Here is a 57671-nt window from a genome sequence, read left to right as displayed (position 1 = left end):
TCAGCCGTACTGTCGGGGCCGAACGCTTAGGGGAGTTGCCGCAGCTTGGATATAAAAATCCGCGGCATGAAGTTGAGCGCTTCGCCGAAGATTGGAGCGAAGTCCGCCCCGAATGGGGACTGGCCCGAAACGCTTCATTCATCATCGGCTCACGCCGGCTTACACGGGGGGCCGATCTTGAGGGAAGGGCTTTTCTGCACAGCTATGACTGGCGGAAAGACGAAGACGGTTCCATCCTTAGCGGCATCATTTCAGGGCCGGGGACGGTGGCCCAATGGATCAATCTGCAGTACTACGCGTCAACCGTTGCACCGCATTACTATGGAAGCGGAAATAAAGCAACTCAAACCGTCACTTCCGGACTTGGCGTTATGCAGGGAAATGCAAGTGATTTGCTGGCAGGCCTCCCTTGGCAGTCTGTCATGCTGTCAGATCAAGAGATTTATCATGCGCCTCTCCGGCTGCTTGTTGTCATTGAAGCGCCCCGTGAACATATCGAACGGCTGCTTGAACAGGATCACCGCTTCCGTCGAAAAATGGAAAACGGCTGGATTATCCTTGCTTCGATCGATTCGCACGGGAACTGGGAGAACTGGACAAACACAAAATGATGAATGAGGTGAAAGTTATGGAAATAACAGAAAATAAAAATGTGTTGTTAATTACCGGGATGGAGGATAAGCTTGAACAGTCAATCTGCCATGCGGCAGCGATTCAGCCGGAAAAAACGGTCACTTTAAAAACCGTATTTTCTCACATTTCCCAGCCATACAGCGATTTAATGAGAGATATCATCACTCTTGTCTTCCAGAAAAAAATCGAGGAAATATTAATTGTTCGATCCAAAAATGAACAGGCGGCTGATATCGATCTTGAGGATTTTCCGCATGTAAGCGATAGATTACAGACTATCGATTACCTTTTTCAACATGGCAATCCAGAATTTCCATTCAGCAATCTGGATGAATGGCTGAATGGGGGAAAAAACGTTGCTCTAGGGATACAACAAAGCGTCGACCTGATTCGGAGACATCCGTTAATCCCTTCGCATGTCAAAGTCCGCGGCTTTTTAATAAACATGGAACATGAGGAATTAATAGAAATTGAAGACTACTAGAAAAATGGAGCCGAAGATGACTCGGCTCCATTTTTCTTTAAGGCTGTGAGAGCGATTCCGGTCCTTGTATACAAGCACAGGCTGATATAGCTTTTTGTTGGACGGGGAAAACTGGGTTATAGATCGCAATTTCGTACAGCTAAAAAAGCACTTAAAAGTAACAGTTCGAATATAGAGTTAAATTGATTTAGAGCGATTCTTTATGCCATGAATTGAATGACACTCTACAATCAAACAAAGGCTTAATATCATTGCGCTGACCAGAAAGCTCCTCCAAATTAATTTTTTTATAGATTATCCAGATCTATTTAAAGACCGGAAATAAAGACAAATCTGTTAAAATAGTCTCTAGATTGGAATGATTTTCCGTTATAATGCTGGGCTATTGGAGTGGGACATGACGCTATGGTCTCTAGGAATAAATCAAAAACGTTTGAATCCTGGCATAAATGGTGAAGTCCGAAAAAACAAGACGGGGTCCGCAGATGCACCGACAATACTGGCATCGCGCTCATGGAAAAATCAAGAACATGATATTGACAACAATAGAAAGGACCTTGTTGCAACCCCTTGCCGCTCTTAAGGAGGAAGAAATGAAAAGACTAAAGGCCCTGTTAATTTTATCAAACATGCTTATAATCACAGTGGCGTGTGACTTGCTGCCTGCTGGTAGAATTCTTAAAAAACGAATTTCAATTAAAAGATGATTGGAATGAAACTCTATTGTTAAAAACAGTAAGAGTATCTAAGAACCGGATGGATTTCAACTGTCTGGGCGACGGCAGGGCATTCCTGGAGGCCGCCTGCCCTCTATCGATGCAGCTTTCGTTCAGGTCCAGTTTCCAGCCATGATAGATGGACCTTAAACGCCTGGCGTTTTCACACCGATGGCGGGGGAGAGCCGCCGAAGATCCTTTAGGTGACCGTCCGCGGTACGGCGACTTCTGAGCGGAAAAGAGAACGCCTTAAAATTGCTTTCAACAAAATAAGAAAAGGTGTGCAGTTGATAAGAATGCACACCTCTTTGGCGTTTTACGGCTTATAAAATGTGACATGTTTCCCATCTCTGTTAAACCAGCCTCTGAAAGCCCAGTTATCCCAGCCGCCGTCGCCTTTGTTGGTGAATTCTCCGCTTTCAAACACCCAGATGCCGTACACCACTCCGTTCAGAACGGCGGATCCATAGAATTTGACTCCATTGAAGTGATCTTCGTATTCCTGGCTTAAATTAAATACCATGACATTATAACGCTGTCCCGCAGCGTAAAAGGTAGATTCCATCATGTTTTTGACAAAACCGCTTCGATTCGCATTTTGCACAACCGCATCTCGAATTGAATTTGCTATGCCGAGGACGTCAAAATTCACGTTGAAATTAACAGCAGCAGCGCTTGGCTTAAATTGTTTAAGACTCATTGTTTCTTTAACGTTCGGTGCAGATGAAACAGTGCGGTCAGCCTCTTTTTCTTTAGCATGGGCAAAAACCGGCAGACAGGAAGAAGCGATCATCATAGCGGTGATGGGCGCGATTATCTTTTTCTTCAATCCATTTCCTCCTCGAGATTTTTAAATGAGTGTTAAATCAATAGGCAAACAACAGACAACTTGTTTATCGTTTCCGGATCCATCTCCCCCTTTCCTTGGGGATAAGTATACAAATTTTCAAATTTAGAATAATGATGCGAAATGGGTATTTTCTGATCAGACGAAAATCATCAAAACGGGGGGGAGAAAGAATATAACATGGGGTAGAGTGATAAGGCATATAGAACAATCGGGGCTTATTTAATAAAATGAATAGTGCACTTTACTTCTGCCAGGACAAAATCACAATTGTTTTTCAACATGATCCAAACAATCTATTTTTTCAGTGACTTAAAAGAGGACGTTAATAAAATAGGAATGATATAAAAATAAGACCTCCCTTAACGTTGCTGAAGGTGGAGTATCCGCCTAACATGCAATAAAAAGGCAGACTCTTTTTCCAAGAGTCTGCCTTTTTATTCTTTTCTGCACAGGAATACCGCCCGCCTTTCGGTCGTGTCCGGCTTCTGTTCATCTCCAGCTGTCGGCCGCCGCAGCCTACGACACATGGCCATGAAAAAACGGACGCCTTCCCGATGATCTGGACGGGGTCACTCCAACAAAACGCGGATTTACAACGTTAAGAAATCCGAATACAAAAAAGAGCCGGTTTTAACCACGTTAAGCGTGTAACCGGCCTGATTACTATTCTTGACTTAATGGCCGCAATGTTTCTAAGGTGGTAGCCCCTTTTGGGTCAAAGCGATATTCACCAAGGAAGTTGATATGCTCCCAACCCAATGGAGACACGTGTTTTAATAAATCCTTCCGTAAGGTTCCTTTGCTTCGGAGTAAATCCGTAGCCTTGGATAGATAAACGGCATTCCAAACACTAATGGCATTAATCAGTATGCTTAATGCACTTGCTCGCTGCAGCTGATCCTGTAAAGCACGTTCTCTTAATTCCCCATGTTTTCCGAAGAAAGGTACAGAATGGAAAAGAAGTAGAAATTCAGACAGCACTTAAGAAGTCAAAAGTAAGCGAGCTTGAGCTTCCAGAAAAACTTTGGACTGTCATTCAAGCTTCAGGTCCATGGTTTAACATTGAGGAATAATCTTACCAGGATCGATTTAACAAAGGGCAAGTGATGTTTGCGAAGGAAGATGACTTAAGTTAAAGATATTAAATGGGGGAGAACAATATGAAAAAACAAGTACTATTTAAAAAGCACAATTTGAATATGTCTGGGAATCTTCATTTGCCAAATGAAATGGATGATAACGGGAAATATCCAGCTCTTATAGTTTTGCATCCGGCTGGTGAAGTAAAGGAACAGACGGCTGCTGTAAGCCTCGGGATTGAATACAGCCGTGATGAGCTCGGTGGGGAATTGAAGCCCCTTCAAATATCACGCTTGATCTTTATCACATATGCCTTACATTATTTGACCACTTTTATGAAGGAAAAACAGTTCGAAAAATTTCCGTTTCTCTTTCCAATATTCAGGATGATAACCAGATCCAGCTCGATCTATTTCGCCCCAATCAAGAAAAAAGCGGATCCTCGGGTACGTTATGGACGGTATAAGGGAACGGTATGGCTCATCGGCACTTTTACGAGCCGTTTCTTATACAAACGCCGGAACCGCCCGTCTGCGATCAAAGCTTGTCGGCGGACCACCAAGCATAGAAAGGAGAATGCTGCGATAGTGGCCGCTAAGCCGAATAATATAAGTGCAATTTTCTTCTTCAAGACATTTCCTCTTTAGCTTCCCAATAGCGAGAATACGATTTTCGTGAATGCTTTCTCCGTGATGAGCAATGCCCGCTCATCGATGTCGAATTTTGGATGATGATGCGGATAGTGTGTGGCTGTATCCTCATTGCGGCAGCCGACTTTAAAAAAGCTGCCGGGTTTTTCCTGCAAGTAATAAGCGAAATCCTCTGCTCCCATCCCGGTTTCAAGTTCTATTAACTGTTCTTCACCGAATTGTTCAGAGAATAGCCGCTGCAAAAAAGCAGTTTCCTTTGGATGGTTATAAAGCGCAGGATAGCCGTGCAGGTAATCGATAGAATAAGTCGCATCGAAACCGCTCGTGATTCCAGAAACGATGGCTTCTATTTGCTGTCTGACCTGCTTGCGGATGTCGGCATTGAATGTCCGGACTGTGCCTTCCAGTTTGGCGGTATCCGGTATGACATTGAATGCGTTACCTGACTGGAAGACACCCAAAGTCACCACTGCTGATTCCAGCGGGCTGACTCTTCGGCTGACAATTTTCTGCAAAGCACTTACGATATCACTGCCGATGACGATTGGATCGACAGCCTCTTGTGGTGCTGCGCCATGACCGCCTTTTCCTTGGATGGTGATCGCAAATTTATCCACTGCGGCCATTTTGACTCCTTCACCAACGCCGATCTTCCCGACAGGGGCAGCAGAGTTAAGATGAGCACCATAAACATAATCGACACCGTCAAGTGCGCCATCTTCAATCATTGCCTTGGCACCGCCGGGCGGTACTTCCTCAGCAGGCTGGAACAGGAAGACAACTTTGCCTTTCAGGCTGTCTTTATGCTTGATCAATGCTTTGGCAGTCCCCAGCAAAGCAGCAGTATGGCCGTCATGTCCGCAAGCGTGCATCACGCCAGGTGTTTTGGATCGATAGGGTGTTTCTTTCTCATCCTCTATCGGCAGGGCATCGAAATCAGCTCTGAGGGCAATCGTAGGTCCTGCCTCTTTCCCTGACAGCGATGCGACGATGCCATACCCGCCGATTTCTGTCTGGATATCTTCGTAGCCGAAGCTGCGCAGCTTATCGGCGATGAAACGGGCGGTTTTCGTCTCCTGAAAACTTAATTCAGGATGCTGATGCAGATATCGCCGCCATTCGACGACTTCTGCGAAATCACTTTCCAATTCTGCATGTACCTCTGCAAGTGTCTGCTTCATGGTCTCCATCATGTAGCCTCCTGTGTAATAATCTTGACATTTCCAATGTAATTAGTCGGATTTTACCTTTAAAAAAGACCCCTTCCGAATAGAAGAGGGCCTTTTTTAAGCTTCCGCTCTTCTTATCTTCGGTGACAAACACCTGGAATTAGCACAGTACTGCGGCTTGCAGCCTGTTGCTTTGGCTTCGCAGGGCCATTCCCTCCACCAATCTTGATAAGAAATATTAGTTGTAAGGATAGACCGAAAAGTTCTGGGTGTCAATCCTATTTTTTAACTTAGAGTGCCCTCAGAAACTGCTGTAGCTAAAAAATTCAACAGAAATAATTGTACTTGATAGAAAATTTTTAAAAATGACTTGACCGGATTTTACTGTATGTTAACATATACTTCAGGAAAATTATACAAAGTTTCCCATTTGGGATAATGATGCAAAATGAGTATTTTCTGATCAGACGGAAATCATCAAAACGATGGGAGAAAAAATATAACGTGGGATGGAGCGATAAGGCATATAGAACAATCTAGATGAGAAGAAATGGCTAAATAAATTCTTGGACGTACGCTATGATGACCTGATGAATCCGGCGGATCCCGACACCCGAGATGTGTGGAGAGAATCGGTTGCCCGTGTGGATGTGTTTCGCTCTATCTCAAGTCGAACAACTACAATCTAAACGGACCGATACATGTTCAATCAAAAGAATACGGTGATTTCGCCATCAAGTAGGCAGCGAGGGGAACGAAACCGGCTGCACCCTTTGGCTCTTGCAGCCAGAATACACTGCTGTCCCGTATGGCCTGACCTGTTAAAATAACCCCCCGCCATGTTATTTTGGCGGGGGTTAAGGTGCATGAACCGATCTGAGCAAGTAAGTGTTTTTTACTGCAGCCATTTATTCTTGGCGTAAAATAGCATCGCTGGAGCTACCCCTATAAAATTAAAAAAATCATTAAACCTACTTGATTAATGGGTTTAGTTGGTTTAATATCAATTATTAATAAACATTGTGAAAGTTCTAAATTAAGAGACATCTGATTGGTCAACCAAAGGATGCAGAAATGATTGATTATTTCATTCATTTCTGCATCCTTTTTTGTTTATTAAATATGGTTATAAACACTAAAGATAGGTTGGTGGAAGAGTTGGAAATTGATTTCTATAAAAGAACTTCAAAATCGTTATGAAGAAATGGTGTAATTGGCATCATTGAAAGTGTCAAGCCAGGGAAAACTATCGCATTTCGAGCAGATTTTGATGCATTGCCGATTCAAGATGAAAAAAGTGTCCTATAAATCCACAATCGAAGGGGTAATGCACGCTTGTGGCCATAATGGTCATAATACATCAAGCTTACTAGGAGTAGCAAAAGTATTGAGCGATGACGGAGAGGAGAATGATTATGGGATTTCGATTTGATCATCTCGTACATTTTGTAAACAGTCCATTAAAAGCGATTGAAGAATACAACAAATTGGGGCTATACGCAGTAGAAGGAGGCAAACATGAATACCTTGGTACGTATAACTCCCTTAGTTATTTCGATTTAAGCTACATAGAATTGATTGGTGTGTATGATCCACAATTAGTAGAGTCAGCTGCTGATATTAAATACAGCTTAAGGAAGACATTTCAAAATGAAAATTTTGTGGAAGGCTTATCAAGAATAGCTCTTCGATCAACTGATTTAGAGGCCGAGGCAGAGCGTTTTCGAAGTTTAGGCTTAGAAGTATATGGTCCTTCCCCATTCAGTAGAAGAAGACCTGATGGCAGCATTGTTAGTTGGGAGCTGCTACATGTTGGGAAATCCGGTGAAAAGCTTGAATTACCATTTTTTATAGAATGGGGCGAAAAAGATGATGATCGTAAACAGAATTTAATAAATCGATCTGTTATCGCTGAGCATCCAAAAGGGAACATTTCGTTATCATCAGTTGCATTTGCAGTCCCAGATTTCAAGGGTGCAATTGAAAAGTGGTCCAACTATTTAAACTTAAAAACTGAAGAACCATTTGTTGATGAATCGTTAAACGCCAACGGTCAACGATTAAAACTAGACGGTGGGGATATAGTATTTTACAGTCCAATTGGAGACGGGATAGTTTCACAAACTCTAAAAAATCGAGGAGAAAAGCCATTTTTAGTTGAATTTACAGATTCAGATCATGAAGGAGATTTTCAAGTAATGGGTTCTATATATAGATTTTCAAAAAAATAAGTAAAAAGGGGAATGTATATCAATGATTATAAAAAAATCAAAATTAGTCCTAGGATTTGTTCTATTAATGTCAGCATTACTTATAATCACTGGTTGCGGATCATCAAAAACAAGTTCAGATAGTAAAGATACAAAAGTCATAAAAATTGGTTATCAAAAAGGAAATACATTAAATATCCTAAAGGAAAGTGGATTTTTAGAAGAAGCGTTAGAGAAAGACGGTTACAAAGTAGAATGGAAACTTTTCACACACGGGGGCACATTATTAGAAGGAATCTATTCTAAGTCTATTGATTTTGGTCACGCTGCTGATGGATCAGGGATTTTTGCCCAAGCATCTGGTAAACCTCTTGTTTATGCTGGGGCAGATGCTCCAAATCCTGAAGGTGTTGGTTTAATGGTTTTGAAAGATTCAGGGATTACATCCATTGAACAATTAAAGGGCAAGAAAATAGGCGTTTTAAAAGGCGGAAACCACCATTACTTAACAGTTCTTGCACTTGAATCAGTTGGTTTATCAGCTGATGATGTTCAATGGGTATATCCAGAAGATGCTGCACAAGGCCGTTCTCTTTTTGAAACAAAAGAAGTAGATGCTCTTGCTTCCTATGATCCTTTTTTTGCTGGTATAGAAACAGAACTTGACACCATTACATTTACAGAGAATAAGGATTATGGCTATCCAAACCGTACATTCTATTATGCTACCCCCGATTTCTCAAAAAATCACCCGGATCTTGTTAAAACGATAATAGACGCGATAGATAAATCTGATCAATGGGCAAATGAAAATAAGGATGAAGTTACAGCATTGTTATCCAAAGCATTAGGCATTAATGAGAAGATTATTGCCAAAGCGGTTGAACGTCGTACTTATGGAGCAACTCCAATTACACAAGAAATAATAGATGCTCAACAAAAGCAAGCTGACAAGTATTTTGAAATTGGGTTAATTCCTAAAAAACTTGATGTATCCAAAGATATGCCTATCCAATAATTAAAAATTGCTAAAAAGGAATGAAACAAATGACACAAACTTGGTTAAACAAGTCCATACCTTGGATTATTCCAATTATACTATTGATCATTTGGGAGATAGTCTCCTCACTAGAGCTTGTCTCGGCATCATTGTTTCCTTCTCCAGTAACAGTGTTAATGAGCGGATGGAATTTAACAGTTTCCGGTGAATTGTTGCAACATGTGCTGGCCAGTCTCTCACGTGCTGCGATTGGTATGTTAATTGGCGGATTAATTGGTTTTATTCTTGGAATATTAAATGGACTTTCCAATCTATCGTTTCGTTTAACAGATACAACAATACAAATGATAAGAAATATTCCTCACTTGGCTTTATTACCTCTTGTAATTGTGTGGTTAGGTATTGATGAAAGCGCAAAAATCTTTCTTGTTATATTAGGGGTTTTATTTCCCGTATATATTAACACTTATCATGGCATTCGAACTGTTGATCCGAGCTTCATCGAAATGGGGAAAATGTATAATCTAAAAGGTTGGAATTTATTTAAACATATTCTTTTCCCAGGAGCACTTCCTTCGATTTTGTTAGGCTTAAGATATGCCCTTGGTGTCATGTGGTTAACTTTAATTGTTGCAGAAACAATCCCAACAGAAGAGGGCATAGGATATTTGGCAACAAATGCTCGAGAATTTATGCAAACCGATATTATTATCTTAAGTATCGTAATATACGCCTTACTCGGTAAAGCAGCTGATATTATTGCTCAAATTGGTGAAAAGAAAGCTTTAAAATGGAATGCAAACTATAACAAACAACGATAAGAGAGGTGTGAAGATTTGAGCGATTTACAAGAAAAAGATGTTAAAAAAAATAAACAGTCTCTCCATAATCATGCCATTCAAATTGATATTAAGAATGTAAGTAAATCTTTCGGTAACAAAGAAGTTTTAAAAGACATACAACTAACAATTGAAAAAGGTGAGTTTATAGCAATCATCGGAAAAAGCGGTAGTGGTAAAAGTACACTTTTAAGACTGGTAGCCGGATTAGAAACATTAACGAATGGGGAGCTGCTGTTTGATAAAGTTCCAGCTAGTCAATCGACAGCCAATATAACAATGATGTATCAAGATTCTAGACTGTTACCTTGGAAAAAGGTAATTGAAAATGTAGGACTAGGCTTAAAAGGAAACTGGTCAGAAAAAGCAGAACGAGTTTTAGATGCAGTAGGCCTATTGTCCTTAAAAGATCAATGGCCATCCAATTTATCTGGCGGTCAAAAGCAACGTGTAGCCCTTGCTCGAGCACTAATTCACGAACCATCTCTACTTATGCTTGATGAACCGCTTAGTGCGCTCGATGCTTTTACTAAATTAGAAATGCAAAATTTAGTCGAAAGTATTTGGGGAAGAATTGGATTCACTGCATTACTAGTTACGCATGATGTTAGAGAAGCAATTCGGTTAGCCGATAGAATTGTCCTAATAGAAGACGGTCAAATTGCAATGGATATAAAAGTAGATGCACCGAGACCACGCCATTTCTCTTCTAATAACCTGGCTTTGTTAGAAGAAAAGGTGCTTACTCGAATTATGAACGGAAAAACTCCGCCAAACGATATTGAAAGAAGAAAACTGTATCAATTTTAATAGGTTACTCAACTTTCGCTGTACGAAAATTGAGTTTTAATCAAATTTGTAAAACGGAATGTTCAATCAAACTTAATTTTAAAACTGCACCAGATTAATTTGTCCGTAATTTTCACATAACGATCCTGAAATCGTAAGTGGCTTGGCCGTAAACTTGATATTTAATGATCTGATCTATAAACGACTTCAAAAAGGCAAGCCTGCATGCTTGCCTTTTTTACTGTTGAAGACGAAACGACAGTGGATTTATCGATTTCCTAGATATCGGTGTGATGAAAGTCGTCAGCTTCACAGGAGGAGCGGCTAGAGTCTATTCAGGATTGGGCGCGATAGTCACGGGGAACGCAAGCGGCGAGATCCCATTTGAGCAGGCTTAGGTAAAGAACATTCAGGCAGCCGGCTTAGTCAAAAGAGTTCACTCAGTGCACTATGATAAAAGAGCCGCAGCCGGCCGGCTAATCAATATGAAATCGGAGCAAGAAGAGCTCACGCAAAAAACAGGAAGATCTTGCGAGCTGGCAGTGGTATGAAAAAGTGCTGGATGCCGGCAGCACTTTTGCAGGAAAAATCACCGGATATTATGATTACAAGAAAGCCACTGAGGGTGTTAATCCCGTTACCGGAGAGAAATTTGAAGGTCAGCGGGTTGCGTAGGAGCAATGTGCACGGCCGGATACATTTTGGCTGTCTGCTGGCTTGGCAAGGGTGCCAAACCCAGAACCCATTTTTCTTTGTTCATTTTCCTAGTTTACATAATATATATTCTCGGAAGTTAACGATTCAAACGAAATTCTGTCTCAATATCTAAGTATACTCAAGTTAGTGAGACGGAATTTAAAATTGTATTGTGTTGCAGCTGCCGGTTTATTTCGAATGCTCTTTCGATATTTAGATTTATCAGGTCTACCGCAGCACGTTTCATTTGCTCTAATGGCCGTTCAACATTTCCAGCGCGGTGAATTCTAGATAATCTACTAATTGATCATGTACGTTTATTCGCTTATTCAGTTAGAAAAACCGAATAAACAGCAATTTCTTTTCCCCATTTATGGGTGTGTTTTTCTAGTGTCATGCCGATCCGTTCGGCGACTTTTCTGGAAGGCAGATTATTGATGTCTGTTAATGACACGAGCTTTTGAAGGTTCAATTCTTCAAAGCCATAGCGTTTGCATGCCGCAGCAGCTTCGGTTGCATAGCCGTTTCCCCAGGCGCGTCTCGCAAATAAGTAGCCAATTTCCATTTCGGATACGCCCTCGACTTCTTGCGGAACGATGCCGCATTGGCCCAAAAATTCGCCTGTCCCTTTGTTTTCAACAATCCAAAGGCCTGTACCGTGCCTTTCATAGTTGCCTAATGTCCAGTCGATCCAGTCCATTGTCTGTTTTTCGTCTTTTGTTGACGGATAGTATGTCATGGCTGTTGGATCGCCAAAGATTTCCATCAAATGTCCGGCATCATCCCGGGTCATGCTTCGCAACATGAGCCGATCTGTGCTCAATATGAATTGCTTCATGGTTCTCCTCTCCTTAAAACGGCTGTCAAGGTGCGGTTAATTCATGATAAACCGTTTCTAATTCTTCCATTGAGATATCTCCGTATGCACACTTGATCACCGCATCAGCAAACTCATCATAGTCATCATCTGTGGAAAATCCTTGCTGCAGCTGTTTTGCGTAATATTCGATTTGTTCCTTTTGTTTTTGAATGTCTGTTTCCTTACCGGGATAGTCCGGTCCATTGATTAAGTCGCTGTTTTCTTTGACCAGCAGCATGTATTGTTGTAATGTGTCATTCATGTTCCATGGTCACCCGTCCTTTCTATTTCTAATGTTCCAGTTTTGATCGTTTGTATGCTGAACACTTTCAAAAATCTTCCTCTCTCTTACCTTCATCATATCATATGCCAGCCTGTAATAAGAAAACGGACACCATCATCGGTGTCCGTCGGGCTTATTTAGGCTCTGTGCCCCAAATCAGCTTCCCATTTTGATATAATGTGATCCTTTTTGTATTCTTAAATGTGCTGGAATTTACAAACGAATAATTGTCGCTTTGCGCATAATTGCTCCAGTCGTCATTGTGGAGACGGATCTGGATTTCCCCTGTGCTTGCTCCGGATGAGAGGGTCCCGTTTTTAAATCCAAGCTCCAGGTAAGTGTCTGCGCCTTTTACGGATTGATTTAACTTCACAAATTTATGTGTGATATTGTTGCATCCGATCTGCGCATAATCACAATCGAAATTTTGTCCTTTGTTGTTTGCTTTATACCAGTAGCGGACGGTCAAGTTTTTTAATGAAACCGTTTTTTTGCTGTTGTTTTTAATATTGAGCTGCGGGCGGATTTGGTTTCCGTTCACATTCCCGTCCCCTGCTCTGTGTTGCACGGCGATGCTGTTGCTTTTTACACCGCTGTCCTGATCAGACTTGCCTTTGTCCGGTTTTTTTTGTCCGGAATCTTTTGAATCGGAGCCTTTGTTTGCATCAGATCCTTTGGATGAATCTTTGGAGCCGCGGATATTCTCTCTTACAAATTTTCCTGAGGCCGATAAGTCAGACAGCGACCAGCCTCCTGTTTTAGACGCTCCTGAATTCAATGCAGCCGATGATTCCTGTTTATCAGAAAGGTTCCAGTTGACCCAGCTGATTTTTTTGCTGTCCAAGTAATTCAGCCACTCCCGGGACTGGTCAAGAAATACCCCGCCATTTCCGGATGCATCGCTTGTCCCCCATTCGGTAACGAAAATCGGAGCGCCTTTGCTTAGTGCATAATCCGCTTTATCTCTTAAAAATTGTCCATGTGTACCCGCATAAAAGTGGAGCGCGTACATGACATTGGCGTCTTTCAGCTGGTTGTCCGCAGCATCGTTGACATCCTGGCTCCACGTTCCCGTGCCGACGATGACAATGTTATCCGGATCGTTTTTGCGGATCACAGAAAGCACTTCTTCTGCGTACGGCTTGATATCACGGTTCCAATTCACATCACCGTTCGGTTCATTGGCGATTTCATAAATGACGTTCGGCGTGTTGCCGTAAAGACTGGACATTTCCTTGAAAAATTCTTTTGCCTTTGCTTTGTTTTGATTTGGATTGCCGTCGCTTAAAATATGCCAGTCAATGATCACGTATATTCCGAGTTCTTTTGCCGCTTCAACAGCTTCTTTGACTTTGCTTTTAACAGACGGGTTGTCAATATAGCCGCCTTCACCCGTGTACATGGCCGCACGGAAGACAGTAATGCCCCAGTCATCTCTGAGCCATTTTAAGCTTGCTTTATTGACGTAATCGCCGTACCACTGCAAACCATGCGAGCTGATTCCTTTCAACTGCACGGCTTTTCCGTTTTGATTGACAAGCTGTGCGCCTTTGATTGAAAGCTGGCCGTTTGCGGCTACTGGCGTTTTTGAACCGGCTGCAGATGCTTGTGGCGTCATCGCACCGCTGAACACAAGCGCTGCAATCACTAAACAAGTCATGAAGACAGAGACTGAACGTTTAAAATGTCGCATTCTTTTTCCTCCAAAATGAGTATTTTACAGCATGCTTTTCTGCCGGATGTTTTTCCCTCCTTTTCTTGCATTTAGCACGACTTTGATTGTAAAAAACCTTTTGAATGATTGTCTATCAACCATATTTCTTGTTTTTAAGAGACTTAAAAATCTATCTATTTCCTCTTTTCGTATCTGCCGGAAGGTCGGAATGCTAATGTATGGCAATTGTAAGATCACATGAACAGGACTTTGCACATTCTTTTTCTTTATATTGCAAATTTTAAAAATTGAAATAAATTCTCTATGTCTTTTTTTCGGGAGTAAAGCGCTAGAGAAAATGTTCAAAAAGTCGTCATAATTCAGCTTTGTTCACAAAAAAATAAAAAACCATCCGATTCAGCTGAAAAGGAATGGTTATTTATTTAAATCAGATAAAAAACCGACAAGCTTTGTTCCGATTCCCACAAATGTTTCAAGGATCGCCTGTGCTCCCGCGATCGACAAAATAAAAATGACCGGGGTGCTCGCTTTCGGCATGAGCAAATAGCCGAGGCCGATGATAAGGGCGCACCAAATACCCGCGCACCAGTAGCAATTCAGCAAATAGCCAAAGTTCGACTTCGGCACCTTTTTCACATCAACATGCCCTGTTTTATCAACGATTTTCTCTTTCTTCATAAACGGCTTTCGAATGAACTCCGTGATTTTATCAAAGACAATCAAATGGGTTAACCGGTAGCTGGCGAGAATCAGCATCACATACGTAAGCCAGGATAGTTCCTTCATATTGGGCCTCCACAAAACGAAAGTTATATGTTAGCTATTCCCCTTTCCCTTCAACTTATTGCTGCTGATGCGATTTTTTGTGATGTAGATCACGATCTTCTCTCCCTGAACAGGATACAGTTATTTCATAGCATGAAAATATAAGTTTCAGGAGGTTTTTTGCATGGAAACAGCATTTGACAGAAATACAAAAACCGGTGATATTGTGACCCGTTTTCCAAAAGCCAGCCGTCTGTTAAAGGAATATCGAATCGATTTCTGCTGCGGAGGAAACCGACCAATCGCCGAAGCCATTCAAGAACAGAATTTAAATGAAGAAGAGATATTAACGAAAATCAATACACTGTATGAACAGACAAAAACGTTAAACGAGAAGGAGATAAACTGGAGTGAAGCCCGCTATTCCAGCCTGATCGACTATGTGGTCAATACCCATCACGCCTATTTATATGAAGTCTTGCCTGAGCTCTCTGGATTTGTCACAAAAGTATACCGCGTCCACGGCCGTCATCATCCTGAACTCGCTCAGGTGCATCAGCTGTTTCATCAGCTGAAAGCAGAATTGGAACACCACCTCATCCAGGAAGAAGAGCACATCTTTCCTAAAATCACGGCTTATGAAGAAACAAAGTCAGCCATCCACTTGACAGACGCTGTTGAAGCGATCGATACGCTGGAGAAAGAGCATGAGGCAGCAGGCGACATATTGAAAGAGTTACGCAAAATAACAAATGATTACGCCCTTCCGGAAGGAGCGTGCACAACATATACGCTCACTTACTTAAAGCTTGACGAATTAGAATCAGACCTTTTTCAGCATATTCACCTAGAAAATAATATTTTGTTCCCGCGTCTAAAAGAAGAAGCGCAGCAATAACAATAAAGACAGAGGATCTTGTCGAGATTCTCTGTCTTAAGACTGTCTTCTAGACAGTCTTTTTTATGAATTTTGGAGCCGCGGAATAAAAATCAAAACAGAGGATCCCGCTTAGATCCTCTGTTTTTTATCAATCTTCTGATGCTATATCTTTCACAGGCAATTCCTCTCCGTCTTGATGCGTCGGTTTACGCAAATGAAACAGCGATTTGACGGTGAAGTATGCAAGCAGCACGATGCTGATTAAAAAGATCGTATCCGGAATCGAGCGGAGCGTCAGCAATGTTTGTACAACATCCTGCTGTAGAAACTCGGGCGCTCTTGAGCTCCAATAGCCGTCTTCAAACGCCTTTTTCAATTGGATGAAACCGATCGGCAGAAGGCTCATAAAGACCATTCCGAACAACCCGATATTCAGCCCCCAGCAGGCGATTTTCAACAGTTTATCATTCCAAAACTGCGGTTTTACGATATTGCGCAATGAGTACAGCCATACGGCAATGGCGAACATTCCGTAGACTCCCATCATCGCACCATGGCCATGGGCCGGCGTCAAAAATTGGCCGTGCTCGAAGTAGCTGACGACAGGCAAATTAATTAAAAAGCCTAATACTCCGGCGCCGACGAGATTCCAAATCGCCGTAGAAATTAAAAACCAGAATGTTGCTTTATACGGAAAATCGTTTCCGCCGTCACGCATCATCTTGTACTGCTCATACGCTTCAAGCACAAGCAGTGTCAAAGGGATGACCTCCAAGCATGAGAAAACCGAGCCAAGCCCGATCCAAACTTCTGAAGATCCGTTGTAATAGTAATGATGGCCGATTCCGATTACACCGCTTCCGAGCAGAAGCGTTAATTGGAAATAAAGCGATCTGACCGTCGACTTTTTCGTCACCAAATTCATCTGCACCAATAAAAATCCGATGACGACGACGGCGAAGACTTCAAAAATTCCCTCCACCCATAAATGGATGATCCACCAGCGCCAGAAATCAGACATGGTGATGCTTGTCCCCGGGTTAAACAAAAACGCGGCTCCATAAAACAGCGGAATGGCGATCGATGAATAAAACAGAAGATGAATCAAACCGCCTTTATCAGACTCTTTTTTCAGACCGCTTTTTATTCCCCTGAAGACGATAAACAGCCAAATCAGCATGCCGAGGGCAAGGATGATCTGCCAAAAACGGCCGAGTTCGATGTATTCCATCCCCTGGTGGCCGAACAGGAACCAATTGTTTCCCAGATAACCTTTAGCACCGAGCCATTCGCCGACAACGCTCCCGCCGACGAGAAAGATGAGCGCCCAGAAAAGAATATCCACCAGCAGGCCTTGCTTTTTCGGCTCCCGTCCCCCGACAAGCGGGGCTACAAAGATTCCCATGCCAAGCCATGCTGTCGCAATCCAGAAGATCGCCAGCTGCAGATGGTACCCCTTAGAAATGCTAAAAGGAAGCACCTCTCTGATCCAATCGATGCCAAAAAAGCTGTCAGGCTCCACATAGTAATGGGCAAGCAATGCACCGAGCATCGCCTGAATGAAAAACAAGAGCGAGACGACGGCGAAATATTTTCCCGTTTTCACTTGTGATGCCGTCAGCGGCTGGTTTTCCAAACGAAAAACAGGAAATTCTCCTTCTTTGTAAGCTTCCTTCATCCCAAGCTTATAGCGGTAAAACAAAAATAGAATAATACCGACAAATAAAATGAGGATGGTGACGCTGGCTCCGCTCCACCAAACCGCGGAAAATGACATCGTATTGCCGGCCTCTTCATCATAAGGCCAGTTGTTCGTATAGGTAATATCATCATTTGGTCTTAATGTGCTGGCCAGCCACGCCGTCCAAAACATAAAATCAGAGACCTGTGTGATCTGGTCCTCATTCGCGACCCATGCCCTGTCATGATCAGGCATGTGACGTTCCTGAATCAATCCGGGTTCAATCCCCCAGCCGTCTCCATTTGTGAACACGTCGCGGTAGTGTGAGCGCACTTTATTCAAGCCATATACTTGCGCTTGTGTAAGCTCCAATGTTTTCGAATCTGAGTCATAGCGGTTTTTGCGCATTTCCCGAATGACCCTGTCCCGAACTACCGACTTTTCTTCGTCAGAAAGCTTGTTGAAGCTTTTGCCGTAATCGTTGACCGCCTTGAAATTTTGCATTCCTTCTGTATAGATTTTCAAGGCTTCTGCTGTATAGTCCGGCCCCATATATGAACCGTGCCCCAATATTGTTCCGTAATCCATCAGCGCATATTTTTGAAATACCGCCTGTCCTCCGCTGATTGACGCTTCTGTCATCAGCACTTCGCCTTTTGGATTGGTCACTTCAAGCGGTCTTGGGGCAAGTCCCTTGAAAATCCAATAGCCTCCCAATAAAAGCACCGAAAAGCTGACGATTAACGTAAAGACAAGAATCGATTTCAAAAAGCCGTTCTTTGCCGTTTTCTTCACCGGTGCGGACTCTCTTTGCACTTCCATCAAGGTTCACTCCTTTCCTATTTGCATGTCCTAAGATACTGGAAATGCAGCGGTCCGGATGTGAACCAGATCACTGAATTTATGGCAAATTCGTGAATTCAGGGTAAAAAAATCAGGCTTCCATCGGATCATGGAAAGCCTGATCAGATTAGCTGCTGCCGTTCAGCCACTCAGCATCGTAAATCAATATCCCGCTTCTGTCGGCGGAAAGCAGGTTTTTCTTTTTCATTTCATTTAACGTGCGATTAATCGTTTCCCGCGACGTACCCACCATATTCGCAAAGTCCTGGTTGGTAATCGGCAAATTGATATACACCCCTTTCCCCTTTCGCACGCCGTGTTCAGCCGCCAGTTTCATTAAAGCATGCGTCAGGCGGTGCTGCACGTCTTTTGAAATAAACCCTTGGATCCGTTCCTGCAAATCAATGATTTTTTTGCCCATGATTTCCATGACCTTGATCGTCATTTGCGGATATTTCATGAGAAGATCGTCAAAATCGGCAATGCGGATGACGATTAATTCCGTTTCCTGAACGGCTTCAGCCGTCGCCGGATATGGAGACCTGTCAAAAAAACCGACGTGAGGGAACATGTCGCCGCTTTGGAGAAGGGAGATCACTTGTTCATTGCCGGCTTCATCGATCTTGTATGTTTTCACAAGACCTGATTTGATGAAGAATACGGCTTCCCGTTCTTCCCCTTCCATAAACACGAACATTCTCGGCTGATAGGTGCGTTTCATTGCAATCCGCTCAATCTGTTTGAATTCTTCTTCATTTAAACCGCTGAAAATCAGAAATTGTTTCAAAAATTCCATCATAACACCTCAGGTCCTTCAAGCATTTTGCATAAAGGTGATTGTGTTCAACCCCCTTATGTTAGAGACGCTTTTCAAGCGCAAAAAGCTCCTCCTCAATCGCCGAGGCTTTCTCTTCCACCACCCGGCGGCTGTCTTTTAAAGCCTGATTGTAAAAGTAGGGACCAAGCTTTTCTTTCACAAATTCAAACGTCTGGATCGCCGCAATATCCCCGATCTCTTCCCCTCTTTCCTCAAGATAAAAGCGCTTGATCTCATTCATAATGGCTTGTTTTTCTTCTGCCGTCAGCTGCAAAAACATGTATCAGAAACTCCTTTTTATTTTCATCATAAACGAAAAACAACAAAAATGATCGGTATTTATATGATGATTTAACAATTTATTCACAAATAAACATGAAGCGGTATTCCGTGTGACGTATTTCACAATGTCTTTGAATGACTTTTTGTAAGATGAATTTGCTGATTCATTTTCCTTCGAAAGGAGTAAAGCCGTAATGGTAAATCGTCAAAAATTACAATTGCCGCTGCAATCACTCAGTTTGGTGGCAGGATTTATGGTTTGGGTTTTAATCTCATCATTAATGCCTCATATTAAACAGGATATTCCCCTGACCGACGGCGAAACATCTCTGGTTACTGCCATCCCGGTCATACTTGGATCTCTGCTCCGGATTCCGCTTGGATATTACACAAACAAATTTGGGGCGAGAATCACTTTTATGATTAGTTTTTTGCTGCTTCTGTTCCCGATATTTTGGATCAGCGCGGCTGATTCATTATCCGATTTAATCATCGGCGGGTTTTTTCTCGGAATCGGAGGAGCGGTGTTCTCCATTGGGGTCACATCATTGCCGAAGTATTATCCTAAAGAAAAGCACGGTTTTGTAAATGGAGTCTATGGAGCCGGAAACGTCGGTACGGCGATTACCACTTTTGCCGCTCCTGTTGTAGCCAAAGCAGCCGGCTGGGAAAATACGGTGCGGATGTTTATCGTCTTAGTGGCCGTATTCGCCTTGCTGAACTTTTTGTTTGGCGATCGGAAAGAGCCGAAAGTCACAGTATCCGTCTCAGAACAAATCAAAGCAGTCTATCGCAATCAGACATTGTGGTTTTTAAGTTTATTCTACTTTATCACATTTGGCTCTTTCGTTGCGTTTACGATCTATCTGCCGAACTTTCTTGTCAACAACTTCGGACTGGATCCCGTTGATTCAGGGCTCAGGACCGCAGGATTTATCGCAGTTGCGACGTTTCTCAGACCTGTCGGCGGCTGGCTGGCGGATAAGTTCAATGCGCTGAAGCTTTTAATGTATGTTTTTGCAGGCTGCACGTTGTCAGGAATTTTATTGGCCTTTTCACCGAGCCTCGGATTGTATGGATTCGGCGTTCTGACGGTTGCCGTATGCGCGGGAATCGGAAATGGCGTCATCTTCAAATTAGTGCCGTTTTATTTTTCAAAACAGGCCGGGATTGTCAATGGCATCGTCTCAGCAATGGGCGGCTTAGGTGGATTCTTCCCGCCTCTCATCTTATCAAGCGTCTTTCAGGCGACCGGCCATTATGCAATCGGATTTATGGCTCTTTCGGAAGCGGCCCTTGCCAGCTTTGTCATCGTCGCATGGATGTATTTTCAGGAAGTCGGCAAAACATCAACGGGAACAAAAACGCGGGATTTATAAACCTTTCGCATCCCGCATCATTTCAAAGACCTGAGGCTAATGTGCTCAGGTCTTTTTCTGGGACATTCTTCATAAGTTCACAAGATTGTTATTTTTATAAGATGATTCAGGTTTATTTAACGATACAATAGAACTGCTTAATATGACTTTCTCTAAAAGGGGTGACGCTCCCATGAATGTGTCTGTTCGAAAATCTGATACAGATCTGATCTCTGCTGATCTGCATTACTTATTGGAATCGATCAGCACCAAAAGAAAAATCCGACAAAATACTTATCTTTTTCAAGAAGGTATGGATGCAGAAGAACTATATCTCATTCAGTCAGGGCTCGTCCAAATTGGCAAATTGACGTCTGACGGAAAAGAACTGACGCTTAGAATGTGCAAAAAAAATGATATTGTCGGAGAACTGACGCTTTTTACCGATGAAGCGAAATATATGCTGAGCGCGAAAATCCTCTCGGATGGCGAAGTATTGGTTATCAATAAAGAAAAACTTGAAAAAGAACTGATTCAAAACGGCGCTTTAACGTTTGAATTTATGAAATGGATGAGCACTCATTTGCGAAAAATCCAATCGAAAATTCGCGATCTCCTTCTGAATGGCAAAAAGGGAGCACTCTACTCTACGCTGATCAGGCTCGCCAACAGCTACGGCATTACACGAAGCGACGGCATTCTCATTAACATCGTGCTGACGAACCAGGATCTGGCGAAATTCTGTGCGGCTGCCAGAGAAAGCGTAAACCGCATGCTGAGCGACCTTCGGAAACTCGGCGTGATTTCGATTGAGGAATCGGGAAAAATCGTCGTTCACAACCTAAGCTATTTAAAACGTGAAATCGACTGCGAAAATTGCCCGCTTGAAATATGCAACATCGATTAATACAGGAACAAACGGGGCTGCGGGCAAAACGGCTCCCCTTTTACGCAGAAACGCCGTCTTGGCCTGGAAGCGCGAATATGCTGACAGGATCACGGCGGCGGCGTTCAGTCTGTGACGCCGTCTCAAACAGACGGTTTGCCGCTGAAAATGCAAGCGTTTTCCACGATGCCGAAACAAGGACAATGAGATGTCCTTGTTTTTATTTATATATTCAGCAAAAAGACGCCCATCGCAAGCATGAAACAACATGCATTAAGCAATTCAAAGATTCCTATTTTTTTGACCGGCAATTTTCTCCCGTATAACAGCCATGCCCTCAAGCTGCTCGGAATAAAACCGATGATCGCCCATCCGGCCCCAAATGCCAAAGATAAAAACGGCAGGATGAGATGATAGCTCCATGAGTAATATTGAAACCGTTTGTTTTTCTTTTCGCGGATCATAGACTTTACATAAAATGCACTGCCGACAAAAAACAAAATCGATTGGATAAAAATGAACCATCCCCAGCCGTCCAGCCGCCCATCGCCGGCCCAATAGGCCGCAAGCCCGCCTGCGGCAAAAACGATGATCGCCGCAATATCATTGATGAGCGCTCTGTCGTTGTTCTCTTTCGCATAATACAGATTGACGAGAAAAAGCGGAACGAGGGACAACCCGAGCCAAACGAGCGCAGGTAGCGTCCAGACCGCGGCGAGCAGGAACAGGACGGCAGGAACGCTGTAGATCAGCGCCCACTTTTGATAAAAAGCGGTCTTTTTCTTTTTGACCATCATTGTGAGAGGAAAAGCCGCCAGGTATAGAAAAAACCATCCGATAAACAGCGGAATATGCCGCACATGAGCACCTCCGCCGATCATACCGAGGAAAAAAGGAATCACAAGCATCGCCCAGGCGCCATGCTGTTTCGGTATCAACACTTTCATAAAAAACACTCCTCCCTTCTACTCTATTATAAAAACTTCATGTCCAGCAGTGAGTGACATTTTTCATATCCCGAGTGTGAACTTTATCACTGCCTTTTTCTGCCTTTCCTTCTATACTGTAGCTACATGCATAGAAGGAGGACATTCAATGGACCGGTTTGACTACTTGATATTTCTGAAAAATCTTCCTATGTTTTTAGGGGTGCCCCTCCCCATCATTAAAAGGCTGCTGAAAAACGGAAAAGTGATTGATATCGCATCGTCCCGCCACACCCGATCGTTTCTGCATTCACAATCCGTTTATTTTGTTTTGAAAGGGGAAGTGCTCTTTGCGGACAAAAGGCTCCCTGAGGATTCCCGCATCATCGCCGAATGGGAGAAAGGCGATGTGTTTCCCATAGATCAAAAGGGAGAGCCTTTTTTATCTCCGTTTATTTCTGTCAAAACTGCCGCTGATACCACTGTACTAGAAATTCCTTTTACGATATTTAAAAAAATGATGACTTATAACCAACAACTGCAAATGAACTTTCTCAAACTGCTCCAGCAAAATCTATTCTTTTCCTATCAATTATTTTTGCGTTATCTCCATTCCTCCCAGGAGAACGCCGAATGAGAAGGGCTCCTCCCTTCTCTCCTCTTTTCAAACTGTGATCTACTTAACATTCTCATTTTCTTATTTCCGCTACGATGAATGCGAAGAGTAACGAAAGGACAGATGAAGCATGATACAGTGTGATTTTCAGGAGGCTCCGTTTATTGTCATTTGGGAGCTGACCAGAGCCTGTGAGCTTAAATGTCTCCACTGCCGGGCGTCTGCGCAAAACCGCCGTGACCCGCGGGAGCTCTCTCTTAAAGAAGGAAAAGCATTAATCGATGAAATCTATAACATGAACAACCCCATTTTGGTGCTGACCGGCGGTGATCCGCTAATGAGGGAGGATGTCTTTGAGATCATTCAATATGCCGTCCGAAAAGGCGTCCGCATTTCCATGACACCGAGTGCAACGCCGAATGTGACGAAGGAAGCCATCCAAACTGCAAAAGATATCGGCTTATCCCGCTGGGCGTTCAGCCTGGATGGCCCGAACCGCGAAATTCATGATCACTTCAGGGGAACAGACGGCTCCTTCGACCTGACGATGAATGCAATCCGGCATATCCATGAATTTCAATTGCCTTTGCAGATCAATACGGTGATCTCAACTTACAACATCGATTACCTTGATGAGATGGCACAGCTGGTTGAGCAATTAGATTGTGTTTTGTGGAGCGTGTTTTTTCTCGTCCCGACCGGACGGGCCAAACGGGAGGACATGATTTCAGCCCTTCAGCATGAAAAAGCGTTTCAATGGCTCAGCCGTTTGGCCAAACGGGCGCCTTTTGACATTAAAACGACGGCGGCCCAGCATTACCGCCGGGTCGTCATCCAGCAAAAAATGCGGGAAGCAAAAGATCCCCACCTTCAGATCCGCTATGAGGATGCATTGCAAAAAGGCAAAATCGATGCGATCGGAGGGCTTGGCCGGGCCCCTAAAGGCGTTAATGACGGTAACGGCTTTTTGTTCATTTCCCATATCGGTGATGTGTATCCCAGCGGACTATTGCCTGTTAAAGCAGGAAACATTCGCCAACAGCCGCTGTCAGACATTTACCGCGAGTCGCCGATTTTCAAAGAGCTGCGAAATCCTGACGGTTATAAAGGCAAATGCGGGGTCTGCGAATTCCGTCATGTTTGCGGAGGCTCGCGTTCACGCGCATACGCTTTGACAGGCGATTATTTAGAAAGCGATCCCAGCTGCATCTACATTCCGAAGGCATTGCGCAAAAAAATGTGATCTGGATCACAAAAGTATCTTCCTGCTTGTATTATGATCGATTCTGAGAATGATCATCAATTTCAAAAGGATGTGATCCTTTCTGAACAAGACATTGGATTTAAACGCTTCTGTCTATGAACTGTGCACATTGCATCCTGAGCTGAAAGTCTTAATGAAAGATATCGGTTTTGACCACATTGCAAAACCCGGAATGCTTGAGACTGCCGGCCGCATCATGACGATCCCAAAGGGCGCGCGGCTGAAGAACATTGATTTGACGCACATCCTGACGATTTTAAGGGAACAAGGCTTTGAACCTGTTTGGAGAGGAGACGAACCATGAGCGAATTCATTAACAACAGGGAAACTCATCAGAAATTATCACATGAAAGAAAGCAGCAGCTGAAAGACATCATCATCGATCTTCATAAAGGAGCGCCTCTTGAAGATGTCAAACAACGGTTTCAGGCCGCGTTCGGGTCGGTTAATGCAGAGGAAATCGCCCAATTGGAACAGGCCTTAATACAGGAAGAGGGAATCGAGCCTGAAGAGATCCAAAAGCTCTGCTCCGTTCATGCAGCGGTTTTTAAAGGATCGATTGAAGACATCCACCGCACGGAGGCCGAAAAACAGCCCGGCCACCCGGTTCATACATTTATAAAGGAAAACAAAGAAATAGACTTCCTTTTGAACTTTAAAATCCAGCTTCATTTGGACCGGTTTGAAAAGGAAGACACGGAAGAACATATTTTCAAGCTGATCAGCGATTTAAACCTGCTGGCGGATGTAGACAAGCATTACAGCAGAAAAGAAAACCTGCTCTTCCCCTATCTGGAAAAGTACGGGATCACCGGCCCCAGCCAGGTCATGTGGGCGATTGACGATTTTATCCGCAAAAGCATTAAAGAAACGAAAGCGTTATTGGAAAACTACACACCTGATCAAAAAGCCGAAGTCATTCGCGAGCTGGGCTTTATTATAAAAGAAGGCACAGAAATGATTGATAAAGAAGAAAAGATTCTACTGCCGATGGCCCTGCGGACATTAACGGAAGACGAATGGCTGAAAATTGCGGCGGAAAGCGATGAAATCGGCTATTGCCTGACAGAGCCTGAAGCCGTCTGGGAGCCTAAGCGCCACCCGCTTCAGACAATGGAAAAAGCAGTTGACGGATATGTCAGACTCCCTACCGGAACATTATCCCTTGAGCAGCTTGAACTCATGCTGAACCACCTTCCCGTTGACCTGACGTTTATTGATGAGAATGATGTTGTCCGCTACTTTTCTCACGGCAAGGAACGGATTTTCGCCAGAACAAAGGCAGTGATCGGCCGAACCGTACAAAATTGCCATCCGCCGGCAAGCGTTCATATCGTCAATAAGCTCCTCGATGATTTTAAGTCAGGCAAAAAAGATGTTGAAGATTTTTGGATTCCATTCAAAGACAAATATGTGTTCATCCGCTACTTTGCCGTCCGCGATGAACACGGCAAATACATCGGCACATTGGAATTCACCCAAAACATCGCCCCGATTCAGGACATAACCGGAGAAAAACGAATTTTAAACTCCGCTGAATAAAAGCAAAACGGCCCGCTTTCATTTGTATGGAAAGCGGGCCGTTTTTTGTGACGCCTGCAGTCCGAATGCCTCCCCTCCCCTTTTTCCTTCAAATTCGTCTAAAAAATGTGACGAATTTGTGAAATCCGCAAGCATTGTGACAAAGTTAACAAGGTCCCGCTTCTCCTCCGTATATAGTGAAGATAGCATCACTGACTCAGGAGGAGTGAACCAGCAATGAAAAAAAAGAAAAACAGCCCTATTTCCAGGAGATTAAATTATTTCTCTCCTATAGAACACCATTCTGATAAACACAGCCAGACTTCTTATGAAGACCGAGATTGGGAAGATGTATACAGAAGAAGATGGCAGCATGATAAAGTGGTTCGTTCGACCCATGGCGTCAATTGCACCGGCTCTTGCAGCTGGAATATTTATGTAAAAAACGGGATCGTCACCTGGGAAGGCCAGCGTCTCGACTATCCTTCCACAGGCCCTGATATGCCTGACTTTGAACCGCGCGGCTGTCCGCGGGGAGCAAGCTTCTCCTGGTATATTTACAGCCCGCTTCGCGTGAAATACCCATACGTCCGGGGTGTGCTGATCAACATGTGGCGGGAAGCCTTAAGCGCCCACAGCAACCCTTTAGATGCATGGAAATCGATCGTTGAAAACCCTGAAAAAGCAAAGGCTTATAAACAAGCGCGCGGAAAAGGCGGTTTTGTCCGGGCGGAATGGAGCGAAATATTAAAGCTGATTTCCGCTTCCCTCCTTTATACCGTGATGAAATACGGTCCTGACCGCAATGTCGGCTTCTCGCCGATTCCGGCTATGTCCATGCTCAGCCATGCGGCCGGCTCCCGGTTTATGTCGCTGATCGGCGGTCCGATGCTCAGTTTTTATGACTGGTATGCCGACCTCCCTCCTGCCTCTCCGCAAATCTGGGGAGACCAGACAGATGTACCGGAAAGCAGTGACTGGTACAATTCCGGCTATATCATGACATGGGGGTCGAATGTCCCGCTGACAAGAACACCTGATGCACACTTTTTGGCTGAAGCCCGTTACAGAGGGACGAAAGTCATATCCATCAGCCCGGACTTTGCCGAATCCACAAAATTTGCTGATGACTGGATGAGCATCAGACAAGGAACAGACGGAGCGCTTGCGATGGCAATGGGCCACGTCATACTCCAAGAGTTTTATGTCAATCAAAAGACGGAGCGCTTTATTGACTATGCAAAACAATATACTGATTTCCCGTTTTTGGTGACCTTGAATAAAGAAGGCGGACAATTCACGGCCGGCCGTTTTCTCCATGCGAAAGACATCGGCCGCCGGACAGAGCATGATGAATGGAAACCGGCCGTCTGGGATGAAGAAACAGGCGATTTCGCCATCCCGCAAGGAACTATGGGCTCGCGCTGGGACGGCAAAGGGAAATGGAATTTGCGCATGATTGATGAAGAGACCGGACAGCAAATTTCACCGCGGCTTTCCATGCTCGGAAAAGAAGATATGATCGGCACGGTCAAAATTCCTTATTTCTCTCATGACGGCAACAAAGTGCTGGAAAGGCCCCTTCCGATCAAAAAATTGAATCTGAACGGCGAGGAAGTCTTTGTGGCTACCGTATTTGATCTGACTCTTGCAAACTACGGCGTCAACCGCGGAATTGGCGGACAGACAGCTGAGTCATTTGATGATCCAGAACCGTTTACACCTGCTTGGCAAGAGCAGATCACCGGCGTTGATCGCGGCCAGGTCGTCAAAATTGCGAGGGAATTCGCGCAAAACGCGATAGACACAGATGGCCGCTCAATGATTATCGTCGGTGCCGGGATTAACCACTGGTTCAATTCAGACACCATTTACCGGGCGGTATTGAATCTCGTTCTTCTCGTCGGTGCACAAGGAGTCAACGGAGGCGGCTGGGCCCACTATGTCGGCCAGGAAAAGCTCCGTCCTGCTGAAGGTTGGCAGACGATCGCCATGGCTAAAGACTGGGGCGGTCCGGCTAAATTGCAAAACGGAACTTCATTCTTCTATTTCGCGACTGACCAGTGGCGTTATGAGGATGAACCAATCAGCAATCTGGCTTCTCCAATCACGGGAACGTCCCGCTACAAACACCATGCCGATTATAACGTGCTGGCGGCAAGGCTAGGATGGCTTCCGTCATACCCGACATTCGAAAAAAACGGGATTGATTTATATAAGGAAGCGGAACAATCGGGCGCCCGGAACGTTCAGGAAGTCGGGACATACATCGCCAAACAGCTTGAAGATAAAAAATTGAAATTTTCGATTGAAGACCCTGACAATGAAAAGAATTTTCCGAGAAACCTTTTCGTCTGGAGAGCCAACTTAATTTCAAGCTCAGGCAAAGGCCACGAATATTTTCTGAAGCATTTGCTCGGCACAACAAACGGGCTAATGAATGAAGATCATGACAGCATCCGTCCGGAAGAAATCACCTGGCGGGACAAAGCGCCTGAAGGCAAACTCGACTTATTGATCAATCTCGACTTCCGCATGGCCGGCACGGCTCTGTATTCCGACATTGTGCTTCCTGCGGCTACATGGTATGAGAAGCACGATCTCAGCAGCACGGATATGCACCCGTTCATTCATCCGTTTAACCCGGCGATTTCAGCCCCTTGGGAAGCAAAATCTGACTGGGACATCTTTAAAGCTTTGGCAAAAGCGGTTTCCGATTTGGCTGAGGAAGTTGACATGGAACCGGTGAAGGAAGCAGTTGCCACTCCCCTGCTCCATGATACCCCTCAGGAACTGGCGCAGCCATTGGGGAAAATCACGGATTGGAGCAAAGGCGAATGTACCGCTGTTCCAGGTCAAACCATGCCGCAAATTCATGTCGTGGAACGCGATTACAGGCAGATTTTTCATAAAATGACATCTCTCGGGCCGAATGTCGTCAAACAGCCTTACGGAACAAAAGGAATGAACTGGTCTGTTGAAGAGGAATACAACTCCCTGAAAAAGATACTCGGTGTTGTGACTGAAGACAATGTTGCAAAGGGCTGTCCGATGATCCATGATGCAAAACAGGCCGCAGAAGCCGTTTTGACCCTGTCGTCTACTTCAAATGGAAAAGTAGCCGTAAAGGCATGGGAATCGCTTGAAAAAATCACGAGTCTGGAATTGAAAGATTTGGCTGATGAACGGGAAGAAGAACGTTTTACGTTTGAACAAATATCGGCTCAGCCGAAAACAGTGATCACCTCCCCTGCTTTCAGCGGGTCTGAAAAAGGAGGACGCCGCTATTCTCCATTTACGACAAATGTGGAGAAGCTGATCCCGTGGAGAACACTGACAGGCAGACAATCGTTTTATCTTGACCATGAAATGATGATGGAATTCGGAGAAAACATGGCGACATTCAAGCCGATCCTGATCCATCGCCCATTCTTGAACAAGCGTCCTGAACAAGAAGGAAAAGAAATCGTGTTGAACTATTTAACACCGCATAATAAATGGTCGATCCACAGCATGTATTTCGACTCCCTGCCGATGCTCACCCTGTTCAGGGGCGGACCGACGGTTTGGATGAATAAAGATGATGCGGCGGAAACCGACATTCAAGATAATGATTGGATTGAGTGCTTCAACAGAAACGGAGTCGTCGTCGCCCGCGCCGTCGTATCGCACCGCATCCCGAAAGGAATGGCGTTTATGCACCATGCCCAGGACCGGCATATCAACGTGCCGGGGACAAAACTGACGAACAACCGCGGCGGCACCCATAACAGCCCAACCCGCATCCATGTCAAGCCGACGCAGATGATCGGCGGCTACGGACAGCTCAGCTACGGCTTCAACTACTACGGGCCGACTGGAAATCAGCGCGACCTCAATGTCGTGATTAGAAAATTGAAGGAGGTCGATTGGCTTGAAGATTAAAGCGCAAATCGGAATGGTCATGAACCTGGACAAATGCATCGGCTGCCATACGTGCAGCGTAACATGCAAAAACACATGGACAAACCGTTCAGGTGCAGAATATATGTATTTCAACAATGTCGAAACAAAACCGGGCATCGGCTACCCGAAACAATGGGAAAACCAGGATAAATACAAAGGCGGCTGGGAGCTGAAAAAAGGCAAGCTGCAGCTGAAATCGGGAGCCAAAGCAACGAGGCTGATGAATTTATTTTACAACCCGTACCAGCCGACAATCGATGATTACTACGAACCTTGGAACTATGATTATGAAACATTGACAAACAGCCCCGAGAAAAAGCATCAGCCTGTCGCAAGACCGAAGTCTTCCATTACGGGAGACTTCATGAATCTTGAATGGGGCCCGAACTGGGAGGATGATCTCGCCGGCGGCCATATTACCGGACTTGAGGATCCGAACGTTAAAAAAATGGAAGAATCGATTAAAACAGAATTCGAAGATGTCTTCATGATGTACCTTCCGCGAATTTGCGAACACTGCATCAACCCGTCATGCGTCTCTTCCTGTCCATCAGGAGCGATGTACAAACGCGAAGAAGACGGGATCGTTCTGGTCGATCAGAATGCATGCCGCTCATGGAGACATTGTGTATCATCCTGCCCTTATAAAAAAGTATATTTTAATTGGCAAACGAACAAGGCCGAAAAATGCACATTATGCTTTCCGCGTTTAGAAGCCGGACTTCCGACGATCTGTTCTGAGACATGCGTCGGCAGAATCCGCTATCTCGGCGTTATGCTTTATGACGCTGACAAAGTGCAGGAAGCGGCGTCAGTCGAAAATGAACAAGACTTGTATCACTCCCAGCTGGAAATTTTCCTTGATCCGAATGATCCCGCTGTCGCCGAAGAAGCGAAAGCGCAAGGCATTCCGGCGGAGTGGATTGAAGCGGCGCAAAAATCGCCGATTTACAAAATGATCATCGATTGGAAAATCGCCCTCCCCCTTCACCCGGAATATCGGACATTGCCGATGGTATGGTACATTCCGCCGCTCAGTCCGATCATGAACATGTTTGAAGGAAAAGGCACAGCTCAATCGGCGGAAGACATCTTCCCTGCCATTGAGCAAATGAGAATTCCGATTGAATATTTGGCGAATTTGCTGACGGCCGGTGATACAGCTCATATCAAAACCACATTAAAGAAAATGTCCGTCATGCGGATGTATATGAGAGCCAGCCAGACAAATAAACCAATGAACCCTGACCTGGTTGCCGACACAGGTTTGACGGAGCAGCAAATTGAAGAGATGTACCGTCTCCTCGCGATCGCCAAGTATGATGACCGCTTCGTCATTCCAAGCGCACACCGCGAAGAGGTGGCGGACTTATATATGGAACAAGGAAGCTGCGGGTTATCATTTGCCGGAGGTCCCGGCCCCTGCCAAAACCTATGAAACTGGAGTGAAGCATAATGGACGCAACAGATAAACAGGCCGTTTTCGCTGCTCTTTCCTATCTTCTGTCTTATCCTGATGAAGAATGGAGAAATGAACGCTCTGAATGGCAAAACACGATCAGCCACATTCAGCATAAACCGCTGCAAGAGCAGCTGCTCGGATTTTTGAATGATTCGGCTGCCTATTCTCCGGAGGAACTGATCGAAACATATGTCTACACGTTTGATTTCGGCAAAAAAACAAACTTATATGTCACCTATTTCAACTCCGGTGAACAGCGTGAGCGCGGACTCGAGCTTTTGCAGCTGAAAGATCTATATCAGCAATCGGGCTTTCAGCCGATTGACAAAGAACTTCCGGATTATCTGCCGCTGATGCTTGAGTTTGCCGCCCTTGCAGAACTCGAAAAAGTCAAAGCCGTTTTTCAAAAGTATTTATCCAATCTGGCAGAATTAAAATCACAGCTTCTGGAAAACGAAAGCATATATGCAGCGCTGCTCGAAGCCCTGTTAATCGGATTGGCGGAAATCGGCGTTGAAGGGACGGTGCAGGTATGATCGATCAATTACTTTGGGCCATACTCCCCTATATCGTCTTAACGGTTTTTATCGGGGGGCATATTTACCGCTATCAACATGATCAGTTTGGCTGGACAGCCAAATCAAGCGAGATGCTTGAAAAGAAAAAGCTGGCGCTTGGCAGCAGCCTCTTTCACTGGGGACTCCTCTTCGTCATCGGCGGACATGTGATGGGAATATTAATACCGGAAAGCGTTTATCACACGCTTGGCGTCTCAGAGCATATGTATCACAAAATTGCGATCGGCTTTGGACTGCCCGCCGGGATCGCTGCGCTGTCAGGACTCATCATTCTCACTTATCGGAGAATAACTGATAAACGGATTAGGAAAACAAGCTCCGCCAGTGATTTGATCACGCTCGTCGGCCTATTGTTCATGATGGTGACGGGATTGGCGGCGACGTTTTTAAACATTGATTCAAAAGGCTTTGACTACCGTACGACCATCGGGCCGTGGTTCCGAAACATTTTCTTGTTCAGACCGGACGCTTCACTTATGGCAACCGTGCCCCTCTGGTTTAAAATTCATATCGTCATGGGCTATGCCATTTTCATCGTCTGGCCATTCACGCGGCTCGTGCATGTATTCAGCATGCCGCTTAAATATTTGACAAGAAGCTATGTCGTATATCGAAAACGGGCGCCCCGCAAAAGCATATAACCTTTCTCCCTAAAGCCATTTCAGGCTTTAGGGATTTTTTTAAATAGGCAAGCTCCCATTTCTCTGTCAGAACATAGGATAAAGCAAACAAAAAGAAAGGAGCGTTTTTTGATTGCATCCATATCATCCCGCTCTATATGATCCGTATGATCCGTATCGCCAGCAATTCCCCCCAGGGCCGCCTCCAGGTGCGGGAGGGCAGACACAGCAGCAGTTTTTGCCCCCTCCTCCCAGCCAGTTTCCCCAGGACAGCGGTGTTTCAACCTTTGCCGTTGATCCGGGCGGAATCAGAAGGTGCCTTTACCGATTTACGGTTATCCGTTTAAGAAACGGAAGACGTTTCTGGTTCTTTCCGATTTTTGTCGGCCGCAATTCCATCGCGGGATACCGGTGGAGGCCGCGCCAGTACCGCTGGGTCTACTTCGGCATCGATTTGAACGAAATCACTTCTTTCAGCTGCCAATTTTAAATAAAGAAAAAAGGCGTCATGATCGATCAAATGACGCCTCTTTCAATATATCTTTCCTTATGACTCCGGTGTTTCCTTCTCTTCTCCCCAGGCTTCAGCATTCTTTAATCCAGGAATAGAGCTTGCTTTGAAAACCGGATTTTTCCCTTCTTTCCGCTGATCAGCATAATCCTTCAATACTTTGGCCGCGATTCCTGAAAGGAGCAGAATCGCAATCAGGTTAATAATCGCCATCACTCCCATAAATAAGTCCGCCATATCCCAGACAAGCTGGAAACCTGACAGCGAACCAAACATTACCATGGCGACCACGGCAATACGGTAAACGGTCATTGTGATTTTGCTCTTTTTAATAAATTCAATATTGGTTTCACCATAATAATAGTTTCCGACGATTGAGCTGAAAGCAAACAGGAAAATCGCCACGGCGACGAATACCGGCGCCCAGCTTCCGATATGATGCTGCATGGCCGCCTGTGTAATTTGAATGCCGTCAAGCTTTTTCCCAGGCGTCAAATTAAACAGGAGAATCATAAAGGCTGTCGCACTGCAAATGACGATCGTGTCAAAGAATACGCCGAGTGTTTGAATAAAGCCCTGTTTAGCCGGGTGTGACACATGAGCCGTGGCGGCCGCGTTCGGGGCGCTCCCCATTCCGGCTTCGTTTGAGAAAAGACCGCGCTTGGCACCGATAATAATCATTCCTCCAAGCGACCCGCCTGCAACCTGCTCAATGCCAAATGCATCTTTTATAATCATCGCAAAAACGGACGGCAGCTCTGAAATGTTCACCAATACGACGTACAGAGCAAGAGCGAGATAAATAATCGCCATGACGGGAACAATCAATTGTGATACGGTAACAACCCGTTTCAGACCGCCGAAAATAATAAAGGCTGTTATGACGGCTAAAACAATTCCCACGATCGTTTTATCAAAATTGAAAGCCCCTTCCATTGAACCGACAATCGTATTGGCTTGTACAGCGTTAAAAATCAAGCCGAATGTAATCGTAATTAAAACGGCGAATATAATCCCCAGCCATCTGGCGCCAAGCGCTTTTTCCATATAGTAGGCCGGACCTCCGCGAAAGTGGTCGCCGTCTTTTACCTTGTAGACTTGAGCCAATGTACTTTCAACAAAGCTTGACGCCATCCCGACAAGCGCGACAATCCACATCCAGAAAACCGCTCCCGGCCCCCCTGTTGCAACAGCAAGCGCCACACCGGTAAGATTCCCCGTTCCAACGCGCGAAGCCGCTGAAATAAAAAATGCCTGCAGGGATGACACGCCTTTTCCTTTCTCCTTTTTTTCCCCAACGATTCTGAACATCTCTATAAAAAATCGGAATTGGACAAATTTCAGCTTAAAAGTGAAATAAAGGCCCAGCCCTATTAATATATAAACTAAATAAGTCCAAATATACCCACTCGGGACATTGATCACTTTGCTCAAAATTTCTTCCATAGCACCCTCCTGAAACAAACAGATTTTGATGTTAGGTTTCTTAACATGGTAGGATTATATCATAATATTGACGGAAACATAAAAAATAGAAAATTCCGTCTTTTGAAACTCCTAATCCCTCCCCCTCCTTTTGACTATCGTCCCAATAGGCCCATTATAACAAATCAATCGATTTAATAAATTAAAAAAATCAGAAATATCTACACAAAGAAAAAATCTTGTCAATAAATCTGACTAAAATGTCACAAAAAAATCATCTTTTCTGATATCATATAATATGCTAAGATTATGAGATCAAAAGGGGGGTGAGAGCTGATGAAAAAGTCGTTGTTTCTGCAAATGTCTATGTTTTTCTTAGTCATTGCAAGCCTTCATTCGTTCTCAATGCCCCATGTGCCTATGAGCCATCATGCACAGAAGGCGGCTGTTTCAGGCGATGAACTGCACGAACTGACAGCCGGCAAGCATGGTGAAGAAAAGGCTAAATCTTTATGGGATTCGCACGGGTTAAGAGATGAATTCATACTGCTCTTGATCCTGGCTGCGGCTTCTGCCCGGGTTTATATTCTAAACCGGCTGAAAGAACATCTGAAGGCATTCATGCTCGCTGTTTTCTATCACTCTTCTTACGTTGATAAAGCACATGTTTAAAAAACCATAACCAACATAAAAAACGGGAGGTTTTAGACATGTTATTTATCATAAGAATGGTGATTATCGGACTCTTTTCCTTGACAGCTTTAAATTTGTTCGTCTTCCAGGGAATTGAAGTCATGCACGCGATTACCGATCTTTTCGACCGCCAAGACAGCTAATTTAAAAAAGAAAACACTCGCCTTTGCAATGCCCCCAAAAAGTGAGGCAATAAAAATTCATGAAGCAGTTTGATTGGCATGAGTCCGATATTGTTCCGGACTCATGCCTTTTCATTTGATCTTAATCCGGTTGTGAGTGATTTTTTTAAGGATAAAGATCGTCTTTTCTATGCGTCCCATCTCTCTAAGCGCCATGGCAGCCTTGTTCTGCCGAGTATAAAAACCAAGCTTACCCATAATAAGCGCACTGGACACCTTCCCCTCTCGAATAGAATGTGCCATCCAAAAGACACTCTATCAATATCGTTATACTCATCGAAATGTCGAAAGGATTGTCGCTCGTATCAAGAGCCCAGTCGCGAGAGCTGTCTTTGCCGATTGGGATGCAACGTTTCGGAAATTTTGTAAGTAAAAGAAAATGAAAAATAGGTTATTTCCGCAAAGGGTGTAGCTGATATTTTGTTTTTGGAACGCCTTTTGGTGCTGCTATTTAACCTGGATTTAGTTTAAATGTGACAAGTAGTTGAACATTTCTTTTTTATCAATGTTTATCGTCTTAACGTACAATTTTTCCGTTTTGCTGCCTGTATTTCTTCTAAAAAAGTTAAAATTTTTTCAAAAATTAAAACTAAATATCACATCTTTTTTACAATCGCCGCGGCTTTATTTCACATCGATAAATATAAGGTATAATATTTCTGTACCAAATAAATACCAATTACATATAGAAAGAAGATGTTCATATGAGTAAAGTATCTGGAAAAATCGCCTTTGTTACTGGCGGCGGCCAAGGAATTGGCGAAGCAATCTGCAAACGCTTGGCAGAGGATGGATTCGCCGTTGCGGTTGCAGATTATAATGAAGAAACTGCAAAAAAAGTTGCTGAGGAAATTAACCAATTTAATGGGAAAGCAATTGCGGTTAAAGTAAATGTTGCTGATCGTGATGATGTTTTTAAAGCTGTCGATGAAACCGTAAAAAGGCTTGGTGGACTTGATGTGGTTATAAATAATGCAGGTCTTGGACCAACCACCCCTATTGAAAGCATTACTTATGAAGATTATCGAAAAATTTATGATGTTAACGTCGGCGGTACTTATTGGGGAATACAAGCAGCTGTAAAAGCCTTCAAAGAACTCGGTCACGGTGGAAAAATCATTAATGCTTCTTCTCAAGCCGGTCAAGTCGGTAACCCGGGCTTGGCAGTTTACGGCGGAACAAAGTTCGCTGTTCGCGGTATTACCCAAACGGCGGCAAAAGACCTAGCTGAATTAGGTATTACTGTAAACGCCTTTTGTCCGGGTATCGTAAAAACTCCTATGATGATGGGCATTGCACAGCAAACCGCTGATGAAGCAGGCAAGCCATTTGAATGGGGAATGGAGCAATTCGCTAAAAATATTGCATTAAAACGCTTATCCGAGCCGGAAGATGTAGCAGCGTGCGTTTCCTATCTTGCAGGACCAGATTCAGATTATATGACTGGTCAAGCTCTTATCATCGATGGTGGAATGGTATTTAATTAAGTTTGAAATTTTAGAAGATCATAGTTTGTTTCACAACTTGAACGTATAAGCTGAACGAATTTCTTTCAAATATGGAGGGGGAAGTTTTCCGCCTCCATATCATGTTCACGATTTGTATATGATGAATACAAAAGCATCTTCACTTTTGAAACCCCTGTTTCAAAATGCACTAGTGCAAAGATTTCCCCTGCGATAAGCGGTGCCCAAGATAGCTTCTTTTAATTCCACTCCAAACCTCATAGGTTTATCTGGGCGCTTTTTGCGTTAACTTGTCTATTTTCTCCATTTTTCTCAATTTCCTCTAAACTGCGGCCTCGAGTTTCAGGGACGCGTGTCCGGATAAATACAACTCCAAGTAAACAAATCACACCGAAGATTGCAAACACAGCTTCTTGAGACATCGAAGCGGTCATAATAGGAAATAGCAATCCAACCAAGAAAGAACCAATCCAGTTAAATGATGAAGCTAATCCAGACGCACGCCCGCGAATTGCCAGCGGGAAAATTTCTCCAACTATGACCCAAGTTAAAGGAGCCCACGTGAATGAATAAAGTGCTACATAGATACTTAAAAAGACAACCATCATCATCGGATTTGCATTAGGAATTAATATATTCAATATTGCCGGCAAAATAAAGGATAGCCCCATAATTGTTCCGCCTACTGTTAATAAAGTACGGCGATTAAATTTATCAGCAATCATCAGGAATATTAATGAACCTAGTACGAGAATAACTCCTTGAATAATTGGCCACATCAACGCTGAACTTGCTGCATTCCCTGTTGCTTTTTCTACAATCAAAGGAATATAATAAAAAATTGCGTTTGCACCCTGGAATTGTTGAAAAGCAGCAACACCCACACCGGCAATTAATAAAAAACGATATTTATTACTTAAAAGTGTAGCCCATGATGCTTTTTGATTTGCCTTTGTTTCCTCTCTGGCAGTTTCTTGAATTTGCGTTATTTCAGAATCAATCTCTTCTTTGTTAGAGCGAATATAGCTCAACACCTTGCGAGCTTCATCAAGTTTATTGTTCTTTATTAAAAAACGTGGTGATTCAGGTAACTTTAACATTCCAACATATAAGATCAAGGCAGGTACGGCAGCCAAACCAAGCATCAACCGCCATGCCATTGTTTCCGGTAAATCTTTCAATAGAAAATCAACAATGTAAGAAAGCAACATTCCAGAAACAATCATTGTTTGATTAATTCCTGACAGACGTCCACGCAAACGTGCAGGCGCCATTTCCGACATATAGGCTGGGACCAACGCAGAAGCAGCACCAACGGCCAATCCCAATAAAACCCGAGAAACAATCAAAAATAGTATCCCATTATGAGGTGCTATTCCTGACAAAATGGATCCAACAACAAAAATTAAAGCGGAAATTAAAATCATTTTGCGCCGTCCCAAACGATCAGAAAGTTGTCCGGCCAGGGCGCCTCCAAAAATAGCTCCTAACATCACCGAAGAGGTAATCCAGCCAATAACCCCGGCGTTGTCTTGAAGGTTCCAATCATGTTGCAGAAAAGGCAAAGCACCCGTCATAACGCCGATATCATAACCGAAAAGAATGCCGGCAAAAGCCCCAAAAAAATAAATGAAGCCACTTGAGATTTTCTTTTCATTAACCATTAAAGTTCCCTCCTCAAGGTTGAAATTATATTGTGCAAAAATCCCACCACCAAAACTATTGATGGCTTTTTAAGAAATAATAAAAGCGCTTTCAAACCGCAAATACATGCTAGGATATTATTTGTTGGGACTTCTCCCTAAATCTCAAGGTTTTATTCGCCTATTATTAAACGCTTTCAATTTTTCCTGAACACCGCGATAACGCTTACAAAATCATAAATATTTTGAAATCTGATATACCTATTTTTCACCTCCAAGGAAGCAGAACCTCCTCGGAGGTTAGAGGCATTACTTAATCACTACATATTCCAGGTCAACCAGCTTTGCATAAGTGATCATTTGGTCTGTTGTTACATTCAATGAAACAACTGTATGGTGACCGCCGCCATTCTCAAGCCATGCTTTCACTCCATCTTGGAAGTTAGGTTTCACTTCCCAAAGTACCCGTGCCACTGGAAGGTTTGGTGCTGGAACAGTTGGTTCATATGCAGAAACTTCGTTAATCAACAGTTTGTAATGCGTACCAAAGTCTGCCATTGAAACAACCACACCATCTCCTGCTTTTCCGTCGAACACTAAGCGTGCTGGGTCTTCACGATCACCAATACCTAATGGAGATACGATAATTTTTGGTTTGTTGCTTGCTAAAGATGGGTCAACTTCAAGCATATGTGATTGAAGGATTGATTCTTGACCGGCAGCTAATTCATATGTGTAGTCTTCCATAAAGCCAGTTGATTGGTTGCGGCTCATCACTTTGAGTAAGCGATCGAGCGCTGCAGTTTTCCAATCTCCTTCACCAGCAAAGCCATATCCTTGCGCCATCAATCGCTGGACGGCAAGACCTGGAAGTTGTTTCATTCCATATAAATCTTCAAAGTTAGTTGTGAAGGCATTGTAACCACCATCATCCAAGAAACGTTTAATGGCGATTTCATAGCTTGCTTGTACTTTTACGCTCTTCTCCCAATCTTGCTGACTGTAAGTACCATAATCAAATTCATAAAGGTCTGCGTATTCTGCAAACAAATCATTAATTTCTTTATCTGTAACCGCATTCACGTATTGAACAAGATCACCAATACCAAAGTAATCAACTGTCCAGCCAAATTGAATTTGCGCTTCAACCTTATCCCCTTCGGTAACAGCAACGTTACGCATGTTGTCACCAAAACGAGCGACCTTGATGTTGAAGCTTTCGTTATAAGCAACCGCTACGTCCATCCATTCTGCAATTTGCTGTTGCACTTCAGGGCGCTCCCAATAACCTACGACAACTTTATTTTGTTTTTTCAAGCGGGCAATGATAAAACCATATTCACGGTCACCATGAGCAGATTGGTTTAGGTTCATAAAGTCCATGTCAATCGTTGTCCATGGAATACTTTCATTAAATTGTGTCGCTAAATGAAGTAATGGTTTTTGTAATAATTTTGTCCCGCGAATCCACATTTTTGCAGGTGAGAAAGTATGCATCCAAGTGATGACACCGGCTACTTCGTCACGATAGTTTACTTCTTTCATGATGCTTGTGATTTTATCAGCACTAACAGCTAAATCTTGCAATACAAGCGGGTATGGCAAAACAGCGCTTTCATTTAATGCATCGGTCATGGCTTGTGCGTGTGCTCTGACTTCTGCTAACGTTTCTTCCCCATAAAGATGTTGTGAACCTACGACAAACCAAAATTCTTTTTTCCCTGTTGTTAACATAATAACCCTCTTTTCTTAAATTAATGGGATAATTGATAGTTTGATAGAATTGATATTACTTTTGACCATAATAAGCATTTTTACCGTGTTTTCGTAAATAATGTTTATCTAAAATACGTTGTGGCAATTCTTTTGCAAAAAGATTTAATTCTCGTGTAAATAAATTCATTTTCGCAACTTCGTCCAACACCACACTATTCAATACTGCTGATTTTACATCTTTGCCCCAAGTAAATGGACCATGACCATGAAGTAAGACACCAGGAACAGCTAAAATATCTAACCCACGCTCTTCAAATGTTTCGATGATTACATTACCTGTTTCTACTTCGTAACCACGATCAATCTCCTCTTGTGTCAAGTAACGGGCACATGGTACGGAACCATAGAATGTGTCTGCATGAGTGGTCCCCATCGCTGGAACATCAAGGCCTGCTTGAGCCCAGATTGTCGCCCAAGTTGAATGAGTGTGTACAATTCCTCCAATTTCAGGGTAATGGTTATAAAGTACTGCGTGAGTCGCTGTATCTGATGAAGGCCTCAACTCTCCCTCAACAACATTGCCATCTAAATCAACAACCACCATATCACTAGCTTTCATCGTTTCATAATCAACACCACTGGGTTTGATAACGAATAAACCGGTTTCACGGTCAATGGCACTTGCATTTCCCCATGTGTATTTCACGAGTCCATATTTAGGCAAGTCCAAATTTGCTTGAAATACTTCTTCTTTCAGTTGTTCTAACACGTCAATCCCCCCATCTTTCCACTCATAAAATCAAATGATCTACAGCGGCCTGCTCAATCATTAAACCTTTTTTGTACCGTTCGATAAATGCTTCAAATCCTTCAACATCTAATTGATCAGGGTAAATTTCTTGCCCATCAGCCTCTTGAAAGACTCTTTTGTCGAGGAAGTCTTCTAAGCTTTCTTCTTGATCTTTGTTCATCATGTAAGAAGCAAGAATAGCCATTCCCCATGCACCGCCTTCTCCGGCTGTCGCCATAACTGATACTGGCGTATTCATTGCAGCTGCAACAATTTTTTGTCCAACAAGAGGGGTTTTGAATAAACCACCATGAGCTAAAATGCTGTCAATTGCAACATTTTCTTCTTTTGTCAAAATATCCATTCCGATTTTCAAAGCAGCAAAAGCTGTAAAAAGGTGTGTCCGCATGAAGTTTGCTAAATTGAAACGACTCTCTGGTGAGCGGACAAATAATGGCCGGCCTTCTTCTAATCCTGTAATATTTTCACCGGAGAAATAACCGTAGCTTAGTAAACCACCGCCATCTGAGTCGGCTTCCAAAGCTTTATTTAACATCACTTCGAATAATTTATTCGTTTCAACCTTTTGTCCCATTGCCTCAAAAAATTCACGGAACAATCCTAGCCAAGCATTAATATCACTTGAGCAGTTATTCGCATGAACCATTCCAACCGGACTGCCGTTTGGTGTTGTTACCAAATCAATTTCCGGATATACTTTTGAAAGTTCTTTCTCTAATACAATCATGGCAAAAACTGAAGTTCCTACTGAGATGTTTCCAGTGCGTTTCCTCACACTATTCGTAGCAACCATTCCTGTTCCAGCATCGCCTTCTGGTGGACAAATTGGAATGCCTGGTTGTAAATTTTTTGATTGATCCAGAATTTTCGCACCAATTTCGGTTAATTCACCTGCTTGCTCGCCTGAAATATAAACTTTGGGGAGAATATCCTTCAGCTTCCAAGGATAACCTTTGATCGAAATCAGTTCATCAAACTGCTTGACCATCGATTCGTTGTAATTTTGCGTTGATTCATCAATTGGGAACATGCCCGAAGCATCTCCAATGCCAATTGCTTTATTACCAGTCAGTAACCAGTGAATGTACCCGGCTAAAGTGGTGATATAATCAATGCGAGGCAAATGCTTCTCTTCATTTAATATCGCTTGATAAAGGTGAGCAATACTCCACCGTTCAGGGATATTGAATTGAAATTGATCAGTTAATTCTTTTGCTGCAGCACTGGTTGTTGAGTTGCGCCAAGTTCGAAACGGAACAAGCAGCTCCCCTGTGTTGTCAAAAGCCATATACCCATGCATCATTGCAGAAAATCCAATAGAACCAATTTTGCGAATGGTGATGCCATAATTTCGTTCAACTTCTTTCTTCATTTCACTGTAAGCTGTTTGCAATCCAGTGATAATATCTACTAAGTTGTACGTCCAAAATCCATCTTCCAAGAGGTTTTCCCACTCATAGCTTCCAGATGCGATTGTTTCAAAACTACTATTAATCAACACTGCTTTAATACGTGTGGATCCGAATTCGATTCCAAGTGATGTTTCTCCCTCAGTTATCGCTTGTTTGATGTTTACTCGATTCGTTTTCACGTTACTCCCCTCTCTGATAGCGATTTCAAAATTAATCGAAAGAAGGCGCTTTCTTTTTCGCTTAACTTTATTAACAACCTTAGTATATTTTTTGTACGTACATTTGTCAACGAATAATAAAATATGTTCATATAAATATCACAACGATATTTCTGTTATTTTTCTCTTCATGTTTATAATAAAAGGTATTTGTATAACATAAAACCTAAAGAAAAAATATAATTGCTTGTTAATTTAAATAGGTGGAATCTTTTAATTCATTCAAAGCCATGATAAAATATGTCCACACAAATCATTCAATTAAAAAAATTAGAATGCGAACAACTATGAAAGAAGTGAGTGAAATGAAACCAAAGTATAAGGTCATCATTGATGATATAAAAAGTAAAATTCTTTCAGGAGTTTACAGCGTAGGAGAACAAATTCCTACTGAATCCGCCATACAAGAAGAGTACAAAGTTAGCCGGCACACTGTTCGAAAGGCCATTTTAGAACTATCGAACGAGGGATTCTTAAGAAGTGAAAAAGGGTCTGGCACTTATGTTAGTAACCAGTATCAATCAAAATCTGGCGTGAATTCCAATAATAAAACAATCGGTGTAATCACGACCTACATTTCTGATTACATTTTCCCCTCAATTATTCGTGGAATTGAAGGGAGATTGAATGAGGCTAATTATTCGTTACTATTAGCTAGTACAAATAATGATGTCGAACAAGAAAAAAAAGCTCTGGAAATGATGTTGTCATATGGCGTAGATGGTTTGATTGTTGAACCTACGAAAAGCAATCTATACAATCCCAATATTGCTTACTACCTATCGTTCAAGGAACAGGATATTCCTTTCATCATGATCAATGCTTATTATGAAGAATTAGAAGTTCCTTTTCTTTGTCTCGATGACGTGCAGTCTAGCTATCTCGCTACAAAAGAATTAATATCAAAAGGACATACACGAATTGGACTCATTTCAAAAGAGGATGATTTACAAGGAAAGTATCGAATGAAGGGGTATATAAAAGCGCTTGGCGAAGCCAAATTGCGATTTCAACCAGAGCATGTGCTTTCGTACAATACAGAGACGAAGCTGGACCTATACACAAACCTGAAGAAGTTCCTAAATGAAAATAGAGACGTGTTGACTGCAATTGTTTGCTATAACGACGAAGTAGGGTTGGAAGTAGCAAATGTATGCAGACAACTTAATATTTCTATCCCAGACAAATTATCAATTATTGGTCAGGACAATTCGTATATTGCCAAAAATGCGAATATCAAACTAACAACATTGACACACCCTCAAGAACAAATGGGGCGCGATGCAGCTGATTGGGTCATTAAGAAATTACAAGGAAAGAAGGATTTGCCAAACGAAACCTATTATCAACCGGTGTTAATTGAAGGCGAAACTGTAAAAGAGTTAGAAGTACAATAATCTTGGTGTGAACAAGGAAACCCAGTCCATCTTCACTAAAGGCGTGAACATGGACTGGGTTGTTTTACTCTGTTATCAAATAAGCAGAGAGACCTTTCATATATTTGACGCTTACTCAGCACTACAAAAAAATACGTTGTAACGGCACAACATTATATATTCAAAAAATAAGGGACTCTGCTCTAAGTATTCACTGGTGTTAGCTTGGCATGTGTGATGCCCCTGGATATTGAATTACAATTGGGTGCAGGTCGATTTCACTCCTGTCCTTGTTTGCTAATCCATACATCCGTTACTTCCCCGGCCTCATCTTCGTCAATGATGAAAGAACCGTTGCTGTAACGGTCATGAAGCTTGATATCCTTGACAAGCATCTCTTCTATAATGCCTTTTTCAGTTTGCATCGTGATTTGATCATGGTAGGAGCAGGCAAGCAGTCCGGCGATGCGGTGCGGCTTTTTCTTCAGCTCCCTCAGCATCAGGACGCCGCGTTTTGCCCTTGATGTTTTTTCAAATTCGGTGCGGTTCATTCTTTTAACAGCGCCGCGCTGCGTGACGAGGACGAGCACGTCTGAATCTTCAAGGATCTGGCCTGAGACGGCAAAATCGCCATCCTTTAAATTAACGCCTTTGACACCGGCCGCCCTGGCGCCGACGACGCTGACCTCTTCCTCTGTAAACCATAAACCGTAGCCCGAGTGTGTCGCGATAAACACGTCTTTCGCTCCATCTGTTACATGAACGTCGATCACTTCATCATCGCCTTTTAGGTTCAGGGCGACTAAAGCCTTCGAATAGCGCTGCGCTTTATATTGAAGAAGCGGTGTTCTTTTCGCCATTCCGTTTTTCGTGAAAAACAGCAGATATTCTGATTCTGTAAATTCCTTGACCGGTATCGCCTTTACGATCGATTCATCACTGTCAATCGAAATGATATTCGTAATATGCTGACCCAAGTCTTTCCATCTGATATCCGGAAGCTGGTGGACTGGACAATATACATAGCTTCCTTTATTCGTAAACAGGAGCAGCACATCAGTCGTATTCATTTCCAGCTGACAAAGCAGGCGGTCCGTATCTTTCATGCCGAAATCCTGGCCGTTTGAAGCAGCGAAAGATCTCTGGCTTGTTCGTTTGATGTAGCCGTCTTTCGTCACCGTAACATAAACATCTTCAGAGGCCACCATGACTTCGAGATTGATTTTAATCTCTTCGATTTTTTCTTCGATCACAGACAGCCTGTCGCCCGCATAGGCTTTTTTGACTTTTCTCAGATTGTCCTTGATGACCTTCAGCAGCTTCTTGTCATTGGAGAGAATCGCTTCAAGCTCGTTTATTTTTTGCTCAAGCTCTTTTGCCTCTTCTTGCAATGCCGTAATATCGGTATTGGTCAATCTGTAAAGCTGTAATGAAACAATCGCTTCAGCCTGCGGCTCTGTGAAGGCAAACTTGGCAATCAGGTTGTTTTTGGCATCCCGCTTATCATTTGATGAACGGATCGTTGCAATGACATCATCCAGGATGGACAATGCTTTCATTAAACCTTCGACGATATGATGCCGTTCCTTCGCTTTTTTCAGCTCATACTGAGAACGATTTGTGATGACTTCCTTCTGGTGCCCGATATAAGCATCAAGAATAGAGGTCAGATTCATCAGCATCGGCCTTCTGTTATGGATGGCCACCATGTTAAAGTTATATGGAATTTGCAAATCGGTGTTTTTGTATAAGAAATTTAATACGCCTTGGGCATCCGCTTCTTTTTTGAGCTCAATGACGATTCTGAGGCCTGTGCGGTCGGTCTCGTCGCGGACTTCTGATATCCCTTCGACTTTCCGCTCAATCCTGAATTCATCCATCTTCTTCACTAAATTCGCCTTGTTGACTTCAAACGGGATTTCGGTAATCACGATTTGCTCACGGCCGCCTCTGATCGTTTCGATCTCGGCTTTTCCCCTGATGATGATTTTGCCTTTTCCCGTTTCATAGGCTTTTTTGATACCCTCTTTTCCCTGGATGATTCCTCCTGTTGGAAAATCAGGACCTGTAATGAACTCCATTAAATCATCAACACTGCAGTTCGGAGAATCAATCCGCTTAATGACGGCATCGATGACTTCTCCGAGGTGATGCGGCGGAATGTCTGTCGCATAGCCGGCTGAAATCCCGGTCGATCCGTTGACGAGCAGATTCGGGAACATCGCCGGAAGGACGACAGGCTCCTTGCTTGTATCATCAAAGTTTGGAACGAATTCAACCGTATCTTTATCAATATCGCGCAAAAGCTCTGCGGCGATCGATGCAAGCCGCGCCTCCGTATACCGCATCGCAGCCGGCGGGTCTCCGTCGATGCTTCCGTTGTTTCCGTGCATTTCAATCAAAACGTTGCGGACCTTCCAATCCTGGCTCATCCTCACCATCGCTTCGTAGACGGAACTGTCCCCGTGCGGATGGTAGTTCCCGATCACATTACCGACCGTTTTCGCGGCTTTGCGGAAGTTTTTGTCATGTGTGTTTCCTTCCGCGTGCATGGCGTATAGAATTCTCCTTTGCACCGGCTTCAGCCCGTCGCGCGCATCAGGAAGCGCCCGGTCCTGAATGATGTATTTGCTGTATCGGCCGAAACGGTCGCCGATCACGTCTTCCAATGGTAAATCATGATAAATCTCTGGCTGTGCCATTTATTTAAACCTCCTCAGCGACCGATAAGTTCTCGTTTTCCAAAATATTGCTTTCTTCATCATCAAGTCCGAAAGCGACATTTTTCTCAATCCATTTTCGTCTCGGCTCAACTTTGTCGCCCATTAATGTCGTCACACGCCGTTCAGCACGAGCCGCATCATCGATTTTCACCCTGACAAGCGTTCTTGATTCCGGGTTCATTGTCGTTTCCCAGAGCTGATCTGCGTTCATTTCGCCGAGACCTTTATAGCGCTGGATCGTGTAGCCTTTTCCGACTTTTTTCAAAACATCGTCCATTTCTTCGTCAGACCATGCGTATTCAATGATTTCTTTTTTGCCTGACCCTTTGCTGACTTTATAAAGCGGCGGCAGTGCAATAAAAACCTTTCCATGCTCGATCAGTGGCTTCATATAGCGGTAGAAAAAGGTTAGCAGCAAGACTTGAATATGGGCGCCGTCTGTATCGGCATCGGTCATAATGATGACCTTGTCGTAATTGATATCGTCGATATTGAAATCGGCGCCGACTCCGCCGCCGATCGCATGAATAATCGTATTGATCTCTTCATTTTTAAAGATGTCGGCAAGCTTTGCTTTTTCCGTGTTGATGACTTTTCCGCGAAGCGGCAGGACAGCCTGGAATTTCCGATCCCTTCCCTGCTTGGCAGAGCCTCCGGCAGAATCCCCCTCAACAAGGTACAATTCGTTTTTGGCCGGATTTCTCGATTGGGCGGGTGTCAGCTTTCCGGAGAGCGTCGCCTCTGATTTCTTTCTTTTCTTCCCTGTTCTCGCCTCTTCCCTTGCTTTTCGGGCGGCTTCTCTCGCCTGTGCAGCTTTAATTGCTTTTTTGACAAGCAAAGTCGCCGTTTCTCTGTTTTCCTCCAGAAAATAGGCAAGCTGTTCAGAAACGATGGCATCCACCGCAGACCTCGCTTCACTGGTTCCAAGCTTTCCTTTTGTCTGCCCTTCAAATTGCAGAAGCTCCTCCGGAATGCGCACTGATACGATGGCCGCGAGCCCTTCCCGGATATCTGTTCCTTCCAGGTTTTTGTCCTTTTCTTTTAAAAGGGCCACTTTTCTCGCATATTCATTGAACGCGCGCGTCATCGCCGTTTTGGCGCCCGACTCATGGGTTCCGCCGTCTTTTGTCCTGACATTGTTGACAAACGAAAGAATGTTTTCGGAATAACCGTCGTTGAATTGAAAAGCGAAGTCGACTTCGATTCCGTTGTGCTCTCCTTCAAAAGACACCACTTCACATAAAGGGTCTTTTTCTTCATTTAAATAAGCGACAAAAGCTTCGATTCCGTTTTCATAAAGGAACGTTTCCTGTGTTTGGTTCCGTTCATCAATCAGTTCAATTTTTAAGCCTTTTAATAAAAAGGCGGATTCTCTCAATCGCTCTGAAAGCGTTTCAAAGTTATAGGTCGTCGTACTGAACATTTTTGGATCCGGCTTGAAGTGAATCAGGGTGCCGGTTTTTTTCGTCGTTCCGATTTTTTCAAGGGATGTCACCGGCTTCCCGCCGTTTTCAAAACGCTGCCTGTAGACGTTTCCGTCCCGTTCTATCGTGACCGTCAGCCATTCTGACAGGGCGTTTACGACAGATGCACCGACACCGTGAAGGCCTCCGCTCGTTTTGTAGCCGCCTTGGCCGAATTTCCCTCCGGCGTGAAGCACGGTCAAAATGATTTCGGGAGTTGGTTTGCCAAACTTATGCATTCCTGTGGGCATTCCCCGGCCTCTGTCTTGCACCGATATGCTATTGTCTTTATGTATTTTTACTATAATGTGATCCCCGTGCCCTGCCAGAACTTCATCAACGGAATTGTCGACGATTTCATAGACGAGGTGGTGCAGGCCGCGGCTGTCTGTTGAACCGATGTACATGCCGGGGCGCTTCCTGACCGCTTCAAGGCCTTCGAGCACCTGTATGGAATCATCATTATAGTCAACCTGCTGTTTTTTAACCAAATGCATAAACCCCTTTCAAAAATCAAACATTGCTTATAAAGAATAATACACACTCTGAAATATAAATCAAAGCGATATCTAATTCTTTTCCCTACATCGCTTTAAGAGTTGTCAGGAAAATGTCAAAAATGAGCGGCTGCATGGCACAATCGTCATTTTACACGAATCTCTCGAGGCTGCACAAGGCAGCTTAACGTAATATGGAAAAACATTCTTAAAAAAACTGTCCAAGACTTATTGTATCTTTTTCATAATAAATCGCAAATAGATTCTCGAATAAAAAAGACAAAAATCCTTGAAATCACAAGGATTTTTGTCTTTTTTAAGCTGATTTGGTCAATGCATGGGCCACTTTTATGCACAAATCCATAATAACTGTATAGCCCTTTTCGCTAAGCATCTGATAAGCTTCTTCACTGACAAGTCCCTGCTGTGCCCAAAATACGTCGGCATCTATTTCCAAAAACTCTTTGGCGACATCTGGAAGATGTTCCGATCGTCTGAACACATTAACAATATCGACATGGCCCTCAATATCTTTCAGCGAAGCCACCGCCTTTGCTCCGAGCACCTCATCGATTGTCGGGTTGACCGGGATAATCTCATACCCCGCATCCTGCATCGCTTTTGATACCATATAAGACGTTCTCTCGGGATTGTTTGATAGACCGACCACAGCAATTCGTCTGCTGTTCTCAAGGATTTTTTTAATTTCCTGTTTCGTTGGATTTTCCATCCTGCTTCAGCTCCTTTTATATTCAGTTTACATGAAACCGGACATGATATTCAAAGTTTTAATAGGCGCAGAGCGCATTATCTTGTATGATATATACGGTGCATCTAAAAGAAAAGCCGTCATGAAAGATGCCTCTCATGTTAAAATAAAGAGTAGGGATCATTTAAAAAGGAGAAATGAAATGTTAATTGCTTTATTATTGATTTTAGCCTATTTACTCGGCAGCATTCCATCCGGCTTGATTGTCGGCAAAGCTGCCAAAGGAATCGATATCAGAGAACACGGCAGCGGCAACCTCGGAGCCACAAATGCATTCCGGACGCTTGGGGTGAAAGCGGGTTCGATTGTCATTGCTGCGGATATTTTAAAAGGAACGCTCGCCGCTTATTTGCCGGCCTTCCTGCACATCGGCGTCCATCCTTTGCTGGCCGGTGTGGCCGCCGTCATCGGGCATATGTTCCCTGTTTTTGCAAAATTTAAAGGCGGAAAAGCCGTCGCTACGTCCGGAGGCGTAATGCTCTGCTATCAGCCTCTGCTGTTTGTCACAATGGTCGCGGTGTTTTTTCTGTTTTTATTTCTTACAAAGTACGTTTCACTGTCTTCTATTTTGACAGGCCTGTATACGACGATATACAGTCTGTTCACCAAAGACGTTTTTTTGGTGGCGGTTGTCGTCATTCTTACGGCATTTGTCATTTACAGACACCGGACAAACATTAAAAGAATTTTAAATAAAACCGAACCTAAAATAAAATGGATGTCAGGCAAAGGCTGATGCCTCCCTGCCTGACATCCGCCGCATGATAACGGAACATCAAATGTTCATGATCAAACCAATTCATTGTATACTAAATAAACAACACCATATTGAAACCATTAAAAAAGGAGTGCTTTCCCGTGAATTTGAAGATTAATGAAGAGGCGCTTAATTGGTATAAGGATGAGCTCGATTTGAAAAAAGGTGATCAAGTCCGCTTCTTTGTCCGTTACGGCGGTTGCAGCAATGTTCAAAAAGGATTTTCCCTTGGAGTTTCAAAAGATGAGCCGCAGCAAATCGGCGCGAGCGCGGAAGCGGACGGGATTACGTTTTTTATTGAGGAAAGCGATATTTGGTACTTCGACAACCACGATCTCTTTGTGACCTATAATGAATCTGCTGAAGAACCGGTTTTTGAATATCAGTAAAAAAGAACGCTTTTACAGCGTTCTTTTTTACGACGGACTATGGTCCTGCGTCTAAAGGCGGGTCAGCGTTCCTGAAGCCGAAACCGTCTGATGTGGCTGAAAAGCTTTTCTTTTGTTAAAATCTCGATTTGCTTTTGGCCCATTAAATCAAAATGGGGAAATTCGCTTCTTCGGTCGATCCATTCCTTTTTCAAACCGTACTGTTTTCCCCAGGCGGCAAGCTTCTCAATATTTTGACAGCCTGCTTTTGTCACAGTGCGGGCGTCGGGAAACCTGTCATCGAGCCAATAATGCGTTAAAAACGCGATCTCTCCGTTCTGGACCGCCCGCTTCCATGTATAGAGCTCCTGTCTGTTAATTCCGAAAGCCATTTATTTTTTGGCCTCTTCATACGCCTGATGCCATTCAGGATAAAGCTTCCTGAATTGAAGCGGCTTAAAGCTGCCCCGATCGACGCAAATATGGGACGATGTCCCCTTTACAGCGGTTTCTCCATTCGAATTGAAAATCTCATACCCATAAACGGTCTTAAATCCGTTGTACTCTTCAATCCATGTATGTACGGACGCTGTTTCTCCGTAGCGAAGCGGTTTTATGTATCGAACGCTGACATCGACAACCGGTGACAGAACGCCGTCTTTTTCCATTTCCGCGTAGGAAAAGCCGAGGTCTTTAATGAGAGCCGTCCGTCCTACCTCCATCCAAATAAGATAGTTCGCGTGGTAGACTACGCCCATTTGATCTGTTTCAGCATATCGGACTTCAATTTCTTTTTTTGAGACGAACAAATTCCTCTACTCCCTTATAAAAAATGTATATTCCATTTTAGCATAAGCCCTTGATAAAAACACGATTGGCGGCTTCCATTTGCGGCATGGAAAAAACCAGGTTGCCCTGGTTTATTGATCATATCCTTGTTTTCGAGCTTGAGCTTCGTCTTGGATTTCGCTGCGCATTGCCTCAATGCTTTCATTCCGGCGCTCATTTTTTTCGCGGATCTGCCTCTGTTCTTCATTGCTTGCAAATGACAGCTGTTCTTCGGATTCCTCGATGTTTTCAATCGTGTTCTGTACCATGTCCTGAAGCTTTTCAACATTGTCAGATCTGTCATCCGGATTGTGTTTCATCATTCGAACCCCTCCTTTTAAAAAACTACTCACCTTTTGTCTGCATAATAATCGGAGTTTCCCCTGATTTATCATGCATCTTTTTTCCTTTGTTGCGCTTATATTCAACCGGCTTTGTCCCAAGGTGGCTCGGGGCAAATTTCGCCTGTTTGTCATGCTCTCTCGGCACATCTATCCCTCCTTTTAAGAAATAGGATTCTCAAAAAGAGGCGTAAACATGAATTGATTTTTAAAAAGTCATTTCAGCCTGAATTTCTCTTCAAGCTTGTCTTCCAGCTGATCGAGAAACTCCTGGTTGGTTAAAAGCTCTTTTTTGTTTTCTGAGACAAGTTCTTCAAATGTACGCCTTTTTGTTTTTTTCATGTTGAATCACCTCCAGATGATTCTCATTTTCTCCATTTTTTTGACAATATAAGCAAAAAGCCGGGATTTTTTATAATCCCAGCCTTTTTTCCATTTCGTTTTTTGTCATCGTTCCCAAGACGATGTCTTCAATGATTCCGCTTTCATTTATGATAAATGAAGTTGGATACGAAAAAATCCCGTATTTTGCATTGATCCCCTCTTGATCAAGTACGATCGGAAACGTTAAATCAAGGCTGCCGGAAAATTCTTCCACCTCCTTGCTGTTTTTTTCAGATGAGGTAAAATTAACTGCCAAAACGGCGATATTTTTATGATCGTTTTGCAGCTTTTCCATATCGGGCATTTCTGTTTTGCACGGTTTGCACCAGGTCGCCCAAAAATTCAACAGCACTTTTTTTCCTTTAAAATCAGATAATGAAATGTCTCCGTCTTTTAAAGAGGACAGCGTAAAATCCGGCGCTTTTTCTCCTTTTTCAATCCCGATGTCGGCTTTGTTGTTGATAGCAAAGTTCCACACCGCAAATCCGGCCAACAGAAGAAGCAAGGCGGCAGCCAGCAATTTTTTTACCATCGGCACCTCCAAACATAAGGCATGTCATCTGACAAAAAGAAGAGAAAGCAACTGCTCTCTCTTCCTTCATTCAGACTACTGTTTCATTTTATTGCGGAGAACCATCTGCAGAATTCCGCCATGGCGGTAATAGTCGATTTCCACTTCACTGTCAAAGCGGACAACGGCTTCAAATGATGTCACCGTTCCATCTTCGCTGATCGCTTTTACTGGGACAAGATCGCGCGGACGAACCGTTTCGTTAACATCCACTTCAATTGTTTCTTTTCCGGTCAAACCAAGTGTTTCAGCGTTTTCTCCGTCTTTGAATTGAAGCGGAAGCACGCCCATCAGGACAAGGTTGCTTCTGTGGATTCTTTCAAAGCTTTCAGCAATAACGGTTTTAATGCCGAGAAGATTTGTTCCTTTTGCCGCCCAGTCGCGCGAAGACCCCATTCCATAATCTTTGCCGGCGATGACAACCAAACCTGTGCCGCTTTCTTTATACTTCATGCAAGCATCATATATCGACATGACTTCACCGGTAGGCCAATAGGTTGTATATCCGCCTTCTGTTCCAGGAGCAATTTGGTTTTTGATTCTGATATTGGCGAATGTTCCTCTCATCATGACTTCATGGTTGCCTCGGCGTGAACCATATGAGTTGAAATCTCTTGGAGAAACGCCTTTTTCCTGCAGGTACTTTCCAGCCGGTGTATCCTTGCCGATGGCTCCCGCCGGAGAAATATGGTCTGTTGTGACAGAGTCTCCGAACTTGCCGACAACACGCAGACCTTTCAGCGGTTCCACCACTCCCGGCTCGACTGACATGTTTTCAAAGAACGGCGGGTTTTGGATGTAAGTAGATGCTTCATCCCATTTGTAAAGGGCTTCATCTGTTGTTTCGATCGCATTCCAGCGTTCGTTGTCATCAAACACGCGCTCATACTCTTTTCTGAACAGCTCAGGCGTAACGGTTTGCTTCACGACTTTATTAATTTCGTCCATCGTCGGCCAAATATCGTTGAAGTATACGTTTTGCCCGTCTTTTCCGACTCCGATCGGTTCTTTTTTCAAATCGATGTCGACCGTTCCAGCCAGTGCATAGGCGACGACTAGCGGCGGAGAAGCCAAATAGTTTCCTTTGACAAGCGGGTGGATCCGTCCTTCAAAGTTACGGTTTCCGGACAGAACGGACGTTACCAGCAGATCGTTGTCAGCTACTGCTTTCTCGATCTCAGGCGCTAACGGACCTGAGTTTCCGATACAGGTGGTACAGCCGTATCCGACGATGTTAAAGCCGAGTTCGCGCATATATGGAAGCAGCCCGGAGTTGACCAGATAACCTGTGACGACTTTTGAACCCGGTGCAAGCGATGTTTTCACATAATTAGGCACTTGTAAGCCCAGCTCTACCGCTTTTTTGGCAACGAGCCCAGCACCGATTAAGACGTAAGGGTTTGACGTATTCGTACAGCTTGTGATCGCAGCGATTGCGATCGCACCCGTTTTCATGACCGCTTCCTCACCGTTTTCAAGCTTAAACTTGATTTCTTTGTCGGCTTCAGAAGCGTCCAGGCCAAATCCCTGGTTGCCGGCAGGGCTTACCAAATGCTTGTGGAACGTTTCTTTCATTTCGGTCAGCGGGATTAAATCCTGAGGGCGCTTCGGACCTGAAAGGTTCGCTTCAACTTTTGACAAGTCAATTTCGACGATGTCTGTAAACACAGGATCTTCTTGATCAGGTGTGTAGAACAAACCGTTTTGGCGGCAGTATTCTTCAACAACCGCAATGTGCTCTTCATCGCGGCCTGTTAAGCGCATGTATTCCAACGCCTCTTCATCAACCGGGAAGAAGCCGCAAGTCGCCCCGTATTCAGGAGCCATGTTGGCGATCGTTGCTCTGTCAGCAAGCGGCAGCTCTGCCACACCCGGTCCGAAGAATTCGACAAACTTTCCGACTACGCCTTTTTCGCGAAGCACCTGCGTCACTTTCAAAGCAAGGTCTGTCGCTGTTGTACCGTTTGGAAGCTTGCCGACCAGTTTCGCTCCAATAACTTCAGGCACAGGGAAATAAGAAGGCTGTCCAAGCATGCCCGCTTCAGCTTCAATTCCGCCGACGCCCCATCCAAGAACGCCGATTCCGTTAATCATCGTCGTATGCGAGTCAGTGCCGACAAGTGTGTCAGGGTAAGTGACGATTTCGCCGTCTTCTTCAATAGCATGGACGACATTCGCCAAATACTCGAGGTTCACCTGGTGGACGATACCAGTCGCAGGCGGAACGGCCTGATAGTTGTTAAACGCTTTTTTCGCCCAGCTTAAAAATTTATAACGTTCTGCATTTCGTTCGAATTCAAGGTCCATATTGACGGTCAGCGCGTCGTCAGTGCCGGCTTTGTCGACCTGTACAGAGTGGTCGATGACAAGGTCAACAGGAATTTCCGGATTGATTTTATCCGGATCTCCGCCGACTTCGGCCATCGCTTTTCTTAATGAAGCGAGGTCTACAACGGCAGGTACACCGGTGAAATCCTGCAAAATAACCCGGGAAGGTTTAAAAGGAACATCAATGTCTTTTAATTCGGCAGTGCCCCATCTTGCCAAATTTTTAACATGCTCCTCCGTAATGACTCTTCCGTCGACTTGACGAAGGACAGACTCCAGCAGAACCTTGATGGAATAAGGCAGTTTAGACACTTTTCCAATTCCTTGATCCTCTAATGCTTTTAAAGAATAATAGCTGTACGTTTTACCTTGTACAGAAAACGTTTTTCTTGATTGAAAAGCGTCTTTTTTCGCGATTTGCTGCTGTTTCGCCATTTCTCCAAAATCCCCCTTTAAAGATCAAGATCATATACCAGAAAAATCGGCATATTTCACCACAATTTTCTCACAATTTAATCTTAAAACAATTTTAAACATAAGTAAATATCAATGTTTTTATTAAATTCAATAAGAATGCCTTATACTTTTAAAAAAGTTTATTTTATTGGAAATACATTTTTTTATACAAAGCGGTGAGCGCGGATATACTACAGTCTGAGGTGATCGCATTGGCAAAACGAAAAGCAAACCATGTCATAAACGGGATGAACAATGCAAAAAGACAAGGGAATGGCGCAGGCTATATTGAGAATGATCAGCACATCCTGACCGAAGCCGAACGCCAGAACAATAAAAAGCGCAAAACGAATCAGTAACGATCCTACAGTCCAAGGAGGTCAAAGCATTGACAAACAAAAATGACGGCAAAGATATGCGCAAAAATGCACCGAAAGGCGCTCAGCCCGGCCAGCCTGAACCGCTGAGCGGAAGCAAAAAAGTAAAAAACCGCAACCACACAAGGCAAAAACACAACTCACATCACGATATGTAAGATGAAACAGCCTGCGCCAGCTAAAGCTTGTCCGCAGGCTGAGTTCTCCTCCGGCAACAGCGAACGCCCGCACAGATGGCAAGCGGTCCGTCCCCTAATGATCTCCAGCCTTGCTGCCCGGAAGTCTTTTCACAAATATTCAAAACCGCGCATAGCTTATCATAAGGCTAGGTATGGAGGAATGCTTCAATGACAAACGTGAAACGGTCCGATTCCTCGGAATTTGATGAAGAATGGCTGAAGCAGTTTTTTGATGATCCTTTTGCCCTTTATGATGAAACCATTCCGCTTGATCTGTATGAAACGAGTACAGCCTATATAATTGAAGCAGATTTAACCAATATAACCCCCGCCAACCTTCACATGACATTTTCAGGTTATGATTTCACACTTTCTGTTAAAACCGATGAACAGGCTTACGAAAAGACCATGATGCTTCCTTTTTTCCTCAATGACAAACAAATTGAAACCGAATATCAAAATCATATCCTCTCTGTTAAAATCAACAAACAAGGAAGCCAAGATGAAGCTTCTGTTTCTTTCAATATTCCTTTCCAAGAATAAAAAGAACCCCGTCTGGCTAGCCCGGACGGGGTTTTTCCGTTCACCCGCCAAATATCCTCTAGCAATCCCCCATGGCCGAAAAGGAGAGTTGCTATACAATAGACTATGTTCTAGCAACTCTTTTGATTAGGTGTTATCACCAGTTTATAATATTTTTTCTATGTTCTTCTAAATGTGGTTCATGTAAAATAGTCTGTAGATAAAGGAGTGATGATAGATGCTGGAAGGTTGGTTTTTATGGCTGATGCTGTTTTGGATCGTCACGATGGTCGTCCTTTTATCGATCGGCGGATTTTTCATGTTTCGCAAATTTTTAAAGCGCCTTCCAAAAGAGGACGGAAAGTCAGAGCTTGACTGGCAGGACTACTACATTGAACAGACAAGACACATGTGGAAACAAGAAGAAAAAGATTTGCTTGATGAGCTTGTTTCTCCGGTTCCCGAGTTGTTTCGCGATATCGCCAAAGCGAAAATCGCCGGGAAAATCGGTGAATTGGCTTTGAAAGAAAACGCCCGTTCAATCAATAAAGATTTAATCGTCAGAGGCTATATTATGGCCACACCGAAAAGGGATCATAAGTTTCTTCTCAAACGCCTGAAAGAAAAAAATATTGATCATTCTCCATATCAAGCGCTTTTTAAATAAAACAAAACCTTTCCTGATGTGCGGAAAGGTTTTGTTTTAGTTCACCTGTATATTGTTCGCCGAGTCGAGTTGACTTGAAAGTTTTCTGAAGGATAAATACATGGCGATACGCCATGGAACGATCATCCCAAAAGCCAGAATCCAAAACATTCCGCTGAGCGCCCCGTAATCAATCGATGTGCTCAGAATGCTTTTCATGCCGATCCGGATCACAAGCAGGGCGATTAAAATAAATACAAATGCCTTGGAGCGCTTCAAGTAAATCTTATCTTCCCTGATTTCAAATTTCGATGTTTTAATCAAGAAAATCGAAAAAAACATTCCTACGGTTATGGCTTCCAAAAATTCTGCCCCTGTAACATGAAACATTGGAAATAAAAACATCAAAGCGCCTGTGCTCATAAAGATCGGCGGCAAAATAATTTTTTTGGCCGTAGCCGGTTTTTCAGATGACTTGATTCTGACAGCCATGACAATGACGGCCATCAAGACAGCAAGTATAGATGAAACCACAATCATCATACATATCATCCCTTTATCTAAGCGAATTTCTCTACTTGTTACTATACTCCAAAACGGAGAAAAAAACCAATCCTGCGGTTGCCTGGCTT

55 protein-coding genes, 6 pseudogenes and 1 riboswitch (2 of these 62 only partly in view) are annotated in these 57671 nt (G+C 43.6%); of the genes and pseudogenes, 32 read left to right on the top strand and 29 right to left on the bottom strand.

The window, feature by feature from the left end; translation table 11 throughout:
• Together R5H20_RS12005 and R5H20_RS12000 are read left to right on the top strand one after the other, a co-directional pair.
• On the top strand, positions 1–611 hold the end of the coding sequence (locus R5H20_RS12005; RefSeq protein ID WP_006637090.1) for a DUF2309 domain-containing protein. It extends 2005 nt beyond the left edge of the window; the window shows 611 of its 2616 coding nt (coding positions 2006–2616); its start codon lies beyond the left edge, outside the window; it ends in the stop codon at positions 609–611.
• 17 nt (positions 612–628) lie between these two features.
• The gene (locus R5H20_RS12000; protein WP_206702743.1) at positions 629–1117 is read left to right on the top strand and encodes a carbonic anhydrase; all 489 of its coding nucleotides are present in this window, start codon (positions 629–631) and stop codon (positions 1115–1117) included.
• 1032 nt (positions 1118–2149) lie between these two features.
• Here the strand turns inward: R5H20_RS12000 and R5H20_RS11995 are convergent.
• Together R5H20_RS11995 and R5H20_RS11990 are read right to left on the bottom strand one after the other, a co-directional pair.
• Positions 2150–2662, bottom strand: a complete 513-nt coding sequence (locus tag R5H20_RS11995; RefSeq protein WP_006637087.1) for a hypothetical protein — start codon at positions 2660–2662, stop codon at positions 2150–2152.
• 684 nt (positions 2663–3346) lie between these two features.
• Positions 3347–3625: pseudogene (locus R5H20_RS11990) on the bottom strand (Tn3 family transposase); the annotation flags it as partial.
• Between the two features lie 359 nt (positions 3626–3984).
• Here R5H20_RS11990 and R5H20_RS11985 point away from each other — a divergent pair.
• Positions 3985–4351 (top strand): annotated as a pseudogene (locus R5H20_RS11985) (UV damage repair protein UvrX); the annotation flags it as partial.
• Positions 4352–4406: 55 nt separating this feature from the next.
• Here the strand turns inward: R5H20_RS11985 and R5H20_RS11980 are convergent.
• The gene (locus R5H20_RS11980) at positions 4407–5603 is read right to left on the bottom strand and encodes a M20 metallopeptidase family protein (RefSeq protein ID WP_006637083.1); all 1197 of its coding nucleotides are present in this window, start codon (positions 5601–5603) and stop codon (positions 4407–4409) included.
• Between the two features lie 110 nt (positions 5604–5713).
• Positions 5714–5817, bottom strand: a riboswitch (SAM riboswitch).
• A gap of 295 nt (positions 5818–6112) precedes the next feature.
• Here R5H20_RS11980 and R5H20_RS11975 point away from each other — a divergent pair.
• From R5H20_RS11975 to R5H20_RS11945, 7 genes and pseudogenes are all read left to right on the top strand, one after another.
• Positions 6113–6324, top strand: a pseudogene (locus R5H20_RS11975) (chitosanase); the annotation flags it as partial.
• Positions 6325–6788: 464 nt separating this feature from the next.
• A pseudogene (locus R5H20_RS11970) lies at positions 6789–6990 on the top strand (M20/M25/M40 family metallo-hydrolase); the annotation flags it as partial.
• A 7-nt stretch (positions 6991–6997) separates the two neighbouring features.
• On the top strand, positions 6998–7813 hold the full coding sequence (locus R5H20_RS11965; protein WP_006637082.1) for a VOC family protein: 816 nt from the start codon (positions 6998–7000) through the stop codon (positions 7811–7813).
• A gap of 22 nt (positions 7814–7835) precedes the next feature.
• A complete protein-coding gene (locus R5H20_RS11960) occupies positions 7836–8810 on the top strand; it encodes an aliphatic sulfonate ABC transporter substrate-binding protein (protein WP_051397521.1) in 975 nt (324 codons plus the stop codon).
• A gap of 29 nt (positions 8811–8839) precedes the next feature.
• Complete coding sequence (locus R5H20_RS11955; RefSeq protein ID WP_224254411.1) at positions 8840–9613, top strand: ABC transporter permease subunit; 774 nt, start codon at positions 8840–8842, stop codon at positions 9611–9613.
• 15 nt (positions 9614–9628) lie between these two features.
• Positions 9629–10441, top strand: a complete 813-nt coding sequence (locus R5H20_RS11950) for an ATP-binding cassette domain-containing protein (RefSeq protein WP_006637079.1) — start codon at positions 9629–9631, stop codon at positions 10439–10441.
• A 492-nt stretch (positions 10442–10933) separates the two neighbouring features.
• A pseudogene (locus R5H20_RS11945) lies at positions 10934–11154 on the top strand (pre-toxin TG domain-containing protein); the annotation flags it as partial.
• A 287-nt stretch (positions 11155–11441) separates the two neighbouring features.
• Here the strand turns inward: R5H20_RS11945 and R5H20_RS11940 are convergent.
• From R5H20_RS11940 to R5H20_RS11925, 4 genes are all read right to left on the bottom strand, one after another.
• Positions 11442–11954, bottom strand: a complete 513-nt coding sequence (locus tag R5H20_RS11940) for a GNAT family N-acetyltransferase (RefSeq protein WP_088272866.1) — start codon at positions 11952–11954, stop codon at positions 11442–11444.
• Between the two features lie 25 nt (positions 11955–11979).
• The gene (locus tag R5H20_RS11935; RefSeq protein WP_029418854.1) at positions 11980–12237 is read right to left on the bottom strand and encodes a YnfE family protein; all 258 of its coding nucleotides are present in this window, start codon (positions 12235–12237) and stop codon (positions 11980–11982) included.
• Positions 12238–12391: 154 nt separating this feature from the next.
• Entirely contained in the window at positions 12392–13951 is a 1560-nt protein-coding gene (locus R5H20_RS11930) for a cellulase family glycosylhydrolase (RefSeq protein WP_095260012.1), read from the bottom strand.
• 396 nt (positions 13952–14347) lie between these two features.
• Complete coding sequence (locus tag R5H20_RS11925) at positions 14348–14719, bottom strand: DUF1360 domain-containing protein (RefSeq protein WP_006637076.1); 372 nt, start codon at positions 14717–14719, stop codon at positions 14348–14350.
• 163 nt (positions 14720–14882) lie between these two features.
• Here R5H20_RS11925 and ric point away from each other — a divergent pair, with 163 nt between their 5' ends.
• Positions 14883–15596 carry an iron-sulfur cluster repair di-iron protein gene (gene ric / locus R5H20_RS11920; protein WP_006637075.1) on the top strand — a complete coding sequence of 238 codons (714 nt, stop codon included), beginning with the start codon at positions 14883–14885 and terminating at the stop codon, positions 15594–15596.
• A 130-nt stretch (positions 15597–15726) separates the two neighbouring features.
• Here ric and R5H20_RS11915 read toward each other — a convergent pair whose 3' ends face one another.
• The 3 genes from R5H20_RS11915 to R5H20_RS11905 all read right to left on the bottom strand — a co-directional run bounded on the left by R5H20_RS11915 (position 15727) and on the right by R5H20_RS11905 (position 19199).
• The gene (locus tag R5H20_RS11915) at positions 15727–18081 is read right to left on the bottom strand and encodes a nitric-oxide reductase large subunit (RefSeq protein WP_006637074.1); all 2355 of its coding nucleotides are present in this window, start codon (positions 18079–18081) and stop codon (positions 15727–15729) included.
• Positions 18082–18229: 148 nt separating this feature from the next.
• Entirely contained in the window at positions 18230–18901 is a 672-nt protein-coding gene (locus tag R5H20_RS11910; RefSeq protein ID WP_006637073.1) for a Crp/Fnr family transcriptional regulator, read from the bottom strand.
• A gap of 58 nt (positions 18902–18959) precedes the next feature.
• Positions 18960–19199, bottom strand: coding sequence for a DUF2164 domain-containing protein (locus tag R5H20_RS11905; protein ID WP_006637072.1), 240 nt, complete (start codon positions 19197–19199; stop codon positions 18960–18962).
• Positions 19200–19395: 196 nt separating this feature from the next.
• Here R5H20_RS11905 and R5H20_RS11900 point away from each other — a divergent pair, with 196 nt between their 5' ends.
• Entirely contained in the window at positions 19396–20580 is a 1185-nt protein-coding gene (locus R5H20_RS11900) for a nitrate/nitrite transporter (protein WP_006637071.1), read from the top strand.
• A 172-nt stretch (positions 20581–20752) separates the two neighbouring features.
• Complete coding sequence (locus R5H20_RS11895) at positions 20753–21466, top strand: fumarate/nitrate reduction transcriptional regulator Fnr (protein WP_006637070.1); 714 nt, start codon at positions 20753–20755, stop codon at positions 21464–21466.
• Between the two features lie 203 nt (positions 21467–21669).
• On the opposite strand, the gene R5H20_RS11890 is transcribed toward R5H20_RS11895, so the two are convergent.
• Positions 21670–22392, bottom strand: coding sequence for a YwiC-like family protein (locus R5H20_RS11890; protein WP_006637069.1), 723 nt, complete (start codon positions 22390–22392; stop codon positions 21670–21672).
• Between the two features lie 148 nt (positions 22393–22540).
• Here R5H20_RS11890 and R5H20_RS11885 point away from each other — a divergent pair, with 148 nt between their 5' ends.
• The 9 genes from R5H20_RS11885 to R5H20_RS11845 all read left to right on the top strand — a co-directional run bounded on the left by R5H20_RS11885 (position 22541) and on the right by R5H20_RS11845 (position 32867).
• Positions 22541–23008, top strand: coding sequence for a cyclic nucleotide-binding domain-containing protein (locus tag R5H20_RS11885; RefSeq protein ID WP_006637068.1), 468 nt, complete (start codon positions 22541–22543; stop codon positions 23006–23008).
• Between the two features lie 109 nt (positions 23009–23117).
• Entirely contained in the window at positions 23118–24230 is a 1113-nt protein-coding gene (locus R5H20_RS11880) for a TIGR04053 family radical SAM/SPASM domain-containing protein (RefSeq protein ID WP_006637067.1), read from the top strand.
• Between the two features lie 154 nt (positions 24231–24384).
• Positions 24385–24555 carry a DUF1858 domain-containing protein gene (locus tag R5H20_RS11875; protein WP_411859077.1) on the top strand — a complete coding sequence of 57 codons (171 nt, stop codon included), beginning with the start codon at positions 24385–24387 and terminating at the stop codon, positions 24553–24555.
• The gene (locus R5H20_RS11870; protein ID WP_006637065.1) at positions 24552–25793 is read left to right on the top strand and encodes a DUF438 domain-containing protein; all 1242 of its coding nucleotides are present in this window, start codon (positions 24552–24554) and stop codon (positions 25791–25793) included. The genes R5H20_RS11875 and R5H20_RS11870 overlap by 4 nt, the downstream gene beginning before the upstream one ends.
• 216 nt (positions 25794–26009) lie before the next feature.
• Complete coding sequence (locus R5H20_RS11865) at positions 26010–29696, top strand: nitrate reductase subunit alpha (RefSeq protein ID WP_006637064.1); 3687 nt, start codon at positions 26010–26012, stop codon at positions 29694–29696.
• Positions 29686–31155 (top strand): nitrate reductase subunit beta, encoded by a 1470-nt coding sequence (gene narH, locus R5H20_RS11860; protein WP_006637063.1) that lies wholly within the window; start codon positions 29686–29688, stop codon positions 31153–31155. Before R5H20_RS11865 ends, narH begins: the two co-directional genes overlap by 11 nt.
• Before the next feature lie 17 nt (positions 31156–31172).
• The gene (narJ, locus tag R5H20_RS11855; protein WP_006637062.1) at positions 31173–31715 is read left to right on the top strand and encodes a nitrate reductase molybdenum cofactor assembly chaperone; all 543 of its coding nucleotides are present in this window, start codon (positions 31173–31175) and stop codon (positions 31713–31715) included.
• Positions 31712–32398, top strand: a complete 687-nt coding sequence (narI, locus tag R5H20_RS11850) for a respiratory nitrate reductase subunit gamma (protein ID WP_006637061.1) — start codon at positions 31712–31714, stop codon at positions 32396–32398. Before narJ ends, narI begins: the two co-directional genes overlap by 4 nt.
• Positions 32399–32510: 112 nt before the next feature.
• On the top strand, positions 32511–32867 hold the full coding sequence (locus R5H20_RS11845; RefSeq protein ID WP_006637058.1) for a hypothetical protein: 357 nt from the start codon (positions 32511–32513) through the stop codon (positions 32865–32867).
• Between the two features lie 57 nt (positions 32868–32924).
• On the opposite strand, the gene R5H20_RS11840 is transcribed toward R5H20_RS11845, so the two are convergent.
• On the bottom strand, positions 32925–34334 hold the full coding sequence (locus R5H20_RS11840; protein ID WP_006637057.1) for an alanine/glycine:cation symporter family protein: 1410 nt from the start codon (positions 34332–34334) through the stop codon (positions 32925–32927).
• Positions 34335–34649: 315 nt separating this feature from the next.
• On the opposite strand from R5H20_RS11840, the gene R5H20_RS11835 reads away from it, so the two are divergent.
• Positions 34650–34985 carry a hypothetical protein gene (locus R5H20_RS11835; RefSeq protein WP_006637056.1) on the top strand — a complete coding sequence of 112 codons (336 nt, stop codon included), beginning with the start codon at positions 34650–34652 and terminating at the stop codon, positions 34983–34985.
• Between the two features lie 38 nt (positions 34986–35023).
• Positions 35024–35149: a hypothetical protein gene (locus R5H20_RS11830; RefSeq protein ID WP_006637055.1), complete on the top strand. Its 126-nt coding sequence runs from the start codon at positions 35024–35026 to the stop codon at positions 35147–35149.
• Positions 35150–35269: 120 nt separating this feature from the next.
• Here the strand turns inward: R5H20_RS11830 and R5H20_RS11825 are convergent.
• Positions 35270–35440: pseudogene (locus R5H20_RS11825) on the bottom strand (Tn3 family transposase); the annotation flags it as partial.
• Positions 35441–35892: 452 nt separating this feature from the next.
• Here R5H20_RS11825 and R5H20_RS11820 point away from each other — a divergent pair.
• Positions 35893–36675, top strand: a complete 783-nt coding sequence (locus R5H20_RS11820; RefSeq protein WP_006637053.1) for a (S)-acetoin forming diacetyl reductase — start codon at positions 35893–35895, stop codon at positions 36673–36675.
• 236 nt (positions 36676–36911) lie between these two features.
• Here the strand turns inward: R5H20_RS11820 and R5H20_RS11815 are convergent, their stop codons facing one another.
• From R5H20_RS11815 to R5H20_RS11800, 4 genes are all read right to left on the bottom strand, one after another.
• On the bottom strand, positions 36912–38318 hold the full coding sequence (locus R5H20_RS11815) for a sugar porter family MFS transporter (protein WP_006637052.1): 1407 nt from the start codon (positions 38316–38318) through the stop codon (positions 36912–36914).
• 288 nt (positions 38319–38606) lie between these two features.
• On the bottom strand, positions 38607–40031 hold the full coding sequence (gene araA / locus R5H20_RS11810; protein ID WP_006637051.1) for an L-arabinose isomerase: 1425 nt from the start codon (positions 40029–40031) through the stop codon (positions 38607–38609).
• 55 nt (positions 40032–40086) lie between these two features.
• Entirely contained in the window at positions 40087–40782 is a 696-nt protein-coding gene (locus tag R5H20_RS11805; RefSeq protein ID WP_006637050.1) for an L-ribulose-5-phosphate 4-epimerase, read from the bottom strand.
• Positions 40783–40804: 22 nt separating this feature from the next.
• Positions 40805–42415 carry a xylulokinase gene (locus R5H20_RS11800; protein WP_006637049.1) on the bottom strand — a complete coding sequence of 537 codons (1611 nt, stop codon included), beginning with the start codon at positions 42413–42415 and terminating at the stop codon, positions 40805–40807.
• Positions 42416–42759: 344 nt separating this feature from the next.
• Between R5H20_RS11800 and R5H20_RS11795 the strand changes: the two genes are divergently transcribed.
• Positions 42760–43851, top strand: coding sequence for a GntR family transcriptional regulator (locus R5H20_RS11795; protein ID WP_006637048.1), 1092 nt, complete (start codon positions 42760–42762; stop codon positions 43849–43851).
• 257 nt (positions 43852–44108) lie between these two features.
• Here R5H20_RS11795 and parC read toward each other — a convergent pair whose 3' ends face one another.
• The 3 genes from parC to R5H20_RS11780 form a co-directional block, all read right to left on the bottom strand.
• Positions 44109–46532 carry a DNA topoisomerase IV subunit A gene (gene parC, locus R5H20_RS11790; RefSeq protein ID WP_006637047.1) on the bottom strand — a complete coding sequence of 808 codons (2424 nt, stop codon included), beginning with the start codon at positions 46530–46532 and terminating at the stop codon, positions 44109–44111.
• A 4-nt stretch (positions 46533–46536) separates the two neighbouring features.
• Entirely contained in the window at positions 46537–48507 is a 1971-nt protein-coding gene (gene parE / locus R5H20_RS11785) for a DNA topoisomerase IV subunit B (protein WP_006637046.1), read from the bottom strand.
• 322 nt (positions 48508–48829) lie between these two features.
• Positions 48830–49243: a CoA-binding protein gene (locus R5H20_RS11780; RefSeq protein WP_006637045.1), complete on the bottom strand. Its 414-nt coding sequence runs from the start codon at positions 49241–49243 to the stop codon at positions 48830–48832.
• Positions 49244–49424: 181 nt separating this feature from the next.
• On the opposite strand from R5H20_RS11780, the gene plsY reads away from it, so the two are divergent.
• Both plsY and R5H20_RS11770 read left to right on the top strand, forming a co-directional pair.
• Positions 49425–50018: a glycerol-3-phosphate 1-O-acyltransferase PlsY gene (gene plsY / locus R5H20_RS11775; protein ID WP_006637044.1), complete on the top strand. Its 594-nt coding sequence runs from the start codon at positions 49425–49427 to the stop codon at positions 50016–50018.
• 122 nt (positions 50019–50140) lie between these two features.
• The gene (locus tag R5H20_RS11770; RefSeq protein ID WP_006637043.1) at positions 50141–50428 is read left to right on the top strand and encodes a HesB/YadR/YfhF family protein; all 288 of its coding nucleotides are present in this window, start codon (positions 50141–50143) and stop codon (positions 50426–50428) included.
• 62 nt (positions 50429–50490) lie between these two features.
• Here R5H20_RS11770 and R5H20_RS11765 read toward each other — a convergent pair whose 3' ends face one another.
• From R5H20_RS11765 to acnA, 7 genes are all read right to left on the bottom strand, one after another.
• Positions 50491–50799: a hypothetical protein gene (locus tag R5H20_RS11765; RefSeq protein WP_006637042.1), complete on the bottom strand. Its 309-nt coding sequence runs from the start codon at positions 50797–50799 to the stop codon at positions 50491–50493.
• Positions 50800–51216, bottom strand: a complete 417-nt coding sequence (locus tag R5H20_RS11760) for a YbgC/FadM family acyl-CoA thioesterase (RefSeq protein ID WP_006637041.1) — start codon at positions 51214–51216, stop codon at positions 50800–50802.
• 111 nt (positions 51217–51327) lie between these two features.
• Positions 51328–51555 carry a small acid-soluble spore protein Tlp gene (gene tlp / locus R5H20_RS11755; protein ID WP_087962492.1) on the bottom strand — a complete coding sequence of 76 codons (228 nt, stop codon included), beginning with the start codon at positions 51553–51555 and terminating at the stop codon, positions 51328–51330.
• Positions 51556–51580: 25 nt separating this feature from the next.
• Positions 51581–51724 carry an acid-soluble spore protein N gene (locus R5H20_RS11750; RefSeq protein WP_006637039.1) on the bottom strand — a complete coding sequence of 48 codons (144 nt, stop codon included), beginning with the start codon at positions 51722–51724 and terminating at the stop codon, positions 51581–51583.
• A 68-nt stretch (positions 51725–51792) separates the two neighbouring features.
• Positions 51793–51918 carry an FbpB family small basic protein gene (locus tag R5H20_RS11745; RefSeq protein ID WP_006637038.1) on the bottom strand — a complete coding sequence of 42 codons (126 nt, stop codon included), beginning with the start codon at positions 51916–51918 and terminating at the stop codon, positions 51793–51795.
• Positions 51919–51988: 70 nt separating this feature from the next.
• The gene (locus R5H20_RS11740) at positions 51989–52492 is read right to left on the bottom strand and encodes a redoxin domain-containing protein (RefSeq protein ID WP_006637037.1); all 504 of its coding nucleotides are present in this window, start codon (positions 52490–52492) and stop codon (positions 51989–51991) included.
• Between the two features lie 75 nt (positions 52493–52567).
• Positions 52568–55294 carry an aconitate hydratase AcnA gene (gene acnA / locus R5H20_RS11735; protein WP_006637036.1) on the bottom strand — a complete coding sequence of 909 codons (2727 nt, stop codon included), beginning with the start codon at positions 55292–55294 and terminating at the stop codon, positions 52568–52570.
• 233 nt (positions 55295–55527) lie between these two features.
• Between acnA and sspO the strand changes: the two genes are divergently transcribed.
• From sspO to R5H20_RS11715, 4 genes are all read left to right on the top strand, one after another.
• Positions 55528–55674, top strand: coding sequence for a small acid-soluble spore protein SspO (gene sspO / locus R5H20_RS11730; protein WP_003182252.1), 147 nt, complete (start codon positions 55528–55530; stop codon positions 55672–55674).
• A 29-nt stretch (positions 55675–55703) separates the two neighbouring features.
• A complete protein-coding gene (locus tag R5H20_RS11725; RefSeq protein ID WP_006637035.1) occupies positions 55704–55850 on the top strand; it encodes a small acid-soluble spore protein P in 147 nt (48 codons plus the stop codon).
• Positions 55851–56039: 189 nt separating this feature from the next.
• Positions 56040–56414, top strand: a complete 375-nt coding sequence (locus R5H20_RS11720) for an Hsp20/alpha crystallin family protein (RefSeq protein ID WP_006637034.1) — start codon at positions 56040–56042, stop codon at positions 56412–56414.
• 217 nt (positions 56415–56631) lie between these two features.
• Positions 56632–57060: a DUF2621 domain-containing protein gene (locus R5H20_RS11715; RefSeq protein ID WP_006637033.1), complete on the top strand. Its 429-nt coding sequence runs from the start codon at positions 56632–56634 to the stop codon at positions 57058–57060.
• A gap of 36 nt (positions 57061–57096) precedes the next feature.
• Here R5H20_RS11715 and R5H20_RS11710 read toward each other — a convergent pair whose 3' ends face one another.
• On the bottom strand, positions 57097–57591 hold the full coding sequence (locus R5H20_RS11710) for a CcdC family protein (protein ID WP_087962490.1): 495 nt from the start codon (positions 57589–57591) through the stop codon (positions 57097–57099).
• A 78-nt stretch (positions 57592–57669) separates the two neighbouring features.
• Positions 57670–57671: a 2-nt sliver of a response regulator gene (locus R5H20_RS11705; protein WP_006637031.1), read on the bottom strand. The gene runs 364 nt beyond the window's last position; only 2 of the gene's 366 nt are visible here; the start codon falls outside the window, past its right edge — the gene reads right to left on this strand; its stop codon straddles the right edge of the window (only 2 of its three bases are visible, at positions 57670–57671).

Source organism: Bacillus sp. KICET-3, assembly GCF_033261025.1.
Lineage (GTDB): Bacteria > Bacillota > Bacilli > Bacillales > Bacillaceae > Bacillus > Bacillus sonorensis.
This window is presented reverse-complemented; position numbering and strand designations above follow the sequence as displayed.

Excerpts from the sequence above, each read along its gene's own strand:
- R5H20_RS11830 (WP_006637055.1), top strand. The coding sequence starts at position 35,024 with ATGTTATTTATCATAAGAATGGTGATTATCGGACTCTTTTCCTTGACA.
- R5H20_RS11815 (WP_006637052.1), bottom strand. The coding sequence starts at position 38,318 with ATGGTTAATGAAAAGAAAATCTCAAGTGGCTTCATTTATTTTTTTGGG.
- R5H20_RS11720 (WP_006637034.1), top strand. The coding sequence starts at position 56,040 with ATGACAAACGTGAAACGGTCCGATTCCTCGGAATTTGATGAAGAATGG.
- R5H20_RS12000 (WP_206702743.1), top strand. The coding sequence starts at position 629 with ATGGAAATAACAGAAAATAAAAATGTGTTGTTAATTACCGGGATGGAG.
- R5H20_RS11880 (WP_006637067.1), top strand. The coding sequence starts at position 23,118 with ATGATACAGTGTGATTTTCAGGAGGCTCCGTTTATTGTCATTTGGGAG.
- narJ (WP_006637062.1), top strand. The coding sequence starts at position 31,173 with ATGGACGCAACAGATAAACAGGCCGTTTTCGCTGCTCTTTCCTATCTT.
- R5H20_RS11710 (WP_087962490.1), bottom strand. The coding sequence starts at position 57,591 with ATGATATGTATGATGATTGTGGTTTCATCTATACTTGCTGTCTTGATG.
- R5H20_RS11900 (WP_006637071.1), top strand. The coding sequence starts at position 19,396 with ATGGTAAATCGTCAAAAATTACAATTGCCGCTGCAATCACTCAGTTTG.
- R5H20_RS11765 (WP_006637042.1), bottom strand. The coding sequence starts at position 50,799 with ATGGCTTTCGGAATTAACAGACAGGAGCTCTATACATGGAAGCGGGCG.
- R5H20_RS11840 (WP_006637057.1), bottom strand. The coding sequence starts at position 34,334 with ATGGAAGAAATTTTGAGCAAAGTGATCAATGTCCCGAGTGGGTATATT.
- R5H20_RS11955 (WP_224254411.1), top strand. The coding sequence starts at position 8,840 with ATGACACAAACTTGGTTAAACAAGTCCATACCTTGGATTATTCCAATT.
- R5H20_RS11740 (WP_006637037.1), bottom strand. The coding sequence starts at position 52,492 with ATGGTAAAAAAATTGCTGGCTGCCGCCTTGCTTCTTCTGTTGGCCGGA.
- R5H20_RS11870 (WP_006637065.1), top strand. The coding sequence starts at position 24,552 with ATGAGCGAATTCATTAACAACAGGGAAACTCATCAGAAATTATCACAT.
- R5H20_RS11915 (WP_006637074.1), bottom strand. The coding sequence starts at position 18,081 with ATGGAAGTGCAAAGAGAGTCCGCACCGGTGAAGAAAACGGCAAAGAAC.
- R5H20_RS11925 (WP_006637076.1), bottom strand. The coding sequence starts at position 14,719 with ATGAAGGAACTATCCTGGCTTACGTATGTGATGCTGATTCTCGCCAGC.
- acnA (WP_006637036.1), bottom strand. The coding sequence starts at position 55,294 with ATGGCGAAACAGCAGCAAATCGCGAAAAAAGACGCTTTTCAATCAAGA.
- R5H20_RS11960 (WP_051397521.1), top strand. The coding sequence starts at position 7,836 with ATGATTATAAAAAAATCAAAATTAGTCCTAGGATTTGTTCTATTAATG.
- araA (WP_006637051.1), bottom strand. The coding sequence starts at position 40,031 with ATGTTAACAACAGGGAAAAAAGAATTTTGGTTTGTCGTAGGTTCACAA.
- R5H20_RS11935 (WP_029418854.1), bottom strand. The coding sequence starts at position 12,237 with ATGAATGACACATTACAACAATACATGCTGCTGGTCAAAGAAAACAGC.
- R5H20_RS11835 (WP_006637056.1), top strand. The coding sequence starts at position 34,650 with ATGAAAAAGTCGTTGTTTCTGCAAATGTCTATGTTTTTCTTAGTCATT.
- R5H20_RS11980 (WP_006637083.1), bottom strand. The coding sequence starts at position 5,603 with ATGGAGACCATGAAGCAGACACTTGCAGAGGTACATGCAGAATTGGAA.
- R5H20_RS11895 (WP_006637070.1), top strand. The coding sequence starts at position 20,753 with ATGAATGTGTCTGTTCGAAAATCTGATACAGATCTGATCTCTGCTGAT.
- R5H20_RS11885 (WP_006637068.1), top strand. The coding sequence starts at position 22,541 with ATGGACCGGTTTGACTACTTGATATTTCTGAAAAATCTTCCTATGTTT.
- R5H20_RS11865 (WP_006637064.1), top strand. The coding sequence starts at position 26,010 with ATGAAAAAAAAGAAAAACAGCCCTATTTCCAGGAGATTAAATTATTTC.
- ric (WP_006637075.1), top strand. The coding sequence starts at position 14,883 with ATGGAAACAGCATTTGACAGAAATACAAAAACCGGTGATATTGTGACC.
- R5H20_RS11780 (WP_006637045.1), bottom strand. The coding sequence starts at position 49,243 with ATGGAAAATCCAACGAAACAGGAAATTAAAAAAATCCTTGAGAACAGC.
- R5H20_RS11930 (WP_095260012.1), bottom strand. The coding sequence starts at position 13,951 with ATGCGACATTTTAAACGTTCAGTCTCTGTCTTCATGACTTGTTTAGTG.
- R5H20_RS11715 (WP_006637033.1), top strand. The coding sequence starts at position 56,632 with ATGCTGGAAGGTTGGTTTTTATGGCTGATGCTGTTTTGGATCGTCACG.
- R5H20_RS11890 (WP_006637069.1), bottom strand. The coding sequence starts at position 22,392 with ATGAAAGTGTTGATACCGAAACAGCATGGCGCCTGGGCGATGCTTGTG.
- R5H20_RS11965 (WP_006637082.1), top strand. The coding sequence starts at position 6,998 with ATGGGATTTCGATTTGATCATCTCGTACATTTTGTAAACAGTCCATTA.
- R5H20_RS11905 (WP_006637072.1), bottom strand. The coding sequence starts at position 19,199 with ATGTTTTTGCAGCTGACGGCAGAAGAAAAACAAGCCATTATGAATGAG.
- R5H20_RS11940 (WP_088272866.1), bottom strand. The coding sequence starts at position 11,954 with ATGAAGCAATTCATATTGAGCACAGATCGGCTCATGTTGCGAAGCATG.
- narI (WP_006637061.1), top strand. The coding sequence starts at position 31,712 with ATGATCGATCAATTACTTTGGGCCATACTCCCCTATATCGTCTTAACG.
- plsY (WP_006637044.1), top strand. The coding sequence starts at position 49,425 with ATGTTAATTGCTTTATTATTGATTTTAGCCTATTTACTCGGCAGCATT.
- tlp (WP_087962492.1), bottom strand. The coding sequence starts at position 51,555 with ATGAAACACAATCCGGATGACAGATCTGACAATGTTGAAAAGCTTCAG.
- R5H20_RS11820 (WP_006637053.1), top strand. The coding sequence starts at position 35,893 with ATGAGTAAAGTATCTGGAAAAATCGCCTTTGTTACTGGCGGCGGCCAA.
- R5H20_RS11910 (WP_006637073.1), bottom strand. The coding sequence starts at position 18,901 with ATGATGGAATTTTTGAAACAATTTCTGATTTTCAGCGGTTTAAATGAA.
- R5H20_RS11875 (WP_411859077.1), top strand. The coding sequence starts at position 24,385 with ATGAAAGATATCGGTTTTGACCACATTGCAAAACCCGGAATGCTTGAG.
- parC (WP_006637047.1), bottom strand. The coding sequence starts at position 46,532 with ATGGCACAGCCAGAGATTTATCATGATTTACCATTGGAAGACGTGATC.
- R5H20_RS11795 (WP_006637048.1), top strand. The coding sequence starts at position 42,760 with ATGAAACCAAAGTATAAGGTCATCATTGATGATATAAAAAGTAAAATT.
- R5H20_RS11745 (WP_006637038.1), bottom strand. The coding sequence starts at position 51,918 with ATGAAAAAAACAAAAAGGCGTACATTTGAAGAACTTGTCTCAGAAAAC.